Annotated in this window: 53 protein-coding genes and 1 pseudogene (2 of these 54 running past the window's edge); 27 read left to right on the forward strand and 27 right to left on the reverse strand. The window is 70.0% G+C overall.

What is annotated here, in order from left to right; genetic code table 11:
* Positions 1-232, reverse strand: the start of a protein-coding gene (locus VKV57_15520) for a tetratricopeptide repeat protein (protein ID HLW61312.1). It extends 251 nt beyond the left edge of the window; only the first 232 of its 483 coding nucleotides appear in the window; its start codon is at positions 230-232; the stop codon falls past the left edge of the window.
* A gap of 111 nt (positions 233-343) precedes the next feature.
* Positions 344-1651 (reverse strand): aspartate aminotransferase family protein, encoded by a 1308-nt coding sequence (locus tag VKV57_15525; protein HLW61313.1) that lies wholly within the window; start codon positions 1649-1651, stop codon positions 344-346.
* Positions 1652-1811: 160 nt separating this feature from the next.
* On the opposite strand from VKV57_15525, the gene VKV57_15530 reads away from it, so the two are divergent.
* Positions 1812-2417, forward strand: coding sequence for a hypothetical protein (locus tag VKV57_15530; GenBank protein ID HLW61314.1), 606 nt, complete (start codon positions 1812-1814; stop codon positions 2415-2417).
* 13 nt (positions 2418-2430) lie between these two features.
* Here the strand turns inward: VKV57_15530 and VKV57_15535 are convergent, their stop codons facing one another.
* From VKV57_15535 to VKV57_15560, 6 genes are read right to left on the reverse strand one after another with little or no spacing between them, the layout of a single operon-like run.
* The gene (locus tag VKV57_15535; protein ID HLW61315.1) at positions 2431-3150 is read right to left on the reverse strand and encodes a YoaK family protein; all 720 of its coding nucleotides are present in this window, start codon (positions 3148-3150) and stop codon (positions 2431-2433) included.
* Between the two features lie 21 nt (positions 3151-3171).
* The gene (locus VKV57_15540) at positions 3172-5313 is read right to left on the reverse strand and encodes an alpha-amylase/4-alpha-glucanotransferase domain-containing protein (protein HLW61316.1); all 2142 of its coding nucleotides are present in this window, start codon (positions 5311-5313) and stop codon (positions 3172-3174) included.
* Between the two features lie 7 nt (positions 5314-5320).
* Complete coding sequence (locus VKV57_15545; protein HLW61317.1) at positions 5321-6838, reverse strand: MDR family MFS transporter; 1518 nt, start codon at positions 6836-6838, stop codon at positions 5321-5323.
* Positions 6835-8160: an FAD-binding oxidoreductase gene (locus VKV57_15550; protein HLW61318.1), complete on the reverse strand. Its 1326-nt coding sequence runs from the start codon at positions 8158-8160 to the stop codon at positions 6835-6837. The genes VKV57_15545 and VKV57_15550 overlap by 4 nt, the downstream gene beginning before the upstream one ends.
* Complete coding sequence (locus tag VKV57_15555) at positions 8157-9488, reverse strand: heterodisulfide reductase-related iron-sulfur binding cluster (GenBank protein ID HLW61319.1); 1332 nt, start codon at positions 9486-9488, stop codon at positions 8157-8159. The genes VKV57_15550 and VKV57_15555 overlap by 4 nt, the downstream gene beginning before the upstream one ends.
* A gap of 41 nt (positions 9489-9529) precedes the next feature.
* Positions 9530-11005 carry an FAD-linked oxidase C-terminal domain-containing protein gene (locus VKV57_15560; GenBank protein ID HLW61320.1) on the reverse strand — a complete coding sequence of 492 codons (1476 nt, stop codon included), beginning with the start codon at positions 11003-11005 and terminating at the stop codon, positions 9530-9532.
* Positions 11006-11174: 169 nt separating this feature from the next.
* On the opposite strand from VKV57_15560, the gene VKV57_15565 reads away from it, so the two are divergent.
* Entirely contained in the window at positions 11175-11333 is a 159-nt protein-coding gene (locus VKV57_15565) for a hypothetical protein (GenBank protein HLW61321.1), read from the forward strand.
* A 54-nt stretch (positions 11334-11387) separates the two neighbouring features.
* Here the strand turns inward: VKV57_15565 and VKV57_15570 are convergent, their stop codons facing one another.
* Both VKV57_15570 and VKV57_15575 read right to left on the reverse strand, forming a co-directional pair.
* Positions 11388-12092, reverse strand: coding sequence for a lactate utilization protein (locus VKV57_15570; GenBank protein HLW61322.1), 705 nt, complete (start codon positions 12090-12092; stop codon positions 11388-11390).
* Between the two features lie 62 nt (positions 12093-12154).
* The gene (locus tag VKV57_15575) at positions 12155-14272 is read right to left on the reverse strand and encodes an LUD domain-containing protein (GenBank protein ID HLW61323.1); all 2118 of its coding nucleotides are present in this window, start codon (positions 14270-14272) and stop codon (positions 12155-12157) included.
* A 77-nt stretch (positions 14273-14349) separates the two neighbouring features.
* Here VKV57_15575 and VKV57_15580 point away from each other — a divergent pair, with 77 nt between their 5' ends.
* Together VKV57_15580 and VKV57_15585 are read left to right on the forward strand one after the other, a co-directional pair.
* Positions 14350-14988: a DUF488 domain-containing protein gene (locus VKV57_15580; GenBank protein ID HLW61324.1), complete on the forward strand. Its 639-nt coding sequence runs from the start codon at positions 14350-14352 to the stop codon at positions 14986-14988.
* Positions 14985-15452: a pyridoxamine 5'-phosphate oxidase family protein gene (locus tag VKV57_15585; protein HLW61325.1), complete on the forward strand. Its 468-nt coding sequence runs from the start codon at positions 14985-14987 to the stop codon at positions 15450-15452. The genes VKV57_15580 and VKV57_15585 overlap by 4 nt, the downstream gene beginning before the upstream one ends.
* 45 nt (positions 15453-15497) lie before the next feature.
* Here VKV57_15585 and VKV57_15590 read toward each other — a convergent pair whose 3' ends face one another.
* The 5 genes from VKV57_15590 to VKV57_15610 form a co-directional block, all read right to left on the reverse strand.
* Positions 15498-16196, reverse strand: a complete 699-nt coding sequence (locus tag VKV57_15590) for a class II aldolase/adducin family protein (GenBank protein HLW61326.1) — start codon at positions 16194-16196, stop codon at positions 15498-15500.
* 1 nt (position 16197) lies between these two features.
* Positions 16198-17760: a UbiD family decarboxylase gene (locus VKV57_15595; protein HLW61327.1), complete on the reverse strand. Its 1563-nt coding sequence runs from the start codon at positions 17758-17760 to the stop codon at positions 16198-16200.
* Positions 17761-17804: 44 nt separating this feature from the next.
* The gene (locus tag VKV57_15600) at positions 17805-19046 is read right to left on the reverse strand and encodes a CoA transferase (GenBank protein ID HLW61328.1); all 1242 of its coding nucleotides are present in this window, start codon (positions 19044-19046) and stop codon (positions 17805-17807) included.
* 73 nt (positions 19047-19119) lie between these two features.
* Positions 19120-20406, reverse strand: a complete 1287-nt coding sequence (locus VKV57_15605) for a CoA transferase (protein HLW61329.1) — start codon at positions 20404-20406, stop codon at positions 19120-19122.
* Positions 20382-21137, reverse strand: a complete 756-nt coding sequence (locus VKV57_15610) for a FadR/GntR family transcriptional regulator (GenBank protein ID HLW61330.1) — start codon at positions 21135-21137, stop codon at positions 20382-20384. Before VKV57_15610 ends, VKV57_15605 begins: the two co-directional genes overlap by 25 nt.
* 186 nt (positions 21138-21323) lie before the next feature.
* On the opposite strand from VKV57_15610, the gene VKV57_15615 reads away from it, so the two are divergent.
* Complete coding sequence (locus VKV57_15615) at positions 21324-21599, forward strand: DUF4242 domain-containing protein (protein HLW61331.1); 276 nt, start codon at positions 21324-21326, stop codon at positions 21597-21599.
* Between the two features lie 90 nt (positions 21600-21689).
* Here the strand turns inward: VKV57_15615 and VKV57_15620 are convergent, their stop codons facing one another.
* Together VKV57_15620 and VKV57_15625 are read right to left on the reverse strand one after the other, a co-directional pair.
* Positions 21690-23165, reverse strand: a complete 1476-nt coding sequence (locus tag VKV57_15620) for an ethanolamine ammonia-lyase reactivating factor EutA (protein ID HLW61332.1) — start codon at positions 23163-23165, stop codon at positions 21690-21692.
* 67 nt (positions 23166-23232) lie between these two features.
* A complete protein-coding gene (locus tag VKV57_15625; GenBank protein HLW61333.1) occupies positions 23233-24342 on the reverse strand; it encodes a cupin domain-containing protein in 1110 nt (369 codons plus the stop codon).
* Positions 24343-24522: 180 nt separating this feature from the next.
* On the opposite strand from VKV57_15625, the gene VKV57_15630 reads away from it, so the two are divergent.
* From VKV57_15630 to VKV57_15670, 9 genes are all read left to right on the forward strand, one after another.
* Positions 24523-26001 carry a UbiD family decarboxylase gene (locus VKV57_15630; GenBank protein ID HLW61334.1) on the forward strand — a complete coding sequence of 493 codons (1479 nt, stop codon included), beginning with the start codon at positions 24523-24525 and terminating at the stop codon, positions 25999-26001.
* Between the two features lie 84 nt (positions 26002-26085).
* Entirely contained in the window at positions 26086-27093 is a 1008-nt protein-coding gene (locus tag VKV57_15635; GenBank protein ID HLW61335.1) for a HoxN/HupN/NixA family nickel/cobalt transporter, read from the forward strand.
* A gap of 12 nt (positions 27094-27105) precedes the next feature.
* Positions 27106-28206 (forward strand): ABC transporter ATP-binding protein, encoded by a 1101-nt coding sequence (locus VKV57_15640; protein ID HLW61336.1) that lies wholly within the window; start codon positions 27106-27108, stop codon positions 28204-28206.
* Between the two features lie 332 nt (positions 28207-28538).
* On the forward strand, positions 28539-30266 hold the full coding sequence (locus VKV57_15645) for an iron ABC transporter permease (protein HLW61337.1): 1728 nt from the start codon (positions 28539-28541) through the stop codon (positions 30264-30266).
* A 30-nt stretch (positions 30267-30296) separates the two neighbouring features.
* The gene (locus VKV57_15650; GenBank protein HLW61338.1) at positions 30297-31343 is read left to right on the forward strand and encodes an extracellular solute-binding protein; all 1047 of its coding nucleotides are present in this window, start codon (positions 30297-30299) and stop codon (positions 31341-31343) included.
* 13 nt (positions 31344-31356) lie between these two features.
* Entirely contained in the window at positions 31357-31539 is a 183-nt protein-coding gene (locus VKV57_15655; protein ID HLW61339.1) for a hypothetical protein, read from the forward strand.
* On the forward strand, positions 31536-32549 hold the full coding sequence (locus VKV57_15660; GenBank protein ID HLW61340.1) for an amidohydrolase family protein: 1014 nt from the start codon (positions 31536-31538) through the stop codon (positions 32547-32549). Before VKV57_15655 ends, VKV57_15660 begins: the two co-directional genes overlap by 4 nt.
* Positions 32550-32563: 14 nt before the next feature.
* Positions 32564-33985: a UbiD family decarboxylase gene (locus VKV57_15665; GenBank protein ID HLW61341.1), complete on the forward strand. Its 1422-nt coding sequence runs from the start codon at positions 32564-32566 to the stop codon at positions 33983-33985.
* A 127-nt stretch (positions 33986-34112) separates the two neighbouring features.
* Positions 34113-34565 (forward strand): pyridoxamine 5'-phosphate oxidase family protein, encoded by a 453-nt coding sequence (locus VKV57_15670; protein HLW61342.1) that lies wholly within the window; start codon positions 34113-34115, stop codon positions 34563-34565.
* A 48-nt stretch (positions 34566-34613) separates the two neighbouring features.
* Here the strand turns inward: VKV57_15670 and VKV57_15675 are convergent, their stop codons facing one another.
* Together VKV57_15675 and VKV57_15680 are read right to left on the reverse strand one after the other, a co-directional pair.
* On the reverse strand, positions 34614-35456 hold the full coding sequence (locus VKV57_15675) for an ABC transporter permease (protein HLW61343.1): 843 nt from the start codon (positions 35454-35456) through the stop codon (positions 34614-34616).
* A complete protein-coding gene (locus tag VKV57_15680; protein ID HLW61344.1) occupies positions 35449-36246 on the reverse strand; it encodes an ABC transporter ATP-binding protein in 798 nt (265 codons plus the stop codon). Before VKV57_15680 ends, VKV57_15675 begins: the two co-directional genes overlap by 8 nt.
* Before the next feature lie 37 nt (positions 36247-36283).
* Between VKV57_15680 and VKV57_15685 the strand changes: the two genes are divergently transcribed.
* The gene (locus VKV57_15685; GenBank protein ID HLW61345.1) at positions 36284-37372 is read left to right on the forward strand and encodes an ABC transporter substrate-binding protein; all 1089 of its coding nucleotides are present in this window, start codon (positions 36284-36286) and stop codon (positions 37370-37372) included.
* Between the two features lie 24 nt (positions 37373-37396).
* Here VKV57_15685 and VKV57_15690 read toward each other — a convergent pair whose 3' ends face one another.
* Together VKV57_15690 and VKV57_15695 are read right to left on the reverse strand one after the other, a co-directional pair.
* A complete protein-coding gene (locus tag VKV57_15690) occupies positions 37397-38620 on the reverse strand; it encodes an MFS transporter (GenBank protein HLW61346.1) in 1224 nt (407 codons plus the stop codon).
* A gap of 89 nt (positions 38621-38709) precedes the next feature.
* Positions 38710-39744: a cupin domain-containing protein gene (locus tag VKV57_15695; GenBank protein HLW61347.1), complete on the reverse strand. Its 1035-nt coding sequence runs from the start codon at positions 39742-39744 to the stop codon at positions 38710-38712.
* Positions 39745-39873: 129 nt separating this feature from the next.
* Here VKV57_15695 and VKV57_15700 point away from each other — a divergent pair, with 129 nt between their 5' ends.
* From VKV57_15700 to VKV57_15730, 7 genes are all read left to right on the forward strand, one after another.
* Positions 39874-40512: a UbiX family flavin prenyltransferase gene (locus VKV57_15700; GenBank protein HLW61348.1), complete on the forward strand. Its 639-nt coding sequence runs from the start codon at positions 39874-39876 to the stop codon at positions 40510-40512.
* Positions 40509-41678, forward strand: coding sequence for a type 2 isopentenyl-diphosphate Delta-isomerase (fni, locus tag VKV57_15705; GenBank protein HLW61349.1), 1170 nt, complete (start codon positions 40509-40511; stop codon positions 41676-41678). The genes VKV57_15700 and fni overlap by 4 nt, the downstream gene beginning before the upstream one ends.
* 9 nt (positions 41679-41687) lie before the next feature.
* The gene (locus VKV57_15710) at positions 41688-43109 is read left to right on the forward strand and encodes an amidase family protein (protein HLW61350.1); all 1422 of its coding nucleotides are present in this window, start codon (positions 41688-41690) and stop codon (positions 43107-43109) included.
* 273 nt (positions 43110-43382) lie between these two features.
* On the forward strand, positions 43383-43844 hold the full coding sequence (locus VKV57_15715; protein ID HLW61351.1) for a zinc-binding dehydrogenase: 462 nt from the start codon (positions 43383-43385) through the stop codon (positions 43842-43844).
* On the forward strand, positions 43831-45135 hold the full coding sequence (locus VKV57_15720; protein ID HLW61352.1) for an MFS transporter: 1305 nt from the start codon (positions 43831-43833) through the stop codon (positions 45133-45135). Before VKV57_15715 ends, VKV57_15720 begins: the two co-directional genes overlap by 14 nt.
* 80 nt (positions 45136-45215) lie before the next feature.
* Entirely contained in the window at positions 45216-46472 is a 1257-nt protein-coding gene (locus tag VKV57_15725) for a copper resistance protein CopC (protein ID HLW61353.1), read from the forward strand.
* A gap of 235 nt (positions 46473-46707) precedes the next feature.
* A complete protein-coding gene (locus VKV57_15730) occupies positions 46708-46857 on the forward strand; it encodes a hypothetical protein (GenBank protein HLW61354.1) in 150 nt (49 codons plus the stop codon).
* Positions 46858-46998: 141 nt separating this feature from the next.
* Here VKV57_15730 and VKV57_15735 read toward each other — a convergent pair whose 3' ends face one another.
* From VKV57_15735 to VKV57_15755, 5 genes are all read right to left on the reverse strand, one after another.
* Positions 46999-47682 carry a methyltransferase domain-containing protein gene (locus VKV57_15735; GenBank protein ID HLW61355.1) on the reverse strand — a complete coding sequence of 228 codons (684 nt, stop codon included), beginning with the start codon at positions 47680-47682 and terminating at the stop codon, positions 46999-47001.
* Between the two features lie 14 nt (positions 47683-47696).
* On the reverse strand, positions 47697-49085 hold the full coding sequence (locus tag VKV57_15740; GenBank protein HLW61356.1) for a M20/M25/M40 family metallo-hydrolase: 1389 nt from the start codon (positions 49083-49085) through the stop codon (positions 47697-47699).
* Between the two features lie 147 nt (positions 49086-49232).
* On the reverse strand, positions 49233-49628 hold the full coding sequence (locus tag VKV57_15745; protein ID HLW61357.1) for a hypothetical protein: 396 nt from the start codon (positions 49626-49628) through the stop codon (positions 49233-49235).
* A gap of 339 nt (positions 49629-49967) precedes the next feature.
* Positions 49968-52271, reverse strand: a complete 2304-nt coding sequence (locus tag VKV57_15750) for a xanthine dehydrogenase family protein molybdopterin-binding subunit (GenBank protein HLW61358.1) — start codon at positions 52269-52271, stop codon at positions 49968-49970.
* A 12-nt stretch (positions 52272-52283) separates the two neighbouring features.
* Complete coding sequence (locus VKV57_15755) at positions 52284-53348, reverse strand: quinone-dependent dihydroorotate dehydrogenase (protein ID HLW61359.1); 1065 nt, start codon at positions 53346-53348, stop codon at positions 52284-52286.
* Positions 53349-53495: 147 nt separating this feature from the next.
* Between VKV57_15755 and allB the strand changes: the two genes are divergently transcribed.
* From allB to VKV57_15780, 5 genes and pseudogenes are all read left to right on the forward strand, one after another.
* Positions 53496-54860, forward strand: a complete 1365-nt coding sequence (gene allB, locus VKV57_15760; GenBank protein ID HLW61360.1) for an allantoinase AllB — start codon at positions 53496-53498, stop codon at positions 54858-54860.
* A gap of 107 nt (positions 54861-54967) precedes the next feature.
* A pseudogene (locus VKV57_15765) lies at positions 54968-55099 on the forward strand (PrpF domain-containing protein).
* A 64-nt stretch (positions 55100-55163) separates the two neighbouring features.
* Positions 55164-55307: a hypothetical protein gene (locus VKV57_15770; protein ID HLW61361.1), complete on the forward strand. Its 144-nt coding sequence runs from the start codon at positions 55164-55166 to the stop codon at positions 55305-55307.
* Positions 55308-55374: 67 nt separating this feature from the next.
* Complete coding sequence (locus VKV57_15775; protein ID HLW61362.1) at positions 55375-55719, forward strand: cupin domain-containing protein; 345 nt, start codon at positions 55375-55377, stop codon at positions 55717-55719.
* Positions 55720-55760: 41 nt separating this feature from the next.
* Complete coding sequence (locus VKV57_15780; protein HLW61363.1) at positions 55761-56348, forward strand: O-methyltransferase; 588 nt, start codon at positions 55761-55763, stop codon at positions 56346-56348.
* 18 nt (positions 56349-56366) lie between these two features.
* On the opposite strand, the gene VKV57_15785 is transcribed toward VKV57_15780, so the two are convergent.
* Positions 56367-56723, reverse strand: partial view of a M24 family metallopeptidase gene (locus VKV57_15785; protein HLW61364.1) — the end only. It continues 498 nt past the right edge of the window; only the last 357 of its 855 coding nucleotides appear in the window; its start codon lies off the right edge, out of view; the stop codon is at positions 56367-56369.

Here is a 56723-nt window from a genome sequence, read left to right on the forward strand (position 1 = left end):
TCCACGCCTCGACGTACTTCGGGTCGATGCCCACAGCCTGCTGGTAGGCGGCAATGGCCAGGTCCCACTTCTGCTCCTTCGAGTAGCCCTCCCCCTGATCGAAGAGGGCCTTCGCCTGGGGGTTGACCTGGGTGGCCTGGTTCGACGATGTGCCGGGGCCGCCGGCGTCGTGCGCCGATACCCCTCCCGCCGCCAGAGAGACGACGAGCAAACTGCCTGCGAGCGCGTGCATCGCTGCTCTCACTATTGCACCTCACGGGTGTTCGGGTTCGCCAGGCGGCGGTCGATCGCCGGTGACCCTCCCACTGTGCCCGAAGACTGTCACAAGCCGATCACGGGTCGATCACAAGTGGCCCGCATCGGCGCACACCTCGGCCAGCGCCTCGGCGGCGGCCTCCACCGTCCGCGCGACGTGCGCGGTGGAATGGGCGGCGCAGAGGTACCATCGGCCCCCGGGGATGGGGCGCACCCCCCGGCGTACCATCGCCTCGGCGAAGCGGGCGTACTTCGAAGCCCCCTCGCTGCGCGCCGCACGCGGCTCGTCGATCGAGGGCCGGTCGCTCATCCACACGTGGAAGACGGACCCCATCCCCTGAACGAGGACCGGCACCCCGGCCGCCGCTCCCGCCTGCCGGAGCCCCGCCATCAACGCGTGCCCGGTTCCGGTGATCTGCTCGTACACGGCGCCCCCGTCGGCGGCGAGGACCTGGAGCGTGGCGCGCGCCGCGGCCATCGCCGGGAGGTTGCCGTTGTACGTCCCACCGTGCAGCACCGCGCCGGTGCCGACTTGTTCCATGAGATCTCGACGCCCGCCGACCACGCTCAGCGGGAACCCGTTCGCCACCGCCTTGCCGAGGACCGTGAGATCGGGCCGGACCCCGAGCAGTGACTGCGCCCCGCCGAGGGCGACCCGAAATCCGGTGATCACCTCGTCGAAGATCAGCACCGCGCCTTCGCGGTCGCACCACGCACGGATCGCCTCGACGTAGCCCGGCTTCGGCGGGATCACCCCCGTATTGCACAGGATCGGCTCGAGGATCACCGCGGCGATCTGCCCGCGGTACCGCTGGGCGGCCCCCGCGAGCGCCTCGGGGTCGTTCCAGGGGAGGACGGCGACGTCCGCGAGCGCGGAGGCGGGCTGCCCCCGGGTCCCCGGGACGGCCGGCGCCGCCGGCGGCTCGTGGGGCTGCTCTCCGATATAGATCGTGTCCAGCCAGCCGTGATAGTGCCCCTCGAACCGGGCGACCGTCCGCCGCCCGGTGGCGGCCCGGGCGATGCGCAGCGCGGCGTGAACCGCCTCGGAGCCCGAGGAGCAGAACCGCATGACCTCCACGGACGGGACGGCCGCGGCGATGCGCTCCGCCACTTCGATCTCCAGCGGGTGCGACCCCCCAAAGACCAGCCCCTGATCGAGGACCGCGGTGATCGCCTGCGTGACCCGGGGGTCGGCGTGGCCGAGGATGATCGGTCCCATCCCGCAGACGTAGTCGATATACGACCGCCCGTCGACATCTTCCAGCGTCGCCCCCCGGCCGCGGATGAAAAAGAGCGGGGTGGGGCGCTCCGCGAGGCGGATGTTGCTGTTCACGCCTCCCGACAGCACCCGGCGGGCGCGCTGCAGGTACTCCGCGGATGTGCGGCTCTCCCCCATCAGGACGCTCCGTGATGTGTCGTCATCGCCCCTATCATACCCGGGGGGCCTCAAGCCGTCACGCGCCTCGGGCCGGCCCGCGCGCCGAGTGTGATTTGCCATCGCCAGAGAGTATGATTGGGTGTCAGGACGTCGATCACCCAGGCGGAGGGGGGACGGGATGCGCGCGAGATGTCGCGGGCTGCTGGTCATCGCAGGAGTGGTCTTCCTCGCGGCGGGGACGGGCGCCGTTCCCGGCTTCGCCGCTCCCGCGCTCCAAGGCGACCCTCAGGCCGTCGCCGAGGTTCAGGCGGCGTTTCAGAAATTCGCCGCGGCGCCGAGCTGGCGGGCGCGCATCGCGTTGGCGGGAGGCCAGACGCAGACGATGGAATTTGTGGCCCCCGACCGATTCCATATGCTCTTGGCGGGGACCACATCCTCGGAGATGTTCATCGTCGGCCACAACTCATGGATGCGGATGCAAGGCAAATGCCAGAAGCTGCCGGGGTCGCCGCCCTTCGCCAATCCGCGCGAGATGATGGGCGGCGGGAGCGACGCCAGGATCGCCGTCACCAAGGGCGGGGTCGAGACGGTGGAAGGCACCCCCACGCAGACCTACTTGATGACCATCGACACCAAAGGGCAGCAACTCCAGGAGAAGCTCTACGTCGCCACCGGGACCGGGTTGCCGCGCCGGATCGAAACCCGACCGGCCGGCGGAGGGGGCACCACGATCGACTACATGGATTACGGGGCGGCAATCACGATCGCCGATCCGCCCTGCTAGCGGCCTGCGGGGCTCACGGGGCCGAGCGCGGTAGATCCCACGCCGCCGCACCGGCGAGGACGACCACCGGCAGGACGACCGACCAAAACCCCCAGCGCTGCTGCGAAAACCCGCCGACCAGCGCCCCCGCGACGTAGGCCGCCCAGACCCCGGTGAGCAGCGGCAACGCCCTCGCGGTCGGGCGGGGGGCCTCCGGGGCGAGCCGAGACCGGCGTTCGCGCCGGGCCAGGATCTCCGAGACCGTGTCCACGGCCAGGCTGGTCAGCGTTCCGGTGACGTAGGTCGTAGAGATCCGCTGCTCACCCACCCGGCGTACCGCAGCGCTCTGCGCGCCCATCGCCGCGCTGAGCAGCGCGATCAACGGAAGGGCGGTGGGGACGGGGATGACGCTCCCGGGATGGGGGTGCCGGAGGGGGACCCACACGGCCAGCCCCAGGAGCAGGCAGGCGCCCTCCACACCGAACACGCTCCCCAACCGCCGCCGCCCGTGCAGGAGCAGCGAACCCCCGGCCGCTCCGGCCACGAACGCGGCGATGGCGAGCAGCGCGCGCGCCACCCCCAGCCAGTGACCCTGCCCGATGGCGATCCCGAGGAGGACGGTGTTGCCGGTCATGTTGGCGGTGAAGATGCCGAGGGCGAGATAGCTGATCGCGTCGAGGTAGCCGGCCGACCCGCCGAGGAGCAGCGCCAGACGGCGCCGGGGGACTGCGGGCGGGGTGCCGTCGATGCGCACGGCGATCCTCCGGGCGTGCGCCTACCGCGGCGCGACCGCGATCGTGCACCGGGTCGCGTGCGCCGTATCGCCGCCCGGCGGCAGCTCGACCGATCGACAGATCAGCAGCACGGCGCCCTGAAAGTTCCGCTCGTACCCGCCCTCGGAGTTTGAGATCGTGAACAGCGGAAGCGTCCAGATCGCCGCGGGCCCGCCGAGGTCGAAGCCGAGCCTCAGCCCCGACCACGCCTCTTCCACCGTCACCCGCGCGGTCGGTGGGAGCGTGCCGAGGTCGTGCAGGGAGGACCGCACCCCGGCCGCCTCGACCCACACGTCGTCCGGCCCCCCGAACACCCCGATCCCCCATTCCTCAATCGCCACCGCGCGCAGGGGGGCCGGGCCCTCCCACCGCAGCCGCGTGGTGTGGAGCAGCCCGTGCAGGCCCGGCTGCGCCTCGACCGTGCGGTCCACCACGACCCGTCCCCCGGCCGTGCCCCCCTCCCGGTGCAGGCGGACGGAGGCGCGCGCGTCCGTGAGGTCGAGGTCCCAGGTGTAGGCCCCATCGGCGAGGTCTGCCAGGTCATCCTCCTCACCGCGCCAGCACTGCTCCGGCGTGGTCCCTTCCGGGACCAGGCGCATCCGCAGGCTCGGGCGGCGGGTGCGATCGTAGATCAGGAATCGTTCCAGGCCCGGCTCCTTGACCCGCACCGCCGCGGTGTGAATCGTTTCGGGTTCCCCCGTCACCGCCTGCGCGGCGCCGGTTTCGACCGCGCGGAGGAGGTCCGCGTGGTAGCGCTCGCGGCGGCGGGTGAGTACGTTCCCAAGATGGCGGGGTGCGGGCCGGTAGTCCCACTCCACCACGCTCCCGCCGCGCCCCGGATCGACGGTCAGCACCAGCACGTCGGTCGCCAGCCGCACTTCGGTCCGGCCGTCCCCGTTCAGGTCGGCGGCATCGCCGATCGCATGCGCCCCGGGATGTCGGGCCGCCTCCGCCGCAGCTTCGGCGGCGACGAGATGACTGAAGGCGGCGCCGCGGATGTGCGGGAGGTAGACCCCCCCGAAGACCCCGTGCCAGTACGGGCAGTTGCACTCCCCCGCCCAGAGGTCCTCGAGCGCCCGGGCCCGGGCGTCGCCGGGCGGCATCGCGGCGACCTTTTCCCCGGCTCGGAGCGCGAGGTGGTGCAGCGTATTGACCTCCGCGTATTTCACGAGGAAGTGCCGCCAGAACCCCCCGCGGATGAACGGGAGCACCTCCGCCCACGGGCTGCCTTCGAGCTGGCGCTTGAGGTGCGACAGACGCTCGGCTCGATCCGCGGGCAGCGCCCACTCCGCCATCTCATCGTAGGTGGCGGCGGGAAGGTAGATCCGCCCCGCGGGCTCGCGCGACCGACGGTACTCGCCGGGAGGGACGACCTCGATCCACGGCGTCGCCTCGAGCGCCGCGAAGAACCGGTCGATCCAGCCGTGCTCCCAACAGTGCGCGTAGGTCCCCGGCCAGAGGCCGAATTTCTCGCCGTCGTCCCCCATCACCGCGAGATCGAGCGCGGCCGAGCGGCCGTCGGTGCGGACATCACTGTCGGCAAGCGTTCGGAGGTAGGCGATGACGTCTTCGACCGGCGCCCACGGGACGAGGTATCGAAGGCGCTTCAAGCTCGGGAAGATGGCGAGCGGGACGCCGGCCTCTTCGGTCATGTAGTACCCCAGCAACTGGGGCTCGTCGAGGCCGACGGCGTGAAAATGTGTGTCGTCCACGATCGTGTACCGGACCCCCGCCTCGCCGAGCGGCCGGGCCAGGTGCGGTTCCCACACCCGCTCGGCCAGCCAGAGGCCATCGGCCGCGGTCCCAAACTCCGCGGCGATCTCGCGCGTGAGCTTCTCAATTTGGCCGCGCTTGTCCGCGTCCGGAATGATGGCGAGGATCGGTTCGTAGTACCCGCCCGTCATGACCTCCACCTGCCCGCGCCCCGCCAGCCCGTGAATCCGGTCGAGGAGCTCTGGGCGGTGCGGCCGCAGCCAGTCGAGGAGGGGGCCGGAGTAGTGGAGGGCCAGGCGGATCGTGGGGTGACGTTCGAGCGCCGCGATCATCGGCGCGTACGCGCGGTCCGCGGCGTCGGCGAAGACGTAATCGAAGTTGCCGACCGGCTGGTGGTTGTGGATCGCGAGCGACAGAACGACCGGATGCATGACGCGGTCAGTCCGCCTCTCCGCCTCCGCCTGCACCGGCGGGACTGAGTGCGAGCACGCTCCCCGCCGGCATGTACACGACCACCAGCAGGAGGCCGGCCGCGACCAGCCCCAGCCCGACGAGGAAGATGCTGTGGATCCCCTGCGCCAGCGCCTGGCGGAACGACTCGTGGCCCCCGGCGGTGAGATGCGCCTGGACGCTGGCGTCGAGGGCCACCTGCGGGTCCGTGATCCGCGGGATCCCCAGCCCCGCCGTGCCGGCGAGGGCCTCGGCGCGCCGCGTCAGCACGCCGATCAGAACCGCGCCTTGCGCGCTGATTCCGATCGCGCTCCCGATGTTGCGGGAGAAGATGCTGACCGAGGTGGCGATCCCGCGCAACTCGCGCGCCACCGCGTTCTGCATGGAGATCATGAACATCGTCGCCGTGAGCCCCATGCCGACGCCGAGGACGACCATCGGGACGAAGACCCGCTGGACCGAGGTCTCGGCGGTGAGGCGGGCGAGGAGCGTAAACCCGGTGACCATGAGGGTCATGCCGATCACCATCACCGGCCGGTACCCCCACCGCAACGCCACCCGGCTTCCGGCGATGCTGCCGCAGGTCCAGCAGAGCATGAACGGGATCAGCACCGCGCCGGCGGTCGTGGCGCTTGTCTGGATCACGCCCTGAACGAACAGCGGGATGTACACCACCGCGCTGAACATACTCGCGCCGAGCAGAAATCCGCCGACCGACCCCACGGCGACGACGCGATCGTCGAACAGCGTTAGTGGAAGGAACGGATGCCGCGCCCGCCGTTCGATCCGGACGAAGAGCAGCGCGAGCGCCGCGCAGACCGCCGCCAGCCCCACCGCCGGGGGCGACCACCACGAAAAGGCCTGCCCCCCCCAGAGCAGGAGCAGCAGGAGCGCGACCGCGGCGCCGGTGAGGATGCCGATGCCGGGGTAATCGATGCCGCCCTCCCGCCGCGTCACCGGGTCGACGAACGAGATCGTGATGATCATCGTGGCGACGAGGCCGGCGGGCACGTTGAGGAAGAAGATCCACCGCCAGCTGGCGTGGTCGGTCAGGAAGCCGCCGAGGAGCGGGCCGACGACCGCCGCGAACCCCCAGACGCCGCTGAAGATCCCCTGAATCCGGAGGCGCTGCTCCACCGGGAACAAGTCGGCGACGATCGTGAGCGCAATCGGCAGCACCGCCCCACCGCCGATTCCCTGGAGCAGCCGGAACACGACCAGTTGTCCCATGGTGTGGGACAGCCCGCAGAGGACCGACGCCCCGATGAACCACAGGATGCCGGTGAGGTAAATTCGCTTCCGGCCGTAGAGGTCGGCGAGCCGGCCGAAGATCGGGGTGGTGGTAACGAACGCCAGCTGGTACGCGGCGAAGACCCAGGAGTACAGCGCGAGGCCGCCGAGGGCTCGCGTGATGGTCGGCATCGCCGTGCCCACCGCGGTCTGGTCGATGGCGGCGAGGAACATCCCCAGCATCGCCGCGACGGTGACGACGCTCCGCCGGTTCACGACAGCCCCCACCCCAACCGCCCCGGGATCATGATCCCGCGCGGGTCGTATTGTCCGCGCAGCTTCCGCATCAGCTCGATCCCGCCCGGCGGGGGACCCCACAGCGGCAGCCGCGGTTTGAGGGCCACGGGCGCCGCCTCCACGACGGCGTAGCCGCCGATCGTGCCGGAGACCGCCCCGAGCGATTCGACGAGGGCGGGGCCGTCCTGGGCGGCGCAGGCGGCGTAGAGGAGCCCGACGCCGGCGTGGGCGAGGACTTCCACGGGGCCCGCCGCGGGGATCCCCTCCAGTGCGGCCGCCACCTCGGCCCAGCGCGCGATCGGGCCGCCCACCCGCACGACGACCCCACCGGGGTGGACGTCGGGGGAGGGGAACTCCGCCACCGCCCCCCACAGCGCGTCGTGCGCCGTCCCGTCCACAACCTCCAGGTGGCTCTCCGCGCCGACCAGGGTCCGCATCTCGTTTACGTGCCGCGCGCGGCTCTCCGCCATCCCCTCGGCCAGCAGCAGCACCCCCCACGCGCCGTCGGGAGGGGCGGCGAGCCCGGCGGCCGGCGCGAGCCGGCGGAGCGCGGCGGGGCTCACCGCCTCGAGCGCGGACGGCAGCAGGTACGATCGCATCACCGCCGTCGTCAGGTCGGACGCCGCCCGAAGGCCGGGCACGATGACGAAGACGGTCTGGCCATCCCGAGGGTGCGGCGAGATTTTGAACGTCGCCTCCGTGATCACCCCGGCCGCGCCAAACGAGCCGATGAACAATTTCACCAAGTCGTAGCCGGCGACGTTCTTGACGACCTTTCCCCCGGCCTTGATCACCTCGCCGGTCGGCAGCGCGACCCGGATCCCGATCAGCATGTCGCGGATCGACCCGTAGAGGAGCCGCCGCGGCCCGTTGCGGTTGGCGGCGATGAGCCCGCCGACGGTGGCGGTCCGCTCCCCTGGGGGATCGAGCGGCAGCCACTGGGCGTGCGCGTCGAGCTCGGCCTGCAGATCCCTCAGGCGGGTTCCCGCCCGCACGGTCACCACGTAGTCGGCCGGTACGTAGTCAGTGACCCCCGCCAGGCGGGTGGTGTCGATGATGAGATCGGCCCGGGTCGGCACGCCGCCGAGGTGCTGGTGCGCCCCCCCGCCGCGGGGGAGGACTCCCGCGCCGCGCTCGCCGGCGGCGGCAAGCATCGCTCCGGTTTCCTCCGGGGTCCCCGGTCGGGCGGCGGCGGCGGGGCGGACCCCATCCACCGCATAGGGGGCGAGGGCGGCGGGGTCGGTGACCAGGTGGTCCGGGCCCACGATCTCGCGCGCCCGGTCCGCGAGGGCCCCGCTCATGCCCGGGAGGGTGCTCCCACCGGGACGCCTTCCGCGGCGGCGTACGAGCGGTCGAGCAGGTCGATGAGATGGTGGACGTGGATCGAGAGGCCGTGCGCGCGGGCTCCCGAGGCGAGTTGGAGCATGCACCCGGGGTTCGGCGCGACGACGACATCGGCGCCGGTCTGGCTCAGCGCGGCGATTTTCTCCTCCAGGATCTGGCGAGAGAACGTCGGCTGGGTGAGGTTGTAGATCCCCGCGCTCCCGCAGCAGCGGTCGGACCCCTCCATCTCCACGAGCTCCAGGCCCGGGATGCGGCGGAGCAACTCTCGCGGCTGGCGGCGGATGTGCTGGCCGTGCACCAGATGGCAGGGGTCCTGGTAGGTGACCCGGGCGCGCACCTCACCGAGCGTGCCCACGAGGCCGAGCTCCGCCAGAAACTCGCTGATGTCCCGGCAGAGGCGGCTGTACCGCGCCGCCCGCTCGACGTACGTGGGGTCGTCGCGGAACAGCACGTCGTACTCCTTGCTCGCGCTGCCGCAGCCGGCCGCGTTGATGATCACAGCATCGACGCCGGCGGCGAGGAAGGTTTCGATGTTTTGGCGCGCCATCGCCCGGGCCCGCTCCCGCTCGCCGCTGTGGAGGTTGAGGGCGGCGCAGCAGGTCTGCGCGCGGGGAACCACGACCTCGCACCCGTTCCGCTGCAGCACCCGCACCGTCGCCTCGTTCAGGTCGGCGAACATCACGCTCATCACGCAGCCGCTCAGCAGTCCGACACGCGCGCGCCGCGGGCCGATCGCCGGAAACACTTCCTGCGCGGGGTCGAAGAACCGGTCCGGGACCGGGGGAAGGAGGGTTTCCATCTCGGCCAGACGGCGAGGGACGAGGTGGAGCGCCCGGGCGAGGCCGCGGAGCCCGCTGCGCTGGTAGAACCGCAACAGGGCCGCCCCCCGGCGCAGCCGGGCAGGGTAGGGCATGAGATGGCGGAGGGCAAGGAGGGTCAGGCGCCGCGCCAACGGCGACCCGCTGGGTCCGATCTCCGCCCTGGCGGCTTCGATGATCGTGCCGAACCGCACCCCCGACGGGCACACCGTTTCGCATGCACGACAGCCCAGGCAGACGTACATGTGCTCTTCGAAGCGGCGGTCGATCGGGATGCGGCCTTGGGCGGCGGCCTCGACGAGGTGAATCCGTCCGCGCGGCGACTCGGTCTCGACGGAGAGGATTCGATACGTCGGGCAGTGTTGGAGGCAGAAGCCGCACTGAATGCACTTGTCCAACTCTGGAATCGCCAACCGAGGGATGGGCTGGGCGGCGAGCTTCTCCGCTGCGGCGGTGTGCATCGCCATCGAACGCTCTCCTCTACCGCATCAGTCCTGCGCGCGTCCCGCTAGATCCACAGCCCGGAGGCCGCCAGGCGCGGCGGCTGGCGGATCATCAGTTCCGCGCACGAGACCGGCGTGGGAAACACTTTGAACGGGTTCATCAGCTCCTCCGGGTCGAACGAGCGCTTGAGGCGCCGCTGGGCGTCCAGGTCCGCGTCCGAGAAGATCCAGGGCATGTAGTTGTTTTTCTCGAACCCGATGCCGTGCTCGCCGCTGAGCGTACCGCCGGCGGCGACGCACGCGGCCAGGATCTCTTCGCTGGCCTTCATCACGCGCTCGATCTCCCCGTCCACCGACGCGTCGTAGGGGATCAAGGGGTGGAGGTTGCCGTCGCCGGCGTGAAAGACATTCGCGACGCGGATCCCGTGCCGCCGGGCGATTTCCATGACCTGGTGCATGATCGCCGGGAGCTGACTCCGCGGGACGACCGCGTCGTGCAGGTAGTAGTTCGGCGCCAGCCTTCCCATCGCCCCGAACGCGCCCTTGCGGGCCGCCCAGTAGAGGTGACGCTCCTCCTCCGAGCGGGCGGTGCGGACCTCGCGGGCGCCGTTCTGCCGGCAGAGCGCCTCGACGATCCGGGCCGAGGGCGTGATGATTTCCCTGACCCCCTCCACCTCGATCAAGAGCACCGCGCCGGCGTCGAGCGGGAGTCCGGCATGCACCGCCGGTTCGACCGCTTCCACGGTGAGCTGATCGATCATCTCAAGCGATGTGGGGCCGATCCCGGACTCGATGATGTCCGCGACCGACTGGCTGGCCTCCTCGATCGTCGCGAAGATGCCGAGCATGGTGAGCAGCCCTTCCCGGCGCCGCATCAGCCGCACGGTCACTTTGGTGACGACCCCCAGCGTGCCCTCGGACCCGACGACGAGCCCGGTGAGGTCCAGCCCGGGGTCGTCGGGACCGCGCCCGCCGAGCTGGACCACCGATCCATCCACCAGGACCATCTCGAGGCCGAGCACGTGGTTGGTGGTGACGCCGAAGGCGAGCGTGTGCACGCCGCCGCTGTTGTTCGCGACGTTCCCCCCCAGGCTGCAGGCCGATTGGCTGCTGGGGTCGGGCGCGTAGAAGTAGCCGCGCGGCGCCACGGCGTTGGTGACGTCGACGTTGATCACGCCGGGTTCGACCACCGCGTAGCGGTTGTCGAGGTCGACGTGCAGGATGCGCTTCATTTTGGCGAGCGAGACGATGAGGCCGCCGATCGGGGTGATCGCGCCGCCGGCCAGCCCCGTCCCGGATCCGCGGGCGACGATCGGCACGCGGTGGCGGCGCGCGGTCTTGACGATCCCGACCACCTGGTCCGCGGACGTCGGGCACACAACGAGATCGGGCAAAGCGGACATGAAACTGCAGCCGTCGTACTCGTAGGCGATCAGATCGGCGGGATGCGTGAACACCCACTCCGAGCCCACCACGTCCTGCAGGGAGCGCACCAGGGCGCGTCGATCGTCGATGCGGTGGCGGAGATCGGCGAGTTGCACGGCGGCTTCAGTATAGCACAGTTCTTCCTACGCTCGATCGAGCATGCCCGCCGACCCGGTTGATGCGAAGGTTTCATTCGAGCGGAGGAAGGGGCGGAGTCCGAGGGGACGGTAGCAAGGTCGTACGCGCCGGGTGTGACGGATCGCCCGTGAGCGAATGAGGAGGGCGATGATCGATATGCGGTTCTCGTCACGTGCGGTGCGGGCATCCCTCGCCAAGCGGCTCATGCTCGGGCTGCTCATGGCCATGATCGCCATCGTTTCGGGATGGTTTCTGTCCCCAAAGGTGGGCACCGACAAAGCGACCCAAGAGTGGTACTCGCAGTAGCACCGCCCGGATCACCCGGGTAGCGCGCGCCGGACCGCCACCGCGATATTCGCCCTACGGGAGGACCCACGCCCGGAGGGCGTCGTCGTCGGTCCCCTCGGCCTTGGCCCGGTCCCAGATCAGCACGTGAGCGACGCGGGGTCCGTGCATGCCACGCACCAGCGTAAATCCGATATCCGCCGTCTTGCTGGGACCCGAGATCAAGGAGAGATACCGAGGCACGGGGCGGTGGAGGTGGAGCGCGGCGTACCCGCGGGCGAGCACGGCGGCGTCGAGGAGCTGCTCGACCACGCTGTCCGCGGTCACCAGCGCGATGTGCGTGGGCGGCACGTTGCTGGCCGCGCGGCCAAAGCCGAGGTCCTCGGCCAGGACCAGGCTGCCGGTGTCCGCAACGATGGTCTGGGCACCGGTGATTCCAAACTGCGCGGCCAGGAGCTGTTCCCGCCAAGCTCCGTGTGGCGTGGGCGGGCCGTCCCAGGGCAGCACGGTGACGGCACGCCCCTCGGCCCGAAGGACCTGATCGAGCTGCAGTTCCCGGCCCACCACGCACGGCTGGTAGACGACGGCCGCGCCGCGGGGGACGATTTCGCGCACCCGGTTGACGACGTCGTCCCCGCTGGCGTATCGCCCGACCTCGAACCCGAGCCCGGTCATCGTCTCCACCGCTTCGTCGAGCAGGCCGCCGTGCGCGCGCGCCCGAGCCCGCATCTTGACCCGCCGGAGCGCGGCCAGGTGCTCGGGGGCCGAGGGCTCCCCCATCTGCTCGCCCCTCGCCTCCCCGGGCGCGGCGGTCGGGGGTCGGTCGTCCCGCGCTGGGGGGATCATCGGGGGCTCGCCGTGGCCCGGTCGAGCAGCTCCATGAGATGGGCCGCACGAGGATGATCGCCGGCGCCGGCCCGCGCCAGCCCCCACCGCACCTGCAGCAGACACCCCGGATTGTTGGTAACGATCAGGTCGGGGTTCGTAGCGAGCAGATCTTCGACCAGGAGATCGGCCAGGCGGCCGCTGACCTCGGGATGGACCAAGGTGTAGATCCCGGCGCTGCCGCAGCAGGCCTCCCGCCGGGTCGCCTCGACCACCTCGAGCCCGGGGATGCGGCTGAGGAGCCACCGCGGCTCCTTGGTGATCCCCTGGGCGATGCCCAGATGGCAGGGGTCGAAGTACACGACCCGCTCGCGGATGCGGGCGGCGGAAGCGAATCCCCGCACGGCCAGAAACTCGCTCACGTCGCGGACCCTCGCGGCGAACCGGCGGGCTCGATCCGCATAGGCCGGGTCGGCGTGCAGCAGCTCCGCGTACTCCTTCATCGCCGCTCCGCACCCGGCGGAGTTCGTGAGGATCGCCTCACAGTCGGCGAGTCCCTCGAACGCATCGATGACGCGGCGCGCCAATTGCCGCGCCTGCCCTCCCTCCCCCATGTGGTGGTGCAGCGCGCCGCAGCAGCCTTGGGGGCGCGGCACGCGGATCCGACACCCCGATCGCGCCAGCACCCGCAAGGTGGCCCAGTTGATCGGCGCGAGCCACGTGCTCATGACGCACCCGCTCAGGAATGCGACCGTCCGCGTGTGGGGACCGATCGGCTCGATCACTTCCGGTGGCGGCGCCATTTCCCGCGGGGCTGGCATTGGCGGCAGAAGCGGGGCGATCGCCCGCAGGCGGGGGGGCAGGACGCGCTCGGCCGCCCGCCGCAGTCCCCACCGCTCCGCCGCGTACAGGATCCTCCCGCTGGCGCGCATCAGCGCAACCCGGCCCGTGAGGGCCAGCACGGCCCGGGCCATCGCCGGGAGCCGCCGCGAGGCGGGAAGGTGCTCGCGCAGCCGGGCGTGCATGCCCGGGGTGTCGATTCGGACGGGGCAGGGGTCGACGCAGGCACGGCAGTTGAGGCAGAGGGAGAGGCCCTGGCCGGACGTGAGGGGGAGCCCGCCGGTGAAGCTGGCCTGCAGCATGCCGATGCCGCCGATGTGCGTGGTCACCCCGTACTTGTCCCCGATGACCGCGTACACCGGGCAGTGATCAAGGCAGCTGCCGCAGTTGATGCAGGCGAAGGCCTCGCCGAACCCCTGGGCGATGGCGTGCCGCCGGCCGTTGTCGACCAGGATGATGTGCACCTCCTTGGGGCCAAACCCGTCGGCGGGGGCGGGTCCGGAGATGCACGAGGCGTAGGTCCCGATCCGCTGGGCCACGCCGAAGACGCTGGCGCCCTGGATGATCGTCAGCGCATCCTCGAGCGTGCGGACGATTTTCGTGATGGGCACGATCGCGATGTAGACCGCGGGGAGGGAGGAGAGCATCCGAATGTTCCCTTCGTTCTCCACCACGCACACCGTGCCGGTTTCGGCGGCCAGCGCGTTGCCGCCCGACATCCCGTAGCCGGCGGCCGCGAACGCGGAACGCAGATCCTCGCGCGCCACCTTGACGATCTCCTCGGGGTCGTCGGGGAGGACCTCCCCCGCGAGATCGCTGAACAGCTGGCGGACCCGCTCTTTTGGGATCTGGACCGCTGGGGCGATGATGTGCCCACCGTAGGTGCCGTTGAGCTGATTGATCCGGTCGCCGAGGTCGGTTTCGACCACCGCGACGCCGTGGGCCTCGAGCGCCTCGACGGCGTGGATCTCCTTCGCCGCGTTGCTCTTGGACTTGACGAGCGTCCCGCCCCCGACCACCTTGAGGATGTGTGCGCGCGCTTCGGCGGCGGTGCGCGCGACCACGACCGTGCAGCCGTTCCGCGTGAGCTGCTCGGTGGCGAGGCGGACGAGCTCGTCGAGGTGGTCGAGCGCTTCCATCTTAATGGCCCGAACACGATCCTGCAGGTCGGGATAGCGGCGTCGCGCGGCGGCGAGACGCGGGCGGAGCCCGTCGAACACCAGACGTCGCGCCCGGTCGGCCGAATCGTCCGCCAGGCCTGCGGCGATGCGCTGGCGGAGGGGGGGAAGTTTCACCGTCGCCCGGTGACGGTCGTCGCGATGGGGGTCACGGGAGGACATTCCTGCCGCGGCCGGTAAATCCCTCCGCAGCGATGCAGCTGTACACGATCGGACATTCCACGCGCACCCTCGACGATCTCGTCGAAGCGCTGCGGAGTTTTGGGGTCCGGATGCTCGTCGATATCCGCACCGTGCCTCGGTCGCGCCACACCCCGCAGTTCAACCGGGAGGAGCTGGCCCGGCGCCTGCCGCGCCGCGGCATCCGCTACCGGCACCTCCCCGGGCTCGGCGGCCTCCGGAAGCCGCGTCCCGACTCCACGAACACCGCCTGGAGGAACGCCAGCTTCCGGGGATTCGCGGACTACATGCAGACCCCGGAGTACTCGACGGCGTTGCAGGAGCTCCGCACCCTGGCCGAGGAGGCCGGGGCGACCGCGGTGATGTGCGCCGAAGCGGTCCCGTGGCGGTGCCATCGGTCGCTGGTCGCCGATGCCCTCACCGCCGGGGGCGACACGGTCTTCCACATCATGGGCCCCGCGAAGGCACACCGGCACACCCTGACCCCCTGGGCGCGGGTCGAGGGGGGGCGGGTCGTCTATCCGGGCGATCCCCCTGAGCGGCATCCCGGATCCCTCCCGCGTCCGTCACGGGCCCGGCCGGCGCGCGGGGGATCCCGGGGGGTGGCGGCGCGGGCGCCGCTTCCTTCTATAAAAAGAACGGCACGCCCATGACGCTTGAGGTCCGCCGGCAGGTCTTGACGTACGTCGAGCGCCACACCACCATGACCTTGGCCACGGAGGGACCCGATGGGCCGTGGGCCGCGGCGCTATTCTACGTCAGCGACGGCTTCGATCTCTACTGGCTCTCCGATCCGCAGACGAGGCACTCGCAGAACCTTGAGCGCACCCCCCGCGCGGCCGTCACCATCCAGGAAGATTATCGGGACTGGCGGACCATCCAGGGAGTTCAGATGGAAGGGCGTGCGGCACCGGTTGGGCCGCTGGCGGCGGCCGTCCGCCCGATGGACCTGTACGTGGCCAAGTACCCTTTTCTCGGCGATTGGCGGACCCCGCCGCCGGCCCTGGCGGGGGCGCTGGCCGCCGCCCGCGTATATCGGTTCACGCCGAGCCGGGTATTGTTCATCGACAACGCCAAGGGGCTGGGCCACCGCCAAGAAGTCGCGCCCGACAAGTAGACCGGGGTCATTCGCGCCCGAGAGGCGCCGCTACGGGTTCCGTCCTCAGAGGAGCCCCTCGCGCCGCCCCTTGGCGACAAAGAATTCCCACGTCTTCTGCATGATCCGGCGTTCCCAGAGGCTGGCGCCGACCCGCCGGGTCTCTTCCTCGGTGAACGCGCGGGGCGTTCCCAGGACCGACGCCCAGAGCTGTTTCTTGGCGTTCTCCTCCATCCAGATCGAGGTCGTGAAGCAGGTTTCGACGTCTTCGCCGACGACCACAGCGCCGTGCCCGCGCAGCAGGGCGGCGCGGCCCGACCCCAGCGTGCGCGCTAGCGCATCGGCCTGCTCGGGGGTGCGGATCAGGTCGGGGTCGTCGTACACCGGCAGGCCCTCTCGGGGGAAGACGGCACCGAGGATGAAGACGGGCACGAGCGGCCGTCCGGCGATGGAGAAGACCGTGGCCCATTGGGGGTGCAGGTGCGCGACCGCCCGGACGTCCGGGCGCGCGGCGTAGATGCGGGTGTGGATCGGGACCTCGGTCGGCGCGTCGCCTTCGCCGGGGAGCGGCCGTCCCTGGAGGTCCACGGTGACGATATCCGCCGCGCTGACCGCGCTCCGGCCGGCCTGCCGGGCGTTGATCAACACGCGCTCCGTCCCCGGCAGACGGGCGCTCATGTGCCCGTGGAAATCCATCAACCCCTCGCCAACCAGAAGGCGAATGGCGGAAGCGAGGAGGGATTTCAGGGCGCCGGCGTCGGACACGCTAGCGGCCGCTCCGCGCCAGCACCTCCGCCCAGCCGCGCAGGAGCGATTGCCCCTTGACGATCTGCTCCGCGCTGAAGAACTTCTCGAGCCCTACCCGCTGGATCGGGTACACCGGGCGCTGGAAATCCTTGTCGTACCCAAATGGGACGGTGGCGTCGATCCCCATGCCGCCCTCGAAGCGGGTGTTCATCGCCGTCCACTGCCGGTCCCCCGCCGTGAGGCGCTCCTCGGGGATGAAGGTCTGCCCCGCGCCGCCGGGAACCGGATTGAGGATGTCCGTCCGCGGGTTCACGCGGGTGGTCAGACACCAGATGATCTCGTCCATGTTGTAGATATCGACGTCATCATCGACGACGATCGCGAGGCGCATCCCCTGACTGCACGCCATGGCCGCGACGAGGAAGTTGCGGACCATGCCGTCATCGGTCTTGAGCCGCTTCTTGACCTGGATGATGCAGCCGCCCCAATCGGTCATCGGGTAGGGGATGTTCACGTCCTGGACGATGCCGGGCTGGAGCCGTTCGCAGAGTTCGAAGATCGCCGACTCGCGCACGGTGGTATCGATATTGTGACAGTCGAGCATGTGGACGCCGAGCAGGTAGAAGATCGGCTTGGTGGCGCGGCGGCGCATCGTAATGCCGGTGACGTGAAACGTCGGCGCGCGGTACGCCTTGCCCATGTAGCCGGCCCATTCCGGATGGAACGGGAACCGTCCCTGCTTATCGGCCGCCTCGGCCTCCGCCGTTTCGTAGCGCTTGTCGCGCGGATGGAGGTGGCCTTCCAGCACCAGTTCGCAGTCGGCCACCGCCCAGGCGTCGACCGTCCGGGCCTTGACGATCCGGATGGGGAACCCCTGCACCGCACCGGCCGCGCCCAACTCGTCGCCGCCGCGGGGGAGGATCACGTAGTCGAAGCCGCCCCCGGCGATGAGGGTGGCCGCCGGTGGGAGGCCGAAGCACATCGTCAGCGGGATGGGCGTGTCGTCGTGATAGTGCTCGGTGATGACCTGCCACATATGCGAGCCGGGTGCCGACTGGAACGTGCAGATGTTTCCCCAGCGGGCGTTCATGCGGTTGTAGCCGATGTGGCTGCCCCCGTGGAAGTAGGGCCCGACGACGACGCTGTTGCCGCTGCCGATCGTTCGCTCCGATTCGAGCTCCGTGTGCCGGATCGCGACGACGTGGTTGTTGACCTCGAGGTGGTCGGTCAGGACGTCCTCCTGGCAGGGAGCCTGATCCTGCGGCACTTCCACGGGGGGCAGCGGATGGGTCAGCGCGTGGGCCAGCTTGCGCGTCCGTGCGACCGGCGTCTCCCAGCCAAACATTCGGTCGATGATGCCCATGTTGGCGAACAGATTGGTGACCGCCCGGGCGTGGGGGTAGCCTTTGACGTTCTTGAACAACAGCGGGTAGCTCCCGTCCAGCTGCTTCTGCACGCCGGTGACCTCGAGGTCCGGGTCCACCGGTACGTCCGTCTCCAAGAGCAGCCCTTCGTGCCTGAGCCACTCCAGCGTGCCGCGAAGCGATTGGATGCCGCGCTCGACCTTCACCGGGGCTGCCATCGATGTCCTCCCGTGATCCGTTTTGTCATTTCGCCACACCCACGTTACTCGATCACGCCGTCCTCGATCAGCCGTTCAATCTCCGCACGAGCGAGGCCCAGCATCTCGCCGTAGACCCGATCGTTGTGCTCGCCGAGGAGCGGGCTCCGGCTCAGCTCCGCCGGCGTCTCGGAGAGGATGAACGGGGGCGCCTCGTAGTGGAACTTCTCCAACTCGGGATGGGGGAGCTCCTGCCAGACCCGGCGGTGCGCCAGCTGGGGGTCGGCGAAGAGGTCGGACAGCAGGCTGACGATGCCGGCGCCGACCCCAACGGCCTGCAGCCGCTCCATGACCTCGTGCCGCCCGAACTGGCGCGTCCATCCGCCGATCAGCGCATCGAGCTCGTCCTCGTGTGCCTTGCGCGCGGCGAGGGTGGCGAACCGCGGGTCGTCCCCCCATTCGGGGTGGCCGGCCGCACGGCACAGCGCCCGCCACTCCTCCTCGCTGCACACGGCGATGACGCACCAGCGGTCCTCTCCGCGGCAGGGATAGGCGCCGTGCGGCGCGGCGTGCGGACTGCGGTTTCCCTGGCGGGTCATGACGCGGCCCGCGGCCTCGTACTCGAGCAGGGCGGGGGCAACGAACTGCAGTCCCGTCTCGTACTGTGAAAGGTCGATGTGCTGTCCCGACCCGGTGCGTCGCCGATGGTCTAGGGCCGCCATCACCGCGATCAGCCCAAAGCCCACCGCGATGAAATCGATGTAGGGGCCGAACAGCAGCATCGGCTCGCCGTGGGGCTCGCCGGCCAGATAGGTAAACCCGCTTTGGGACGTCAGCTGCGAGCCGAACCCCCGCTGGCTCGACTTCGGGCCGGTCTGGCCCATGTTGCACGAGCTCAGGTAGACGATCGATGGGTTGATCTCACGTACGGCCTCGTATCCCAGCCCATTCCGCTCCATGACCCCCGGCACGAAGTTATCGATCAGGACGTCGGCCCAGGCGGCGAGGCGCCGGCCGAGCGCCACCCCCTCGGGGTGCTTCAGGTTCAACGTGATGCCGAGCTTGTTGTTGTTGAACAACGCAAACGAGCCGGTTCGGTTCAGCCCCGGGATGTTGTCTTTGTAGGGTGGGTAGTGGACGCGGAAGCCGTCGGGGTGCGACCGCGATTCGACGCGGACGACCGTGGCCCCGTGCTCGCCCATGTGCTTGCCGACCATCGGGCCGGCCGCGAACACGGCGAACTCCACGATCTTGATCCCGGAAAGCGCTTGAGGATGCGCCGGCAGCGCGGACGGTTCCCGGCTCATGCGGTGCCCCACGCCCGCGGGAAAAACGCCCACGGCCGGCCGGCGTCCTTCGTCAGATCGCGGCGAGGGGTCATTAGAGGATCTTCTCGCGCCCGAGGGCGTCGAGGTCGTGCCGGGAGAGGCCCAACTCGGCGCCGTACACTTCGGCGTTGTGCTCCCCGATCCTCGGGGCGCGCCGGGTGATACCGCACCGCGCGGCCGAGAACTTGGCGAACGGCCCGGGGTACGTCACGGTCGCGTCCAGTTCCGGATGATCCACCGATTGCCAGAACCCCCGCGCCGCGAGCTGCGGGTCGTCGCGGATGTCCCGGGCGCTGGCGACCGGATACCCGAGGATGCTGCGTTTGACCGACTCGCGCGCAAACTCGGCCTTGGTGCGCTTCGCCAGGAACGCGACGAAGGGCTCTTCCAGTCGGTCGATCTCTTCCTGGGTGCTCACGGCGATATTGAACGTCCCCCAGTCCATGCGCGCGAGCCAGTCCGGGGCCTCGCCGCACTCCGCCATCCACCGCACCATCGCCTCGTTGGAGCGCCGCCCGGCCTCCCCCCCGTAGAAGATGAAGTTGATGTGGCCGTCCTGGCACCGGTAGATCGCCCGCATGCGGGCCCCTGTGGTGCTGCGGCCGACGATGCTGCTCCCGCCGCGGTGGAGGTCCTGCCGCAGCAGGCTCCAGTAGGCCGGGGCGTTCGCCAGGGCCCAGAGGAGGCTGTCCCGCGTTGCGACGTCGACGTGCTGGCCGCGGCCGGTCACCCGACGGTAGTGGTGCGCGATGAGCGAGCCGGCCGCCGCGTGCATTCCCGTCCACATCGCCGCCTGGGGGAGCGAGACTCGGAGCGGCGGGCGCCCCGGCGCTCCGACGAGTGCCATCAACCCGCTCATGGCCATCGCGATGAGGTCCGACCCTCGGTGGTGGGCATAGGGGCCGCTCTGGCCGAAGGGCGTGATCGACGTGAAGACGAGCCCGGGGTTGATGTTGTGCAACGCGCGGTAGCCGAGACCCCGGGCGTCCAGATGGCCGGGGGGGAAAGACTCGATGAGGAAATCCGCTCGCCGCGCCAGTCCGCGCAGCAGCTCCTGCCCCCGGACGGTCTCGAGGGCCAGGGTGATGCCGCGCTTGTTGGCGTTGTAGGCGAACCAGGCGAGGTTCTGCTCCGGATCCGGGTCGCGGAAAAACGGGCCCTGCTGCCGCCCCGGGTCTCCGCCCGGGGGCTCGATCTTGACGACGTCCGCCCCCAGGTCGCCCAGGATCCGGCCGCACAGCCAGCCGTCGCGGTCGGTCAGGTCCAAGACGCGATAGGGCGCCAGGACCCCGGCGTGGGGCGGCCGCCCGCCGGCTACCGGCCGGTCTGCGACGGCCACGTTGCGTACGCGCCCTTGAGCGCGCTCGTCCCGCCGACGCGCTCGGCGAAGTAGGTGAGGTGCTTGTGCATCAGCCGCCGGGCGCGCTGCGCGTCGCGGGCCTTGATCGCCTGTAAGATGCTTTGGTGGTCGGCGATCGCCCGCCCGGCCATCGCCGCGGCCGGCAGGTGAGCCAGGGCCTCGTAGAACGGGGTCCGGAACGAGTTGACCGTGAAGCGGAGGACCTGGTTCTTGGCTGCGTCCGCGAGCGCGATGTGAAAGGCGACACTGTGGGGCATGAAGCGGGGATCTCCCGCCTCGCGCCCGGCGCGGGCGTCCTCGATGGCCTGCCCCATCGCGGCGATGTCCGCCGCCGTGGCCCGCTTGGCGGCCAGCGCGGCGACGTACGGCTCCACGGCCAGCCGGGCCTCGGTCAATTCCACGATGGTGATCTGTTGAAGGCGGAGCAAGGTCGTCAGCGATTCGCTGACCCGCTGGGCGGTCGGCTTGGCGACGAAGGCGCCGCCGCGCGCCCCGACCTTGATCTCGATCAGCCCCTCGGATTCCAGCACGCGGAGCGCGTCGCGGACCGTGATGCGGCTCAGGGCGAACTGCTCGGCGAGATCCTTTTCCGAAGGGAGTTGATCCCCGGCGGCGAGCTGGCCGGCGAAGATGCGCGTCTTGATCTGCTGGACAATCTCGGCCGAGGCGCGGGCGAGGCGGACGGGGTGGAAGGTCTTCGCGGTCTCCACGGCGGCGGGTTCCGGGCTCCTGTGCTCAAATTATATAATGATTATATATTTACTCCGCCGGCTGTCAAGGGTGCCGTCCGCCACGCCAGGGGGGGAAAATCCCCGGCGCGGGGAACTCCTCCCCGCGGGTTCCGTGGTGCCCGCAGGGTTCTTCACTCGAATATCGAGCGATAAGGGGGAGCGATCATGCCGAAGTACGTGATCGAGCGCGATGTTCCCGGAGCGGGCAAGCTATCGCCTCAAGAACTTCGGGCCATCTCGCAAAAATCGTGTGGGGTGCTGAACCGGATGGGCCCGCAGATCCAGTGGGTGCACAGCTACGTCACCGACGACAAGATCTACTGCGTGTATGTCGCTCCCAACGAAGACATGGTGCGCGAGCACGCACGGCAGGGTGGGTTTCCCGCCAATCGGGTCGCTGCGGTGAAGGCCGTCATTGACCCCACGACCTCAGAGCCCTAGCGCTTCTTGGGCCGTCCACGTCGACGGCTGAGGCCGACCCGGCGTCGGGAGCGGTCGGGGCGCAGGGATGCCCCGACCCCCGCCTGGGGGTTAGTGGAAGACCAGGCTCTTCACCACGACCGGCACGACGTACTGGTCGGGCATGATGCCGCCGATGTCCACGTAATCGAACTCGCGCAGCGCCACCTGATCGATGCAGGCCAGCGGCCCGACGACACCGCATTCCTCCCGGAGCATCCGCCCGACCAGGCCGGCGACGTCCGCGTCGATGACGAGCAGCAGGGGGCGGCGGGTGCCCACCGCCTCCGGCAGCGCGGCGACGATCCCCTGGCACAACTCGGACAGGGCGGCGTACTGGGGTCCGTGGTGCCAGTGGATGGCCAGCGCAAACCGGTCCGGGCCGTCTTGGAGATCGAGCCGCCGCAGCGCCCGGCGGACGGCGTCGGCCACCCCTTCGCGTGAGGGGGTCCCCAGTCCGCGCACGGCGGCGACGGGGACGTTTCGGACCGGCAGCACCTCCGCGTCGGAGAGAAAGATCGTGTTGCCGCTGACCTGCACGGTGTACTGGGAAGCCCCGATGCAGGTGGCGCGGATCCGCTCGCGGGGCTCGAGGACGATCCGGCCCCGGCAGCGGGTGCGCAACGCCCGGGCCAGACGCGGCCCCAAGTCCCCAAACTCCGCCGCCTCGGTTCCGTACACGTACTCGGCCACCCCGCCGGAGAAGACGAGGTGCGAGAAGGGGCCGGGTGACTGGAGGCGCTCCGTAATCCAGAAGTCGCCCCCGCCGTCGAGACGCTTCCCGTCGATCACCCCAATGATGAGGTCGGCCATCCGGTCGGCCACCGCGTCGAGCGCCCGCGGCGGCACCGCCTCGCCCAGGGCGATCTCCACGCCGGCCCGCCGGGCGAACGCCCGGCCCTGCGCCTCGGCCCGCCGCAGCGCGCCGCCTCGGTCCCACGCCAAGAGGCGCGCGCCGACGTGGATGGCTCCCGTTTCTACCACCGCGCCCTTCTGGCAGACCGCAAATTTTGTGGTGCCCCCGCCGATGTCCACGTTGAGCACCGTCGGATGCCCGGGTTCCCGGGAGAGCGCGGCCGCCCCCGAGCCGTGCGCCGCGAGCAGGCTTTCCAGGTGGGGCCCGGCGGTGGCGCAGACGAACTTGCCCGCGTCCGCGGCGAACAACTGGATGAGCGGCGCGGCGTTTTCTTTCATCGCCGCCTCGCCGGTCGTGATCACGGCGCCGGTGTCGATCTCCGAGCGGGAGATCTCGGCCTCGCGGTAGGCCTCCTCGATGAACCGCGCCACGGCCGCGGTGTCGATCTGCGAGGCCGACGCGTACGGCGTCAGGATCACGCGGGAGCGGAACCGGACGTCCCGTTGAACCACCTGGTAGCGGCTGGAGAGATAGCGGCCTTGGCGGGTCAAGACCAGTTCCGAGAAGACCAGGTGGGACGTCGATGATCCGATGTCGATCCCGGCGCTGCGCAGGCGGATGTGCTCCCCGACGTAAACGGCGGGGTCCGCGTCCCCCCCCAGGTGGATGTGCTCCTGGTCGTCTTCGTGCATCGCCGCCCGCCTTCAGGCGCCGGTCATCGGCGGGGCGCGGCGGGAGGGGGGAGGGTGAGTCCCCCCATCAGACGCGTACCGAGAAGCCGTCCATCCGCACCGGCACATGGCGCGCGGCGCAACGCTCGGCAAACGTCCGGTGAATGCGGAGGTCTTGGTCCTCGTACTCGATCTGGTTGCCCCCGTCCTTCTTGCTCTTGTCCACCCCCTGGATGTCCAGATAGCGCGCCACCTTCCACTTGGCGCCGCCCCACCGGATCGCCAGGTACCGGGCGGGCGTGGGGCCCGTGTTGAAGTGCTGGTGCCACCACAGCCCGGGGGGGACGAACATCGTGCCGGGATGCCACGGGATGTCGGTGAAATCTTCCGCGCCGTCGGGCCACATCATCGAGAATCCTTCGCCCTCCAGGATGATCACGTGCGCTCCCGGGCCGTGCCGGTGGGCCTTCTTGTAGGTGCCCACCGGGAACTCGGAGATGTGCGCGCACAGGGAGTTGTTGGCGAATTCGAACATCACGTTCTTGCCGCCCGCGCCGCGCTCGGCCCAGTCGTGAAGCTGAAACCGGTGGACGTCCGCCACGAAGTTGGTGTCCCAGACCCGCCCAGGGTACAGCGTGCCCTCGCCGCCGAAGTACCCCTGGCGGCCGTCGAAGCGGTCCAGGAAGTCGAACGGGCAGGTGAAGAGAAACTCGGTGTTGTGGATCAGATTCATCATCATCGGGGCGGTCGTGACGCCCAAGAGGCGCGCCGGCTCGCGGCCGGAGCCGTTGTGCAGCCGGTGGGAGCAGTTGAGCGGGATCGAGAACAAGCTGCCGGTCTGCCATTCGAAGGACTGGCGGGCGCCGGCGTCGTTCCACACCTCGCACCCGCCCCGGCCCTCGACGACGAAGTAGAACTCTTCGAAGAGGTGCCGCTCCGGGGCCGTGCCCCGCCCGGGTGGAATTTCCAGAATGTAGGCGTTGTTGGTATCCTCGGTGCCCAGGAGCCTGATGTACGCCCCGCGCGCCTCCAGCCGCGGCCACGGCGCGACGGTGATGCCCCGAAGGTCCGGGACGGCGACGCCGTTCACCACGGGGATCCCCTCAACTTCGAGCCAGCGCTCGTACGCGCTCTTGCGCCACTCTGCCGGCAGCCGATCCTCCTGGGCGATTCGCCGTTCCCCGTTGACGTCGGCCATTCCTGACCCCTCCTCGCGCGGACCGAGTCGATCGATCCGGCCTTTATCTTACCACCCCGCTCCGCCGCGGTCATGCGGCCCACCGCTCCTGCCCGCGCCGACCGCCTCAGCGCGGCGTGAAAGGGGAATGGTAAGGAGAACGTGAACACATCGCCAGGGGCAGACCCGGAGGGGCGTTCGATGAGCATGGCGGTGGAACGCGGCCGCAGGACCGGGCCGTACACGGACCTGCGGGACTGGCTCCGCGCGGTCGAGGCGATGGGGGAGGTCCGGCGCGTCGAGGGCGCGAGCTGGGAAGAGGACATCGGGCGGATCACCGAGATGCTCCATCACACCGAGGAGTCGCCGGCCGTCCTCTTCGACGCCGTCCCCGGCTACCCGCGGGGCTTCCGGGTGCTGGTCAATTCCCTGGGGGCCCGCCGCCGCCTGGCCTTCACGCTGGGGATGGACCCGCAGCTCGGGACGTTGGGCCTCATCGACGCGTGGGAGGAGCGGTTGAACCGGATCGACCCGGTGCCGGTGCGTGAGGTTGCCGACGGCCCGATCTTGGAGAACGTCCTCGAGGGCGACGCCATCGACCTCTGGAAGTTCCCGACCCCCAAGTGGCACGCGCTCGACGGCGGTCGGTATATCGGCACGGCCGTGGCCAACGTCACCCGCGACCCCGACTCGGACTGGATCAACTTCGGCACCTACCGGGTGATGATCCACGATCGGAATCGCTGCGGCCTCTACATCTCCCCCGGGAAGCACGGGCGGCTGCACCGCGACAAATACTTCGCGCGCGGCGAGGCGATGCCCGTGATCGCGATGGTGGGCATGGACCCCATCCTCTTCCTCGCCAGTTGTTTGGAGATCCCGCTGGGGGTGAGCGAGTACGAGTGGGCGGGCGCCGTCAAGGGCGGGCCGGTGGAGGTGATCCGCGGCCGGCACACGGGGCTCCCCCTGCCGGCGCACGCGGAGATCGTGATCGAGGGGTTCGTCCATCCCAACGCGCGCCTCACCGAAGGGCCGTTCGGGGAGTGGACCGGGTACTACGCCAGCGGCAGCCGGGAGGAGCCGGTGATCGACGTGAAGGCGATCTATCACCGCCACGACCCCATTCTGCTGGGGTGCCCGCCCGAAAAGCCGCCGTACGAGGCGCATCACTTCCGCAAGTACCTCCGTTCCGGTATGCTGCGGAAGGCGCTCAAGGATGCCGGCGTCCCGGGGATCATGGGCGTCTACTGCCATCCCGTCGGCGGATGCCGCCTGCTCTACATTGTCGCGCTCCGGCAGATGTATCCCGGGCACGCGAAGCAGGCGGGGCTGCTGGCATCACAGGTGCGCGCCGGAGCCTACCTCAACCGGATGGTGGTCGTCGTCGACGAGGACATCGATATCACCGACCTCAGCGATGTGATGTGGGCCGTGCTCACCCGGGCCGACCCGGAGCAGGACTTCGAGATTCTCCGCCGCTGCTGGAGCGGGCCGCTCGATCCTGCGATCCATCCCGACCGCAAAGGGTTCAATTCGCGGGTGATCATCGACGCCACCCGGCCCTGGGAGTGGAAGGACCGGTTTCCGATCCCGATCGGGCCGGACCCCGACTACAAGCGGCAGACCCGCGAGACCTGGGGCTGGCTCCTCGGCGGCGACGGGAAGCCGCCCGGTCGGTGACATGAGCACTCCCGCCGGGTTCGGACGTGCGCTATGTCGTGCGGCACCCGGGAAGACCGACAACGGGCACCTGGAGGGGTGACGGTGATCAGAAAGGCACACACCGCGTGGCTGGGGTACGGCGGCGCGGTCCTGGGCTTGCACATCGTGGGGGTGATGGCGCTGCTCCCCGCCGCCCGCGCACACCCGTCGCTCCTCGGCATCGGGTTCCTCGCCTACACGCTGGGGTTGCGGCACGCGTTCGACGCGGACCACATCACGGCGATCGACAACACCGTGCGCAAGCTGGCCCGGCAGGACCGAACGCCGTTGGGGGTGGGGTTCTACTTCTCGCTCGGCCACTCCACGGTCGTGTTCCTGATGGTCCTCGCCACGGCGCTGCTGGCCCGCTGGGCGCAGCACGCCCTCCCGCACCTTCAGGCGCTGGGCGGGCTGATCGGCACCACCGTGTCCGGTGGGTTCCTCGTGCTCATCGGCCTGCTCAACCTCTTCATCTGGGTCGACATCTATCTGATCTTTCAGCAGATGCGCCGCGGCGCGCACGATGCGGAGGGACTCGAGCAGCTGCTGTTGTCCCGCGGGCTCATCGCGCGCATCGCCAGCCCGCTGTTCCGGTTGATCAGCCGCAGTTGGCACGTCTACCCGCTCGGGTTTCTCTTTGGGCTGGGGTTTGACACGGCGAGCGAGGTTGCCCTCTTGGCGCTGTCGGCGGGGGCGGCGGCCAGCGCGCTGCCGGTGTGGGAGATCTTGGCGCTCCCCGTGCTGTTTGCGGCGGGGATGAGCCTGATGGACACGGCCGACGGCGTGTTCATGGCGACGGCGTACCGCTGGGCGTTCGCGACGCCGCTCCGGAAGATCTACTACAACCTCACGGTCACCGGCCTCTCGGTCGTCGCGGCGCTCCTCATCGGCCTGATCGAGCTGACCCAGGTCCTCGCCCGAACCCTCGGACTGACCGCCGGGATCTGGGGGCGGCTGCAGGCGCTCGATCTGGGACGGATCGGGTACCTGCTGGTGGGGCTGTTCATCCTCACGTGGTCGTGCTCGTACGGTGCGTGGAGATTCCTGCGGATCGAAGAACGCGTCGGCTGATTCCCGCCTGCAATGGTAAAGGTGACCGACCTCCTCAAACGCTTTCAGGACGGACGGGCCGCGGTCACCGCCTGCGACGGGATCAGCTTCGAGGTGCCGGCGGGTAGGTTCTTCACGCTGTTGGGCCCGTCGGGATGCGGCAAGACCACAACGCTGCGATCGATCGCCGGGCTGGAGCGCCCCGACGGCGGGCAGATCGAGCTCGACGGCGCCGTCGTCTACTCCTCGCGCCGAGGCATTTTCGTGCCGCCCAACCGGCGGGACGTCGGCATGGTGTTTCAATCCTACGCGATCTGGCCGCACATGACCGTGTTCGAGAACGTCGCCTTTCCGCTGCGGGTCAATCGCGCCCACCCGCGATCGCAGCTCGCGGATCGCGTCCGGCAGGCGTTGGCCACCGTCCGGCTGGATGGGCTGGAGCAGCGTCCCGCCACCCGGCTCAGCGGCGGGCAGCAGCAGCGCCTGGCGCTGGCGCGCGCGCTGATCCGGGAGCCCAAGCTGCTGCTGCTGGACGAGCCGATGTCCAACCTGGACGCCAAACTGCGGGAACAGATGCGCCTCGAACTGCGGGCGCTGCAGCGGCAGTTGGGGATCACGACGATCTACGTGACCCACGATCAGGTTGAGGCCCTGGCGATGTCGAACCTTGTGGCGGTCCTGCACGAGGGACGGATCGTGCAGATCGGCCCTCCGCGGGAAATCTACGAGCGCCCGGCCACCCGCTTCGTGAGCGACTTCATTGGGTCGACGAACTTCGTGCCCGCCCGCGTCGTGAGCCCCGCGGGCGGCGACCTGTTCCACGTGCTCACTTCCTGCGGCCCCCTGGTCTGTGCGATTCCAGACGGGGCGGCCGTCGGCCGGGAGGTTGCGGTTTCCATCAGGCCCGAGGACGTGTCCATTCACACCCAGCCGTCCGATGACGCCTGGGAGGCGACGGTCGAGCAGGTGATCTTTCTCGGCGAGAGCATGGACTGCCGTCTCTCCTCGGGCCAGGTCCCGCTCCGCGCGCGCGTCCATCCCTCCGTCCGGGTGCGGAGAGGGGACCGCGTCTTCCTGACGTTCCACCCGGAGCGGTGCACCGCCGTGCGGCCCGACGGAGGGGTCCCGGCCTGACGGCGACCTGCCATCGAAGGCAGTGCGAGGTTGCCGGGTGATCCGGAGGGCAGGGGATGTGCGTGATGCGTCGCTCCCTCGCGGCCCCGGGGATCGCGCTCGCGTCGGCGGCGCCCTCGAATCGCGTCGACGCCGCCGTGCGGTCGACCGAGGACGCGGCCAGGCAAGAGGGAAGGTGATCGTCTACGGCTCGATGGAGTCCGAGACGATAGAAGCGGAGAGGATCACCACCGTCTTGATGGATGAGCTCTCCAGCGACGACTTCAGGAAATGAGCGGCGGTGTTTCGCCCCGTGTTTGGCGCGAGATCACCACCGCCGGCGCGGACCCCCAATGAGGGCCGATTCCCCCATGCTCCCTCGGGCCCGGCCAGCCATCGCGCGCTGGCGCGACCCCGCGCTGCTCACCGCGGTCGGCGCGGCGATCGTCCTCGCCTACCTCAGCCTGTACCCGTCCGCCATGCTCTTCTACGGCAGCCTCACCACGGCTCCGCTGGGGCAGGCCGGCCGGCTTTCCTTTGGCAACTACGTCGCCGCGTACACCGATCCCCAGATGTTTGCCGTTCTGTTCAACTCGTTCGTCTTTGCCCTCGGCGCTTCGATCCTCTCCGTCGGGCTCGCCGCCACGCTGGCCTGGGTGACGGTGCGGACGAACGCGCCGTGGCGGGGAGTGTTCGAGTTGACCGCGATCGTGCCCAACGTGCTGCCCCCGCTGCTAATCGCGATCTCCTGGACGCTCCTCGCCAGCCCGTCGATCGGCCTCTTCAACGTTGCGCTGCGGGCCGTCGTCCCTGTGGCCCGGGGGCCCCTCAACATCTATTCCCTGCCCGGTCTGATTTTCGTCGAGGGGTTGATTCTCGCTCCGCTCGCCTTTCTAATTCTGAGCGGCGCCCTGCGGAACATGGATTCGGCGCTGGAGGAGTCGGCGCGCACCGCCGGGGCCGGCCACTGGCAGGTCATCCGCACGGTGACGCTCCCGCTGATGCGGCCGGCGATCCTGGCCGCGGGGACGCTCAACTTCGTCCGGGCGCTCGAAAGCTTTGACACCCCCGCGATCATCGCCCTCCCCGCCCGGATCGAGCTGTTCACCACGAAGATCTTCCGCGAGGCCCTCGCCGCCTATCCCCCCAACTACAACCTCGCCGCGACGTACGGGGTGAGCCTGCTGGTCGTGGCCCTGGTGTTTGTGGCCCTGTACCGTCGATTGACCTCGCACGTCGAGGCGTTCGCCACGGTCACCGGCCGAGGGTTTCAGTCGCACCTGATCGATCTGGGGCCGTGGCGGTTCGCCGCCGCCGCCGCGGCCGGGGCCATCGTCATCCTGCTGGCCGTGCTGCCGATGGCGATGCTCGTCTTCATGTCGATCCTGCCCTACTTTCAGGCCCCGAGCTTCGAGGCGCTCCGGCACGCCACCCTCGCGCACTATGGCCAGATCCTCCACAACGACCGGGTGTACCGCGCGGTGATGCACAGCCTCTTCCTGGCGGTCGGGGGGGCCACCGTGGCGATGGGGATGTCGGCGCTCGTCGCCTACCTCACGGTCAAGACCAAGGTCGCCGGCCGGGGCATCTTGGAAGGGCTGACGTTTCTCCCCTGGGCGTTTCCCGGCACGGCCTTTGCCATCGGCCTGCTGTGGGCGTACGTTCGGCTGCCGCTGCCGATCTACGGCACGATCTGGATCCTCCTGATCGGGTACGTGACGCGGTTTCTCCCCTACGGCCTGCGCTCCGTGACGAGCACGATCATCCAGATCCACCGGGAGATGGAGGAGGCGGCGTGGGCGAGTGGGGCCGGATTCGGGACAACGTTCCGGCGGATCCTCGTGCCCCTGATGCGGTCGGGGATCGTGGCCGGGTGGATCCTGCTGGCCACGATTTTCATGCGCGAGTTCAGCCTGTCCGTGTTCCTCTACACCCCCGCCTCCGAGCCTGTCGGGCCCCTCATGTACTACCTCTGGCTGGACGGACAGACGGGCTCGGTGGGTGCGCTGGGGGTGCTGGTGAGCGTGATTTCGGCGGGGCTCATCATCCTCGCCCGCCGCTCCAGCCGCGGGAACAGGTGACGCCTCGACCGTCGGTGAAGGAGCACGGCGGTGGGGACTCCAGTCTCGGTTCGGGAGGGAACCATGCGGCGCCGGTGGGGGCTCTGGGTGATGATCCTGGCGGGGGTCGCGCTGGCGACGGCTCTGCCCGCGGCCCGGGCGCAACCCGATCCCGTCGCCGCCGCCCGGCAGGAGGGGCGCGTCGTCGTCTACGGCTCGCTTGAATCCCCGATCTTCGAGGTTATCCAGCAGCTGTTCAAGGAGAAGTACGGGATTCCCGTGGAGTATTTCCGGTTGGCCACGAACCGGCTTCTGGATCGCGTCCTGACCGAGGTGCGGGCCGGCAAGCCGCAGTTCGATGTCGTCCTCACGAACCTCAGCCCGATGCTGATCATGAAGCAGGCGGGCGCGTTCGGGCGCTACACGTCCCCGTCGTATGCGGCGTTCCCCCCCGCCAGCCTGGACAAGGACGGCGTCCTGTCGCCTCCCTACCGCGCGGTGGTCATCAGCATCCTCTACAACACCCGGCTGGTCACGGCGGACGAGGCGCCGCGGACGCTCGAAGATCTGCTCGCCCCGAAGTGGAAGGGGAAGATCGTCATGCCCGATCCCACCGAGCACATCACCGCGGCGATCTGGTTGGCCAATCTGCAGAGCGTGATGGGGCCACGGTATCGGTCGTTTGTGGAGGGGCTGGCCGGCCAGGCGGTGCTGGTGGATTCGTTCGACCCGGCGATGCAGAAGATCGTCGCCGGCGAGTACCCGTTGGGCTTGACCTACGTGAAGTACGTCTACATCATGGGAAAGCAGGGGGCGCCGATCGACTACGTGCGCCTCAACCCGATGCTCGCGGAAGCCCACCATGTCGCCCTGGGCATCCGGCCGAGCCACCCCAACGCCGCGCGCCTCTTCATCGATCTGTTCACCTCACGCCTGGGGCTGCTCACGCTCGCGCAGGCGGGGGAGTTCGTGCTCGTCCCCGGTATCTACCCCCCGATCAAGGACGCGAAGACGCTCCATCTCCGGCTGATGCGTGATCTGGACGATCAGCAGCTCCGGGCCTGGCGGGGTGAGTTCGGGACGTTCTTCCGGCATTGAGGCGGGCGGGACGATGACCGGCGCGGACCGGCGCGGCTGCGGCACCGAGCACGGCTCCGATCTGATCGTCGACATGCCCCGCGCCCTCGGTGTCGAGTGCGGGGGTTTCAACCCGGGCGCGGCGGTTCGCGGGCTCCACGACTCCCGCGTGGACTGCGGAGGCAACACCCGCCCGGGCGACGGAGGACCCCGATGATCATCGACTTCCAGCACCACTTCGTGCCCCTGGAGTTGGCCGCGCGCAGGGGGTTCGCGGCCGGGGAGCGGCGCAACCTGATCGAGGGCGGAATCCCCAAGTTCACGCTGCACGACAAGCTGTACGATCTCGATGCACAGCTGCGGGACCTGGATCAGGCCGGCATCGACCTCGCCGTCCTCACCTGCAATCTGGGGTGGGACGCGCCGCTCGAGGAGTGCCGGCTGATCAACGAGCGGCTGTCGGAGATCCAGGCCCGGTACCCGCGGCGGTTCGTCGGGATGGCGCACGCGCCCATCGTCGAGGAGGGCGGCCTGCGGGAGGTGGAGCGGGCGGCGCGCGAGTTGAACCTCCGCGGTGTGTCGATCGCCTCGCAGGTCGGCGGGCTGCTCCTGGATGCCCCGCCGCTGATGCCGTTCTATCGGACGGCGTGCGCGCTGGACCTCGCGGTGCACGTGCACCCCGCGATGATCCCCGCGGGATACGCGTGCCTCGGCGACTACGACCTGGCGCGGATCGTCGGCCGCGAGATGGACCTCCAGCTCGCCGTGTCCCGGGTGATCGCCGGGCGGGTGATGGAGGAGTTTCCGACCCTGAAGCTGGTTTTCGCGCACTTCGGTGGTGGGGTCGCCGCGATCAAGGAGCGGCTGGAGGCCAAAGCCGGACGGTTCGGGACCCTGCGCCGGCCGTTCGCAGAGTCCTTCGACCGCCTCTACTTCGACCTGGCCGGATTCGAGGGGGGAGCGGTCGCCTTGCGGTGCGCGCTCGCCGGCATCCGGCCCGACCGGCTGCTCTTTGCCACCGATTACCCCCAGGATTTCACGGGGGCGACGACCCAGACCGGCAAGGGCGTGTCGAGCATCCGCGACTACACGGGATTGGTTCGGACACTGGCGGGATCGGAGGCCGCGGCGCGCGCCATTCTGGGGGAGACCGCGGCCGGCCTCCTCCGGCTGGAGACCTGGGGCCGGGAGCCCTCGGGGCGCGAGTCGGCCCCGGGCACGGCGTGAAGAGGAGAGAACCGATGAGCGATCGCGACTTGCGGGAGTGGATGACCCAGGTGGAGGAGCTGGGAGAACTCAAGGCCGTCGAGGAGGCCCACTGGGACGTCGAGATCGGGGTGATCACCGAGATCGTAATGAACCGCCACGGCCCGGCGCTGTTGTTCGACAACATCCCGGGGTATCCGGCGGGTCACCGGATCCTCGCCAACGCCCTCGGCGGGCCGAAGCGCCTGGCCCATACGTTGGGGCTGCCCCCCGATCGCGACCTGAAGGCGCTCCTGAAACTGTGGCAGGAGAAGAATCGAGCGTTGCGGCCGATTCCCCCCCGGGTCGTGAAAGACGGTCCGGTGCTGGAGAACGTCCACCGGGGAGGGGAGATCGATCTATTGACGTTTCCCGTTCCGAAGTGGCACGAGCACGACGGCGGCCGGTACATCGGCACCGGCAGTGTGGACATCACCCGCGACCCCGACGAGGGGTGGGTGAATTTGGGATGCTACCGGGTGATGGTGCACGACCGGAACCACGTCGGCTTCTACATTTCCCCCGGCAAGCAGGGACGGATTCAGCGGGACAAATGGTTCGCCCGGGGGGGGCCGATGCCGGTCGCAATGTCCTTCGGTCACGATCCGGCCATCTTCATGGCGGGATCGCTTGAGATCCCCTGGGGAATGTCCGAATACGATTGGGTGGGGGGGGTGCGGGGGTCCGCCGTTGACGTGATCGAGGGGCCGATCACCGGGCTCCCCATCCCCGCGGCGGCCGAGATCGTGATCGAGGGATTCGTGGACCCGACCCACAAGCTGCCGGAGGGGCCCTTCGGGGAGTGGACGGGGTACTACGCCAGCGCGCGGCGGGAAGAGCCGGTGGTCGAGGTCGTCGGGCTCTACCACCGTCACCGCCCGATCCTGCTGGGCTCCCCTCCGGTCAAGCCCCCCTCCGAGCTGGCCTACTACCGCGCCTTCCTCCGCGCCGCGGCGATCGACGAGCAGCTCAGGCTGGCCGGCATCCCGGACGTCGCCGGGGTATGGTGTCACGAGGTGGGCGGGTCCCGATTGTTCACGGCGGTCGCGATCACGCAGCGCTACCCCGGACACGCGAAGCAGGCCGCGATCGTGGCCTCGCAGTGTCACGCCGGGGCGTATCTGGGCCGCTTCGCGGTGGTGGTCGACGAGGACATCGATGTGATGAACCTCGAGGAGGTGATGTGGGCGATCTGTACCCGCTGTGATCCGGAGAGGGACATCGACATCCTCCGGCGATGCTGGAGCGGCCCGCTGGACCCGATCATCCCGCCCGAGCGGAAGGGCCTGAACTCTCGGGCGATCATCGATGCGACCCGGCCGTTCGAGTGGCGCGATCAGTTCCCCCGCGTGGCCGAATCCAGCCCGGAGCGGCGGAACGCGGTCCTGGCGAAGTGGGGCCGCACCATCCTCTCGTAGGATGGCGAGGGAGCGTGTCGATCGCGTACCGTGACCCGCGGGTGCACCTGACGCTGCTGGGGGAGGCCGGCACGCCGCACCGCGTCCGCGCGGAGGTGGACAAGACCTGGGCGACCGCCCGGCGCCGATGAAGACGCTCCCCAGCTTCTCCGACCGGCTCGCCGCCCTCCTCATGGCCGGAACCCCCGCGGTGCTGGTCACCGTCGGAGGGGACGGGTGGGGTCACGCGGCGATGACCTGGGCCGCGGCGGACGACCCGCAGCGCGTGCGCTTCGGGGTCGACCACGGGAGCGCGACCCTGGCCAATCTGGAGCGCGACGGTCGGGCCGCCCTGCAGATCATCGGCACGGACAACATCCTGGCCCTGATCAAGGGGCGAGCCCGGGTGAGGCGAGCGCGGATCGCCGCCGCACCGTTTCCGATGGCGCTGTGGGAGATCGCGGTGACCGAGGTCAAGGACCAGTCGTGGGGGCCGGTCGTCGTCGCTCCGCTGGCCTACGAATGGATCGGCCCGGAAGCCGCGACGCTGCGTCGCATCGAGCAGGCGGTGCTCGCCGAGCTGCGTGACTGGTCGGGGTGACGTCGCCGGTCCACGGGGTTGTCCGGGGCCGGTGGGCGGCGGGATCCGCTACCCGTGATGCAGCGGCTTCCAGGATTCGAACCGCAGTTCCAGCTGCCGCAGCGCCCACATCATGAGGATGGCGGACGTGGCCAGCATCCCGATGCCGACAAAGACGCGGTCGGTCTGGAAGGTTTCGCCGGCGACGGCGATTTCGTAACCGATCCCCGCCGTCGCTGCGGTCAGCTCGCCGACCACGATCCCCACCAGCGCCTGGCCGACCCCGAGCCGCAGCCCGGCGATCAAGAACGGCACGGCGCCGGGCAGAACGATCGTGGCGAAGATCTGGCGGTTGTTGGCACCGAAGGATCGAGCCGTCCGGATCAGCGACTCGTCGGCGGCGCGCACGCCGGCCTCGGTGCTGATGAGGATCTGGAAGACGGCCACCAGGAAGACCACGGCGATCTTCGACCACACGCCGATGCCGAGCCAGATGATGAACAGCGGGGCGAGCGCAATCCGCGGCGTCGAGTAGAGCGCGGAGACGAACGGCTGGAGGGCGGCGTCCAGGTCCCGGTACCAGCCCATCGCCACCCCGAGCAGGATGCCCACGACCACGGCCAGCGCGTATCCCGCCAGGAACTCGCCGCCGCTCACCCGGATGTCCTTGCCCAGGCTCCCCTCGTGCAGCATCTGCACGAACGTTGAGGCGACTCGGCTGGGGGAGCTGGTGAACAGCGGGTTGACGAGCCCAAACCGCACCACCCCTTCCCAGGCGGTGAGGGACAGGACCACGGAAACGGTCCCGATGATCCGGGCGCGAACGGCGGGGGAACTCCTGCGGGTTCCCGGCCGACGGGGGATGGGGGGGGCCTCGCCGCGGTCCCGTCCCAGCGCCTTCTCTTCAAACATGCGGCATGCCCCGGTAGGCCAGGCGCGCTTCCTCCTCGATCAGCGCCCAGATCCGGTCCTCGAGCTCCAGAAACGGCACGGTCCGCTTCACGCGGAGATCTCGCGGGCGGGGGAACGTGACGGGGAGGATGCTCTTCACCCGTCCGGGGCGGGCCGAGAGCACGACCACCCGATCGGCCAGGTAGATCGCCTCGTTGATCTGATGTGTGATGAACACCGCGGTGCGGCGGGTTTCCTGCCAGATCCGCATCAGCTCGGCCTGCATGAACTCGCGGGTCTGGGCGTCGAGGGCGGCAAAGGGTTCGTCCAGCAGGATGACCTCCGCGTCCATCACCAGGGCCCGCGCCAGGTTCACCCGCTGCAGCATCCCGCCGGAGAGCTCGGCCGGGTGATAGCGCTCGAATCCCGACAGGCCGACGAGACGGATCATCTCGAGGGCGCGGGGCACCGCGTCGCGCCGCGGGAGGCCCTGCAGTTCCAGCCCGTAGGTCACGTTCCGCAGGACGGTCCGCCAGGGCAGCAGCGACGGGCTTTGGAACACCATGGCGCGGTCGCGTCCCGGGCGGACGATCGGGCGGCCGTCGAGCAGAATCCGCCCCCCCGTCACCGGGAGCAGGCCGTCCAGGCAGTGCAGAAACGTCGTCTTGCCGCAGCCGCTCGGCCCGACCAGGCACAGGAACTCGCCGGGCTGCACGTCCACCGAAAACCCGTCCAGCGCGAGGGTCGTCACCCCGGTCCGCGGATTCTCGTACCGGACGGTGACGTCGATCGCTTCCACCTTCGCTCTCACGGCTCGCCCCCGGGCGCGCGGATACCGGAGTATTACCGTGGGGCGCAAGCGGCTCCTGCAGGGAGCGCCCGCCGCTGCCTCGAAGCAAGCCACCGACGCCACCCGAGAGGGGGAAACGATCGTGCGGATGTCGGTCAGCCGGCGCGATTTCCTTGGGATCTCGGCGGGAGCGGTCCTGGCGGATCTGCTCGCCGCGAGCCGCGCGCCCGCGGCGGAGGTGTTGACCTCCCTCAAGGTCGGCATGTCCTTCTCCAACCTCGACGCGGTGGCGGCCTGGATCGCCGAGGACAAGCACTTCTTCGAGCGGTACGGGCTCACCGTCAGCATCATCAACATCCAAGGCGGCGCTAAGACCGTCGCCGCGATGGCCGCCGGCGACGTGCCGATCGCGTTCATCGCCGCCGCCGACATCATCAACGCCCGGGTGAAGGGCCTGCCCCTCGAGATGATCGGCGGGCTGATCAACCGATTCCCGTACGATTTCGTCGTGGCGAAGAACATCACCACCCCGTCGCAGCTCAAGGGGGCGAAAGGGGCGATCAGCGGGTTCGGCTCGTCGTCCGACTTCGCGGTCCGCTACGCCCTGACGAAACTGGGCGTCGACCCGCAGGACGTGACGCTGCTGCAGGCCGGCAACGAGACCTCCCGGTTGGCCGCGCTCAGTTCCGGCCAGATCCAGTTCACGGTCCTGACCGCCGGATTGGACCTCGCCGCGTTCGACCTGGGGTACAAGCCGCTCGTCAAGCTGTACACCCTGGACCAGCCCTACCAGCACACAGGGATCGCGGCCAACATCACCTGGGCGAAGGCCCATCCGGCGCTCGTGGCCGGGTTCCTCAAAGCCGTCGTCACCGCCAACGTCTTCATCAAGAACCGCCTGAACATCGCCGCGGCGCTGGCGCTGATCCATCCGCACCTGCCGATCAAGGAGGGCGAGCTGCGCGAGGGATTTCAGCTCTACCGGGACCAGTTCTACTCCGTCTACCCGCTGGTGACCCAACCCGGGCTGGAGTTCATCCTGCGCGCCCGGAAGATCGACCAGGCCGCCACGGATTTCTTCGACAACAGCTACGTGCAGGCGCTCCAAGACAGCAACTTCGCCGCGACGGTCGAGAAGGCGCCCTGACCCGCACCGCCCGGGTCCCGCGGGTCAGGGGACGGCGGCGGTCTCTCTCACGAAGAAGAGCACCACGCTTGCCAGCAGGTAGGAACTGACCATCAGCGCGAAGCCGGCCGGAAACCCCCAGCGCGCGATCGCCAGCCCGATCACCACTCCCCACACCGCGGCACCCGTAAACGAGACCACGTAGAACAGGCTGAAGGCGCCGTCCCGCTCCTCGTCCGTGACGATGTCGGCCAGCAGCGCCTGCGACAGCGAGCTCTCATTGTACACCGCGAGGCTCAGCACGATCAGCGCCGCCAGGATGCCGAGGAGGCTGGCCCCCGTCCGGGCGAGCCCCGTGGTGGCGATGGCGGAGATCCACAGCGAGGCGATCATCACCGGCCTGCGGCGCCCCATCCGGTCGGCGATGCGGCCGGCGAGCAGGGGAGAGATGACGCTGCCGGCGGCGAGGAGGGAGACGAAGGCGCCGGCGGTGGAGGGCGCGAGCCGGAGCCCGGAGAGAAGATAGAGAGGGACGTAGGTGAGGATGATCCCGAGGCCGCGCCCGCCGGAGGTCAGCGCGCGGCTCAGCATCAACGCCAGGACATTCGGGTTGCGCGCCGCGGCCAGATACGGCGGGCGCGCCCCGGCGCCCTCCGACGGGAGCCGCGCCGGCGCCGGCCGCCGGTCGTCGGCCAGGAGCCAGAAGAGCAGCCCGACGACCACCCCCGGGATCGCGAACAGCATCAGGGTGTGGCGCCAGCCGACGCGGGGCAGGAGGATCCCCACCGCCAGCGGGGTCAGCACGGTCCCAATGTTGCCGCCCGAGAAGTGCAGGGCGAACGCGGAGGCTCGCCGCTTGCGCGGGTACCAATCCGCGAGCAGCGAGGAGCCGACCGGATGCTGCGGGCTCGTGGCGATGGCGGCGAGCAGCCGGAGCCCCAGGAGAGCGGCGAAGCTGCCCGCCAGCCCGGAAAGGCCGATCGACAGGCCGAGCAGCAGGTTGCCCCCGCCGCAGAGCGCCTTCCGCCGGAACCAGCGGGACAGCCAGCCCTGGACGCCCTGCAGGAGGCCCCCCACCACGCCGATCGCGCCGACCAGCAGGCCGATCTGCGCGTACCCGAAGCCGAGCGCCTGCATCGCCGCGGGGAAGATCAAGGGGTAGAGCGTGGGCTGAATGTGGGTGACGGCGTGTGCGCAGCTCAGCAGGGCCAGATCCTTCGCGTGCCGGTCGCCCTCCGGTCGCGCCCCCGCCTCGACGGCAGCGTCCACTCGGGTGACCTCCGATCGCTACCCGCGGCGCCCGGCGGGGCGCGCGGACACGGCGGCGCCCCCCGCGCCCATCGCGATGATGCCGAGCCTCACGTTCGCGGTTTTCCGGCGGCCTGCGGTCCGGCGTACTCGGGCGCGTGCTCCAAGCGGACGACGGCGTCGTACCCGAGCAGTTTGAAGAGGCGATTCTGCGCCGACAGAAACACGAGGGGGGCGGCCGGATCGGTGTTGTACAGCTGGTGGACCGTGTTGTGGGGGATGTACACCATGTCCCCCGCGCCGAACTCCCAGCGGGTCGGCTCCTTTGCCACCCGGGCCATATAGCGCTCGCCGATCTCGGCCTCGACGTCCCACTGCAGGCTGTACCCCCGTCCCGAGAGGACGTACAGTGCCTCGTCGGCCATGTGCCAATGCTTCGCCGACCGGCTGCCCGCGGGGATCTCCTGCTGAAAGACGTCCGTGCTGAACGCCCGCACGTCGGTGCGTTGCGGGGAGGTGAGCACCCGCACCCGACCGTCGGGGGTGGTCTCCCACCGGGTGTCGGATGGTTTGACGACCTTCTTGCGCTCTCCCACCCCCGCCGTCCACAGGCGGGACCAGTCCTCCGGGGGGCCGTACCGGTCGCCATCGGCGACCGGGCCGCCGCGGCCCTGCTGAATGAGGCCGAGGTACATCCAGGTGGCCTTGGCCTTCATGATCAGGCAGAGCGCGCGTTTCTGGCTGTCGGCGTTGTAGTGCCGGTGCACGGAGTCGTTGTGGACGATCACGAGGTCGTCCTTCTCCCAGTCGTACCGCTTCCCGTCGTGGATCTCGTAACCGCGCCCCTCCAAGATGTAAAAGAGGGCTTCGTTCTGGTGCCCGTGCCCGCGGTTCGAGCCCCCCGGCGCCAACTCCACGAAGTGCATCTGCACCGTCTGCGTGAGGAACGGATCGTCGCCCGGGCCCAGGATCCACCAGGTGCGAGATTGATCGGAGTCCCCGGAGTGACCGACCCGGGCGTCATCCACCACGGTCCCCGCCCGGCGCACCCGGGGCGACGCCCGCTGGAGCCGTCGGAAATCCGAGAGGCCGTATTGTTCCGCGGTGATGCCTTTGAGGAAAACCCGCCCTTCGCGTTCGCTCACCCGCTTCACCTCCCGGCGCCGCCGCGGCCGCGGCGCCCCGCAAAGGGGTTCCCTCCCTTCGAGTCGCTCCCCTGCTCGTTCCGCCCGCCAAAGGAATGAAATTTGGGCGCCCCGAAGTGTGCCTTCGCGATGGCACACGCGCGCCGCTTGATCGTTGCCCTATCCGGATCGACCGGCCCCCACTACGGGGTCCGCCTGTTGGAAGTGCTTCGGGCGCACACCGACGTCGAAACCCACCTCATCCTGACGGCGGCCGCCCGGAAGACCATCGCCTACGAGATGGGGCGGGATCCCGCGACCGTGGCGGCGCTGGCGCACGTCGTTCACGACGAACGGAACATCGCCGGATCGATCGCCAGCGGGACCTTTGTCACCGATGGGATGGTCGTCGCGCCCTGCTCGATCAAGACCTTGTCCGCGATCGCGAACAGCTACAACGACACCTTGACGGTGCGGGCCGCCGATGTCTGCCTCAAGGAGCGCCGGCGGCTGGTCCTCGTGGTGCGGGAGACGCCCCTGCACGCGGGACATCTCCGGCTGATGGTCGAGGCCACGGAGGCGGGGGCGGTGATTCTGCCGCCGGTGCCGGGCTTCTATCATCTGCCGAAGACGGTGGGGGATCTCGTCGACCACACGATCGTCAAAATCCTCGATCAGTTCGGCATCCACCTTGATCTGATCCGGCGCTGGACCGGGCTCGACCCCGAGGGGGCGGTGGTGAGCCTCGACCGGCCCCGCCGCAAGGGGTCCGCGAAGCCCGGCCGATGAGCCGACGCCCCGCCCGGAGGACGCGGCGTCCCGTTCGGCCGCGCTCCTCCGCCGCCCCGCGCGGGCCGGTCGAGCGGCGGAAGGCCGAGCACCTGCGGTTGGCGACGTCGGGAAACGTCACCAGCCCCCGGGGCCCCGGATGGGCCGACGTTCACCTGGTGCACCAAGCCCTTCCCGCCGCCGACCTCGACGCGATCGATCTGACGACCGAGTTCCTCGGGCATCGGCTGCGGGCGCCGCTCGCGATCGCGTCGATGACCGGGGGCCACCGCGGGGGCGGTGACATCAACGCCCGATTGGCGCGCGCCGCGGAGCGGTTCGGCGTGGCGATGGGATTGGGAAGCCAGCGCGCCGCCCTGCATAACCCCGCACTCGCCCGTACGTACGCCGTGGCGCGGGAGGCGGCCCCGCACGCGTTGCTCATCGCCAACGTTGGTGCCGCGCAACTGGTGACGCAGGAGGGCGGCCCGCCGCTGACCCACCGGCACTTGGCGGACGCGGTCGCCATGATCGGCGCGGACGCGCTGGCCATTCATCTCAACTTTCTCGAAGAGACGATCCAACCGGAAGGGGACCGGCGAGTCGCGGGGCTGCGGGACGCGCTCGCCGACGCGGTGGGGTCGCTCGCGGTGCCCGCGATCGCCAAGGAAACCGGCGCCGGCATCTCCCCGCACACCGCGGTGGAGTTGCGCGCCCTCGGGTTCCGGGCGCTCGATGTGGGGGGGATGGGCGGAACCAGTTTCGCGGCGATCGAGACGGCGCGGGCCGAAGCGCGGCGCGATCGCCGGCGCACCCTGCTCGGCAGGGTGTACGCCGAGTGGGGCATTCCGACGGCGGTGTCGGTCGTCGCCGCCGCCCCGGCCGGGCTTCCGCTCATCGCCACCGGCGGGGTGCGGACGGGCTTGGACGCCGCGAAGGCGATCGCCCTCGGCGCGACGCTGGTGGGGGTCGGCAGCCCCCTCCTCTCCGCGGCACTGGAGGGGGATGCGGCGATCGAGCTCTGGATCACGCAGTTCCTGGAAGAGCTTCGTGTCGCCGTGTTCCTCAGCGGCGGGACGCGCGCCGCCGAGCTCCGCTCGGCCCCCAGGGTCGTGCTGGGAGAGACACGGCGGTGGATCGAGGACATCGGCTGCGGGGACGCCCTCGCCCCGGCACCGGGAGGGTAGGTGGTGGAGATGACCGATCTGTGCTATACGCCCGCGGTCGAGCTCCGGCGGTTGATCCGTGCCAAGCAGGTCTCGCCGGTAGAGGTGACCGAGGCCGTGCTCAGCCGGATCGACCGGCTCAACCCCGTGCTGAACGCGTTCATCACCGTGACCCCGGACCTCGCACGCCAGGAGGCCCGGGCGGCCGAGGCCCGAGTGCTCGAGGGGGAGGGGGTGCTCCCGCTCGATGGGATCCCGTACTCGATCAAAGATCTCGAGCCGACCGCGGGCATTCGGACCACGTTCGGGTCGAAGTTCTTCGAACACAACGTCCCGGCCGAAGACGGCGTGGTCGCTTCGCGCCTCAGGGCGTCCGGGGGCGTCCTCCTCGGAAAAACCAACACCCCGCACTTCGGGCACAAGGACATGAGCGACAATCTGATCGGCCCGCCGTGCCGGAACCCGTGGAAGCTGGACCGGACCTCCGGCGGCTCATCGGGTGGCGCGGGGGCGGCGGTCGCCGCGGGGCTGGGACCGCTTGCGCACGGATCGGACGGGGCCGGGTCGATCCGCATTCCGTCGGCACTGTGCGGCGTCTTTGGCCTGAAGCCCTCGTTCGGACGCGTGCCGTCCCACCCGAACACCGACTACTGGTCCGCCCGCTCGCACAACGGCCCGATGACGCGGACCGTCCGCGATGCGGCGCTGATGCTGAGTGTCATGGCCGGACCCGACCCCCGGGATCCGCTCACGATCGACGCGCCGCCGGACGATTATCTCCGAGCCTGCGAGGGGGACCTTAAGGGCCTGCGGGTCGCCTGGAGCGGAGACCTCGGGTACGCGACCTCCGAGGTGGCCCCCGAGGTGCGGGCCATCGCCGAGCGGGCGGCCCGGCGCTTTCCCGACCTCGGCTGCGACTTGGAGGCACCGACGATCCGGTGGCCCGATCCGAGAGAGTTCCACAAGGTGATCTGGCAGGTCAGTATCGGATCGCGCATGATCGACCGGGCGATCGAGCGCCCCGCCTGGATCGAGCCGACGCTCATGCAGATGGTCCTCGCCGCCGGGAGGCTCAGCGCGATCGAGTACGCCAAGGCGCTGCTCGCCCGCACCGTCTTCTACCAGGCGGTGCGCGAGTTCTTCGATACCTATGACCTGCTGCTGACCCCCCAGATGCCGGTTGCGGCGTGGTCCGTGGACGCCGGCGCCAACGAGGGGCCCCCGGATGTTCAGGGGCGCCCGTTGCTCTTCCTCGACCGGGTGCCCTTCATGTATCCATTTAACTTCACCGGCTATCCGGCCGCCAGCGTGCCGTGTGGGTTCACCGCCGAGGGGCTGCCGGTCGGCCTGCAGATCGTGGGTCGCTGGCACGCCGACGCAATGGTGCTGCGCGCGGCGGCGGGGTTTGAGGCGATCCAGCCGTGGGCCGAGCATCGCCCCCCGCTCGGGTAGCCGGGTCGAGAATTCCGGGAGCCCGATCGTCGTTATCCGAGAGAGCCTGGGGGTCGACGCGCCGGGCGGATGACGTCCCTACCCGTGAGGACCCGCGTGCCTGAAATCAACGCCGAGATCGTCGATCCGACCATACCCGGCCGGCTGGTGCTGCGGTCCGTCGCGCCGCCTTCCCCCGCTCCCGTCTGAGGCGGTCGTCCGAGTGGCGGCCGTGTCGCTCAACCGCGGAGAGGTCCGCGGGGCGATGTCGGCCCAGGCGGGCAGCCGCCCGGGGTGGGATCTGGCCGGCACGGTCGAACGGGCGGCGGCGGACGGTTCGGGCCCGCGGCAGGGCGCGCGCGTCGTGGGAATGCCGCGTCGTCGGCATCGGAGTTCGCCCCGTACCATCTTGTGGTCGAGTCGGTCGGAGGCCGCACCCTGGGCAACGTCATGGCGATGCGCGCCTCGGGGGGCACCTGTGTCGTGTTCGGCGCTTCCTCCGGCCCCGAGGCGACGTTTCACGTCGGCCGCTTTTTCGGCACCGGCGCCGTGACGTTGTACGGGCTGGTCCTCTTCAACGAACTGCGGCGCGAGCCGGCGTCGATCGGGTTGGCGAGGCTGCTGCGGCTGGTATCCGGCGGCCGCCTGCGGCCGCACATCGATGTGGAGGCGCCGTGGACGGAGATCGCGGAGATCGCCGGGCGGCTGGTGGACCGTCGCTATCCAGGGAAGGCGGTGCTGCATGTCGGGAGTTGATCGGCTGCTTCGGGGCCGCCTCCACTACGGCTGGATCGTGGCCGGGGTCACCTTCCTCACGCTGCTGACGGCCGCGGGGATCCGCTCGACGCCGGGCGTGCTGATCATCCCGCTGGAGAAAGAGTTCGGATGGACGCGCACCACGGTCTCGCTGGCGGTCTCGATCAACCTCCTGCTGTACGGGCTGTTCGGTCCGTTTGCGGCCGCGCTCATGGACCGGCTCGGCGTGCGCCGTGTGATGCTGGCGTCGCTGGCGCTGGTCGCCACAGGGGTCGGCCTCACCACTTTCATGCACACCCCCTTGCAGCTCATCCTGCTCTGGGGCGTGGTGGTGGGGCTCGGCACCGGTACCATGGCGCTGGTGCTCGGCGCCTATATCGCGACCCGCTGGTTTGCGGAGCGGCGAGGGATCGTGATGGGCGTGCTCACCGCCAGCGTCGCCACCGGCCAACTCCTGTTCCTCCCCTCGCTCGCCTCGATCGTCGTCGTGCACGGATGGCGCTGGGCGGTGCTGGGCGTTTCCGGTGCGGCGCTCGTGATGATCCCGCTGGTCTTTGTGCTCATGCGCGACGACCCGGCGGATGTCGGTCTGCAGCCGTACGGCGCGGGCGCCGACCACGTTGCGGCGCCGGCGCGCTCGAGCGTCAACCCGGCGACCGCGGCACTGGCGGGGCTGTCCCGCGGCGCGCGCTCCCGAGACTTCTGGCTGCTCAGCGGGAGTTTCTTCATCTGCGGCGCCAGCACCAACGGCCTGATCGGCACCCACCTCATCCCGGCGTCGATGGAGCACGGGATTCCGGAGGTGACCGCCGCCACGCTTCTGGCGACGATGGGGGTGTTTGATCTGATCGGGACCCTCGCCTCCGGTTGGCTGTCGGACCGCGTGGACAACCGGTACCTCCTCTGCTGGTACTACGGGCTGCGGGGGCTCTCGCTGCTCTTCCTCCCATATGCGCTCGGGACGCAGTTTCTGGGCCTTGCGGCGTTCGCCGTCTTCTACGGTCTCGACTGGGTCGCCACCGTGCCGCCGACCGTCCGGCTGACCGCCGACATCTTCGGGAAGCGGAACGTGGGCGTGGTTTTTGGGTGGATCAGCGCCGGCCACCAACTCGGAGCCGCCACCGCCGCCTTCGGCGCGGGCGCCGCGCGCGTTTGGCTGGGGAGCTATCAGGTGGCGTTCATGACATCGGGGCTGCTGTGCCTGATCGCCTCCGGCCTGGTGATCCGCATCGGGGCGTCGAGGGGCGGGGTGAGCCAGGTGAGTCCCGCGGAGGTCGGGGCGTCGATCTAGCCTGTCCCGCCGGACGCCGCCGTCTCCTCGCCGCCGCCGGGGCGGCGCTCGTCTGGATCGCCGTGCGCGCACCCGCGGCGATGGCGCACGCGACCCTCGTCGGGTCCGATCCGCCCGACCTCTGCTCGCCGGTGGCGGTGCCCCGATCGTTGCCGGGCGACCCCCGATGCGCGACCGGGGTGGTCCTGCCCGGAGTCCCCTCCGCCGTGCGCCTCACCTTCAACGAACCGGTGGAACTCGTGGGACGGGGTGTCCGGGTCCTCGCGCCGACCGGCCGGCGCGTCGACCGGGGGCCGGCGCGCGCCTCCGGGTCGGTCGTCACCATGCCCCTCGATCCCGCGGGGGCGGGGACGTATGTGGTCGTGTGGCGGGTGATCGCCCGGGACACGCACCCTTCGCAGGGCATCTTCGCCTTCAGCGTTGGCCGCCCCAGCGTCCCCGCAGGCGGCGCGGTGACGGCGGCATCCCAAGGGGCGGGGTCGATCTCCGGGCTCATCCTGCAAGTGGCGGCCCGCGCGCTCCACCTCATCGGGTACGCGCTGAGTTTCGGCGTGCTGGCGTTCCGCCAGACCGTCCTGCGGTCGCTGGGGCTCGCCGCCGGGGCGGACGTGAACCGGCGGATCTGGCGGCTCGTCGGGATCGGCGTGCTCGCCCTGCTCATCGCGGAGCCGCTCGCGCTCGTGGCGCAGACCTCGAGCCTGGGGGCGGGGACTCGCGGGCCGCTTGACCCGGAGGCGATTGGCGACGTCCTGGACTCGAGCTTCGGCCGAGTGCTGGCCCAGCGCCTAGGCGCCGCCCTGCTCCTCTGGGTGCTCGTCGGCGCGACCGGGACCGGGCCCGATCGCGCGGTGGGCGCCGCCCTGTTGCTCGGGGTGGCGGTGGCGTGCATTGACGGGCAGGCGGCCCACGCCGCCGGCGCGCGGCCGGAGTGGCTCGGCCTCGGGCTCAACACCCTGCACGTGGCGGCGATGGGCGCATGGGTCGGGGGGGTGGTCGGGCTGCTCGGGGTGTGGCGAATCGGATCGCTCGCGGCCCGGCGCCGGCAGATCGCGGTCCGGACGGGGCGCGTGGCGATCGCGTCCCTCGCCGTGCTGGCCGGCACCGGAACGGGGATGGCGGCCCAGCACCTCGCCGGCATCTCCAGTCTGTTCAACACGACGTACGGGAGGGCGCTCGCCGCGAAACTCGGAGTGCTGCTCGTGGCGGCCGCGCTGGCGTGGGCTGCCACGCACGCGCCGGAGGATCGGCGGCGCGCGTGGTGGGTGCGCGAGGCGGCGGCGCTGCTGGCTGTCCTGGCCCTTGCCGGGCTGCTCGCTTCGCTGCCGCCGCCGGTCTAGCGGGGTGGCGTGCAGGGTCCGCGGAATGCCGCGTGGGGTGCGTGTACTTCGAACGGCCGAGCCCGCCGGTCTGCTGGATGCTCTTCGAGACGTGGCCCGGGTGCGTGCGTTACCGGTGCGATCGCGTCGGGCCGCCCCGGATGTTTGTCGACCCCGCGGGCGGGGAAAAATAAGAGTGCGGTACCGCGCAATTTCTTCGAGTCAATCGGAGTGTTTCCGTTAGGAGGTGATGTAGATGCCGTTTTGGCTGACGTGGTTCTTCACCGGATTGTTCGTCGCGGGTGGGGCGGCGGCCGGCGCGCACTCCGCCGCAATGAACACGGCGGACACGAACCAAACGCCGTACTACACACAGAACTTCCAACAGGGAAGTCAAGCCAAATAGTCGGGACAGGGCAGGAGGGTGAAGCGGGGCCGGGTGAGGTTGACCCGGCCCCGCGTTATCTGTCCGGTTCACTCCCGCATTTCTCGGCGAGGCTTCCCGACGCGCAGCGGTGCCCGCGCTTTCGAGAAGAGCTGCGGGCGGTCACGCCCCCGGGGCGGGACGTTTCCGATACGCGGCCCGAAAGCGCCGGACCGCCGACGCCCCCGATGTGTCGATGTAATCGTCGAAACCCGTTTCGGTGAGCTCGTGCCGTCCGAACAGATCGACCTCGGCCCGGGTCAGCGGCCAGGGGAAGCCGCCGGGATCGTCCTCGGTGTTCCGGGCCCGGCAGATCACGAGCAGCGTTCCTCCAGGGGCGACGAACCCGGCGACGCGCTCGACCGCCTGCGGCCGGACGCCCGGGGGGAGCGCCTGCAGCGTGTACGCCTCCAGCACGAAGTCAAACACCGCCTGCCAGTCGGGCGGAGGCGCGAGGAGGTCGGCGTTGACGTACCGTACCGGCGACCCCGGGAACCGCGTCCGGCACCACGCGATCGCCGCCGCCGAGACATCGAACGCCACCACCTCGAAGCCGGCCCCGGCCAGCGCCTCCGCGTCATCGCCCAATCCACAGCCGACGACCAGCGCCCGCTGCCCCGTTCCCTCGAGCGCAGCGCGCGACATCCACTCCACCAGGTTCGGGTTCGGCCGCATGTCGGCCCACGGGATGCGGTCCGGCCGTCCCGCCGCCCCGGCGTACAGGAGGTCGAACCATCCCGTCGCGTCGCCGCGCGCCCACGCCTCGTCCGCGAGGCGCCGCGCCCGCTGACGGATCGTTTCCCCCACCGGCCGGACCCCCGCTAGGCCTCCCGCCGACCGAGCTCGCCCCGGGCGTGGGCATCGGCCAGCGTTTGGAAGACCTGAGCGCTCGTGTGGATCCCGTCGTTGAAGCGTTCCAGACTGATGTTCTCGTTGGGGCTGTGGTTGTTCTCGTCGGCGTTGGCGTAGGGCACGCCGATGTGATCGACGCCGAGGACATCGGGCCAGACGGCGTTCGGCAGGCTCCCTCCGCCGGAGAGGACGATGTAGGGGGCGACCCCGCGGACGGCTTTGATCGCCCGGGCGATCACGCCGACCGCCGGATGGTCGGGGGCCGTGCGGCTGGCCTCCATCGTGCCGAACCCCCGGGCCTGCACCTGCACCCGCGGATCGATCCTGCCGACGTGGGCCTTGACCTTCTCGAAGATCTCCTGCGTCTTTTGATCGACGACGAGGCGAATGTCGATCCGGCACTCCGCCCGAGACGGGATGATGGTCTTGGAGCCCGGCCCGACGTACCCGCTGATGAACCCGTTGATGTTGAAGTACGGCTGCAGCATGATCCGCTTCCAGTAGGTGGGACCGTCGATCTCGAGCGTGGGAAGGCCCATCGTCGCTGCGAATGCCTTGGCGTCGAAATCCATGGTCGCCAGGAGGCGCTCCTCCACCGGCCCGATGGGCCGCACGTGGTCGTAGAACCCGTCGATCAGCACGCGCCCCGTCCGATCCACCATGGTCGACAACAGGTGGATCAGCATCCAGACCGGGTTGGGGGCCACGCCGCCTTTGTTCCCGGAGTGATTGTCCCGATCCGCTCCCTGGGCGACGAGGGTGATGCCCAGGATCCCCCGGTTTCCCAAGGAGACCGCGGGCGCACCAGACGGGTGCAGGCCGCCGTCGGAGACATAGACGAGGTCGGCCGCCAGCTTCGTGCGGTGTTCGCGCACGAAAGTGCCGAGGCTTCGCGACCCCGACTCCTCCTCGCCCTCGAAGACGAATTTGAGATTGATCGGCGGCATCCCCGCCGCCGCCGCCCACGCCTTGGCGGCCAGCACGTGGCAGAGCAGCTGTCCTTTGTTGTCCCCCGTCCCCCGACCGTAGAGTCGGCCGTCGCGCACGGTGGGCTCGAACGGCGGCGACTGCCACAACTCCAGCGGCTCCGGGGGCTGCACGTCATAGTGGCCGTAGAGCAGGAGGGTAGGCTGCTTGGGATCCACCAAGATCTCCCCGTACACGACCGGTTGCGTGGGGGTGTCGATGATCTCCGAGCGGATGCCGAGCCGGCGCGTCAGGTCCGCGAGGTACCGGGAGCACTCCTTGACGCCCGTGTCTTGGGCGCTGATGCTCGGCTGGCGGATGAGGCCTTTCAGGATCTCGAGGGATTCCTCCCGGTGCTCGTCGATGTAGCGGTGCACGCGCTCGATGGACATCCAAATCCTCCTCGGGGAACCGCTCCGTTAAGAGTGCGCCGAGGGCGGACGATTTCCTGTCGCGCGGCCCCGCCACCGCGAAGGCGCTGATCGCCCAGGACGGGCGGGGGCCCGGGGGAGCAAAGCGCCGGGTGAGCGGAGGTGCGCCTAAGCGGTCGGGAGCGAGGCGGCTTGAACCTTTTGGCTCTCGGTCTTGATGGTGCGCACGCCCTTCCGGGAATCGCTGTAGCTTCGGATCGACTGGACCCCGAAATACAGGGTCGCCAGCACGAGGACGAAGAGCGCCCAGACGAGCGCGAACATTCGGTTGCCCAACTGCGCGGTCAGGAGCGAGATGAGAAACGCCATCGAGGCGCCGAACGTGATCCCAAAGAAGACCAGGTGGAACGCGTACCCGGTGGACGCGTGTCCGATCTGATCCAACTCCCGCTCGCTGACGCTGAACATCTCGATGACCCGGGGGATGGGGACGATCGTGACGTGTTCGGTCGCAGAGCCGGGCTCCAATCCCAGCGGGGAATCGATCCGGACATCCATGGTCATCGGCGTTCTCCTCGCAGGCGATAGATTGCGGTCCCGGGAGACTCCGGAAGCGTCATTTGCTCTATGCCCCCCTGCCCGTGGGGCTAGACCCCCGGCTTTGGGGGCGAGCGGGCTCGGTGCGGCGATCGATCGTTCGTCACCGGTGCGCCGCGGGACAGACGGCGGCGACCGCGATGCGCCAGGGCTTTCCTGGTCTGTCCTCAGGGTGGGGCAGGGAAGATGCAGGGGCGCGGGGCGACACGTGAGGCGCTGGTGCCTCCACGGGCCAGACCGCCCGCCGGGAGTCGGGCGCGATCCCCCGCGTGCCGAGCCCGGGTCGCGGCGGAGCTCAGACGGTCCTCAGCCTCCCCGTACTGCCCGCCACAGCTTTTCCGCGGTGAACGGCAAATCAAGGGTCTCGACGCCGAGCGGCGCGAGCGCGTCCATCACCGCGTTGGCGAGCGCGGGCGGCGCCCCGACCGTGCCGGCCTCACCCACCCCCTTGGCTCCAAGCGGGTTGTAGGGCGAGAGCGTCTCCGTGAACTCGGCGGTCACGTCGGGCGCGTGGATGGCGTGGAGGAGCGCGTAGTCGGAGAACGTGCCGGTGAGCAGCTGCCCCCCTTCGTCGTAGACGATCTCTTCGGCGAGCGCCTGGCCGAGCCCCTGGACGATCGCTCCGATCACCTGGCCTTCCGCGAGGAGGGGGTTGATGATCCGGCCCGCATCGTCCACCGCCGCAAATTTGAGAATTCGGACACCACCGGTCTCCCGATCGATCTCGATGACGGCGGCGTACGCGCCGAAGGGATAGACCATGTCCGGGAGCGAGAACGTCCCCGACGCCTCGAGCCCCGGTTCGAGGCCGGCCGGCAGCCGCGCCGGCTGGTGCGCGGCGGCGGCGACCTCCCGAAAGGTCAGCGCACGGGACGGAGCCCCCTGGACGAAGATCCGGTCCCCGTCCCACCGAAGATCCGCTTCCGCCGCCTCGAGGATGTGCGCGGCGATCTTCCGCATCTTGGCCTTGATCTTCTCAAGTTCCCCGAAGAGGGCGGATCCTCCGCATGCCACGGAGCGGCTGCCGAACGTGCCGACGCCCTTGGGCATCAGCGCGGTGTCTCCCTGCTGAAGGGTGATGGCCTCCATCGGCACCTGAAGCATCTCGGCGGCGATCTGCCCGAACGTCGTCTCGTGTCCCTGCCCGTGCGCGGTCGATCCGGTGCGGAGGGTCACCCGCCCGTCGGGTGCCACCGACACGGCCGCGCTCTCCCAGAGCTGGCCGCCCGCCGGCTCGATGTAGACGGCGACCCCGATGCCGACGAGCCGGCCGTCCGCCACCGCCTGCCGCTGCGCCTTCCGCTGCCGCTCGTACTCGACCAGCGCGCACGCCTTCTCCAGCGCCGGCGCGTAATTCCCGGAGTCGTACACGGATCCCAGCGCCGAGCGGTAGGGGAAACGGTCGCGGCCGATGAGATTCCGGTGGCGCACCGCGACGGGGTCGAGGCCCAATTCCTGCGCGACGCGGTCCACCATCCGCTCGATCATGTACGCCGCCTCGGGGCGGCCGGCGCCCCGGTAAGGAGCGGTGGGGACCTTGTTCGTGGCGACCCCGACGACCTCCACGCGGGCCGCCGGGATGTCGTACGCGCCGGTGAGGAGCTCGGCCGTTCTCGACGGCGGGGTGGAGGTCGATGGGTAGAGATAGGCTCCGATGTCGGAGGTGAGCTTCGCCCGCAACCCCGTGATCCGTCCGTCCGCCTCCACGGCCACCTCGACCTCCGCATCGAGCCCGCGCGCCTGCGGCGAAGAGGCGAAGTTTTCGTGGCGCGCCTCGATCCACTTGACCGGCTTCCGTGTGTCGATCGCGAGCAGGGCGGCGACGACGACCTCGGGCGCGAGATTGCCCTTGCTCCCGAAGGCCCCACCCACGTCCGGCACGACGACCCGGATGCGGTCCTCGGGGCGGCCGAGCACGCGGCTCATCTGGGCGCGCGGCCGGTACGGTTCCTGCGCGGACACCCACAGCGTGAGGAGATCGGCGCCGTGATCGTAGACGACGACCGCCCCGCGCGGCTCCATGGGGGCGGCGGCGATCCGCGGGATATGGAATCTCTCGCGGACCACGCGCGCCGCCGCCCGAAACGCCGCGTCGACATCCCCGCTGCCGCGGGTCATGCGGATCAGGACGTTGTCCGGCACCGTTTCGTGAAGGACCACCGCGCCGCTGAGGCCCGCCGCCACATCGGCGACGACGGGGAGGGGATCGTAGTCGATCTCCACCAGCCGCGCCGCGTCGATCGCCGCGGCGCGGCTCTCCGCGAGGATCCCTGCCACCGCCTCCCCGGCATACCGGACCGTCCCCGCGGCCAGGACGGGATGGGGGATCTGTGCGATCTCGGCATCCTTGAGCGGGTTCACCGGCATGGGATGGATCCGGCCGACGAGATCCTGCGCGGTCATCACCGCCATGACCCCGGGCGCGCGGCGCGCGGCGTCCGCCTCCACGGCCCGCAGGCGGGCGTGCCCGTGCGTGCTGCGCACGATGACCAGGTGCGCCATGCCGGGCAGCGTCATGTCGCCGACGTACGTCGCCCGGCCCCGGAGGAACCGGAGGTCCTCCCGACGCTTCAGAGGGCGGCCGATCCATTGCGTCGCCGGGCTGCTCATCGACGCCGCGCCTTACCGGTTGTCGATCCCGACCGCCTGCTCCACCGTGGAGAGACCGTCGCGGGCGAGGAGGGCTCGGAGCCCGGCACTGATCCGGCGTGGGGTGGCGGGGCCCCCGTAGACGAACCCGGTGTACAACTCCACAAGCGTCGCCCCCGCCTTGATCTTCTCATAGGCATCCTCCGGGGTGAAAATTCCGCCCACCCCGATGATCGGCAGGCGGCCGCGCGACAGCCGCCACAGCGTGCGGATCGTCTGCGTGGCGAGCCCGCGCAGCGGCCTCCCGCTCACGCCCCCCGCCTCGTCCTTCGACGCGCCGCGGAGCGCGTCCCGCCGAATCGTCGTGTTCGTGGCCACCAACCCGTGCGCCCGGCCGTCCATCGCCGCGACCACCTCTTCCAGTTCGGCCTCGGTGAGATCCGGGGAGACTTTGACGAAGAGGGGTTTCTCCCCGAGCGCGCGGTTGCGCTCCGCCAGGCGGTCGAGGAGCGGGACGATCGCCTCGCGCATCTGGAGGTTGCGCAGACCCGGGGTGTTGGGAGAGGAGAGGTTCGCCACCAGGAAATCCGCGTATGGATGCAGGCGCTCCATCGACAATGCGTAGTCCTCGGGTGCGGATTCGTTGGCGACGATCTTCGATCTTCCGATGTTCGCGGCGAGGGGGATCGGATAGCGCCTCCGGCGCAGGGCGGCGAGCCGGCGCGCCACGACTTCCACCCCCGGGGAGTTGAATCCCAGCCGGTTGATCAGCGCGGTGTCGTCCGGCAGGCGGAACACGCGCGGGCGCGCGTTGCCGGGTTGCGGGTGCGCCGTCACCGTGCCGATCTCGGCGAACCCGAACCCGAGGGCCGGCCACGCCCAGAGCGCCCGCGCCGCCTTGTCGAACCCGCCGGCGAGCCCGACGGGGTTCGGGAACCGGATCCCGCCCACGGTGATCGCCAGCTCGGGCCCGCCCGCGGGGCCGCGCAGGCGCGACCACCACGGGCCCGCGGCGGCGAGCAGCGAGAGGATCATCTCGTGGCTCGACTCGGGATCGACCCCAAAGAGGAGAGGCCGGATCACCGTGCGGTATATCATAGGACGGCTCCCTGTCGGCGGGCTGCGGATCCCCGCATGCACCGCGACCCATTATACTCGACGGCGCGCAGGGCGATCGGGGCGAGGGGAGGGCGGCGCAGAGGCGGACGTCCCCCGTCGGCGGGGAAGCCCGCGGGGGGTGATGGGATGACCGTCGATCTGATCGTGAAGAACGGCACGATCGTCACCCCGCTGTCGGCCCAGCGGGGGCACGTCCTCGTCACGGACGGCAAAGTGCTCGGCGTGACGATGGGGAACGTTCTTCCCGAGGCACGCCAGGTCATCGACGCCACCGGCCTCCACGTGCTCCCCGGCCTGATCGACCCCCACGTCCACTTCCGGGTGCCGGGGCTCGACTACAAGGAGGACTTCGACACCGGCTCGCAGGCGGCCGCGGCCGGCGGGATCACGACGGTCATCGACATGCCGAACGTGATCCCCCCGACCGCGACCGTGGAAGGCTTTCAGGCCAAGGTGGCCTGCGTGCGCGGCCGGGCCTACGTGGATTACGGGATCTACGCCGTGATCCTCGAGGGCCACGCAGACCAGATCCTCCCGCTGGCCGATGCGGGGGTGGTCGGGTACAAGATCTTCCTCGGAGAAACGGTGGGAAACATTCCCGCCCCTCAGGACGGCGAGATCATTGACGCCTGGCGCATCATGGCCCAGACTGGGCTGCGCTGCGGGGTCCACGCCGAGGACAACGGCATCATCCTCTACCTCAGGAAGAAGCTCCAAGCCCAGGGTCGCCGCGATCCGCTCGCCCACCTGGAGTCCCGGCCCCCGGTCGCCGAAGCCGAGGCGATCTCCCGGGCCATCCTGTTCGCCCGGGAGGTGGGGAGCAAGCTGATGATCCACCACATGAGCTGCGCCGAGGGGGTCGACCTCGTCCGGCGCGGCAAGAACAGCGGCGTGGACGTGGTGGGGGAGACCTGCCCCCACTACCTGTTGATGGAAGGCGAGGACATGGTGCGGATGGGCCTGGGGGCGCTGCTGAAGATGAACCCACCGGTCCGCTCCCGCCCCCACGGCGAGGCGCTGTGGCGGGGCGTGTTGGACGGAACGATCGAGGTGATCGGGACCGACCACTCCCCCCACACCCCCGAGGAAAAGATGGCCGACGCGCCGATGGGGGACATCTGGAAAGCCGCGGCGGGCTTGGCCGGAGTGGAGACGAGTGTCCCCTTGATGCTCACTCAGGTCAACGCCGGCCGGATCAGCCTCAGCCAGTACGTCCGGGCGCAGGCCGAGGGCCCCGCCCGGGCCTGGGGGCTCTGGCCGCGCAAGGGCCACCTCGGCCGCGGCGCGGACGGGGACCTGACGATCGTCGACCTGGCGCGGGAAGGGACGATCGACAAGGACACGCTGCACAGCAAGAGCAAGGTGACCCCGTTCCACGGCTTCCGCGTCAAGGGGATGCCGGTCTATACGATCGTCCGCGGCACCGTCGTCATGAAGCACGGGGAGATTTGCGGGAACCCCATCGGGCAACTGCTGCGCCCCGCGGGGTAGCGGTGCGGCCCCGGGATCGCCGGAGCGGCCCCGATCACGTATACTGGAATTGGAGCGGTAGCGCGTGGGTGGGCCCCGAGGCCCCGACGCGGAGGGAGCGAAGCCGGATGCAGCGTCGCGTTCGGGCCGTCGTGATGAGGGGCGGCACGAGCCGGCCGGTGTTCTTTCACCAGGCCGACCTGCCCGAGGATCCCGAGACCCGTGACCGGGTCATCCTCTCGATCTTCGGCGTCGGCGACCCCTACGGCCGACTAGATCGAGGGGCTGAGCGGGGCGACCTCCGTCACCAACAAGACCGCGATCATCGGTCGGGCCTCGGTTCCCGACGCCGATGTGGACTGCACCTTCGGCCAGGTCAGCATCACGCCCCCGTTCATCGATTACGGCAGCAACCGCGGGACACCTCCGCCGCCGTCGGCCCGTTCGCGATCGAGGAAGGGGCGTTGATTCCGCCCTCGGTCTGGCCGCAGACCGTCCTCCGTGCGGCCGCCGCCCCCCGCGGCCGGTGACGCCCATGGCCGAGCCGGGGATCCGTCAGATCCAGGTGGGAGCGGGGCGGGAGAGCGGCCCCGGCATCCGAGTGTGGACCGTTTCCGGCGAACGGGTGACGGTCAACTACGTGGAGCTGCAGCCGGGGGCGGTGACGAAGGTCGATCACCACTCGAACGAACAGATCAACTACGTCTTGGAGGGCCGGATCGAAGTCCGGCTCGGGCCCGACGGCGGGATCTGCCAGTCGCTGGAGCGGGGCGCCACCGTCATCGTCCCGCCACACGTCGAGCATCAGTTCCGGGCTCTCGGCGGCGCGGCGGCCATGCTGGGGATCATCAGCCCGGCCAGGATCCCCCAGTCCGCCTGATCACCGCGCGGCCGCGGTCGTCGCCTTGGAAGGAGGCGGTGATGGAGGATGATGCGGCGGTGCGCGCGCTGCTGGATGAGCTGGCCGAGGCGGGGCGCGAGAACGATGCGCGGGAGACCGAGCGGGCCCGGCGGTTTCTCAACGTCGCCCCGGAGACCGGCCAACTGCTCGCGATCCTGATCCGGGCCACCGGCGCGCAACGCATCCTCGAGATCGGCACGTCCAACGGGTACTCTACGATCTGGTTGGGGTGGGCGGCGCGCGAGACCGGGGGCCACGTGACCACGATTGAACGCGCCGCGGACAAGGTGGCGATGGCAAAGGCGAATCTCGCGCGTGCCGGCCTCTCCGAGCGGGTGACGATTCAGCACGGGCCGGCGCTCGACGTGCTGATGACACTGCCCGGCCCATTCGACCTCGTGTTTCTCGATGCCGATCGGCCGAACTACCTCGCCTACCTCGACCTGCTGGTTCCCCGAGTGCGGCGCGGGGGATTGCTCGTCACGGACAACGTGCGCTCGCACGCGCACGAGCTGGGAGACTTCCTCCGCCGGCTGCGGGCTGATCCCGGACTCGAGACCGTCACCGTGGAAACGGGGAACGGGCAGGAAGTGACGTACAAGCGCTGACGGCCGACGGCCCTGCCGCTACCCTCCGGCCACCAGCAGGTCGAGCGGCAGCCGGCCGGCCAGCCGTTCGTGGCCGGTGTCGGTGATGATGAAGGTGTGCCCGAAGAAGAGCCCGAGCAGGCCGTCGGCGGTGATGGGGTTGGGCTCCAGCATCAGCGTTATCCCCGGCTTGATGACTCGGTCCTCCGGGTCGGCGTGGACGGCTTCGACCGAGACATCGGGGGCGTGGCTGACCAGGTCCAGGCTGTGGAGGATGGTCGGCCGCGACTGGTATCCCTTTTGCCGGAAGAACGCGGCCTTCTCCCGCACCGCCTCGAATGGAGCGCCGGGCCGCAGTTCCGCGGCGAGGAGGGTAAACCCCGGGAGCACCACCTC

Source organism: bacterium, assembly GCA_035307765.1.
GTDB lineage: Bacteria > Sysuimicrobiota > Sysuimicrobiia > Sysuimicrobiales > Segetimicrobiaceae > Segetimicrobium.

Bases quoted from the DNA above. Each gene is read 5' to 3' on its own strand.
- VKV57_15525 (HLW61313.1), bottom strand. From the start codon at position 1,651: ATGGGGGAGAGCCGCACATCCGCGGAGTACCTGCAGCGCGCCCGCCGG.
- VKV57_15530 (HLW61314.1), top strand. From the start codon at position 1,812: ATGCGCGCGAGATGTCGCGGGCTGCTGGTCATCGCAGGAGTGGTCTTC.
- VKV57_15540 (HLW61316.1), bottom strand. From the start codon at position 5,313: ATGCATCCGGTCGTTCTGTCGCTCGCGATCCACAACCACCAGCCGGTC.
- VKV57_15550 (HLW61318.1), bottom strand. From the start codon at position 8,160: ATGAGCGGGGCCCTCGCGGACCGGGCGCGCGAGATCGTGGGCCCGGAC.
- VKV57_15555 (HLW61319.1), bottom strand. From the start codon at position 9,488: ATGGCGATGCACACCGCCGCAGCGGAGAAGCTCGCCGCCCAGCCCATC.
- VKV57_15565 (HLW61321.1), top strand. From the start codon at position 11,175: ATGATCGATATGCGGTTCTCGTCACGTGCGGTGCGGGCATCCCTCGCC.
- VKV57_15570 (HLW61322.1), bottom strand. From the start codon at position 12,092: ATGGGGGAGCCCTCGGCCCCCGAGCACCTGGCCGCGCTCCGGCGGGTC.
- VKV57_15580 (HLW61324.1), top strand. From the start codon at position 14,350: ATGCAGCTGTACACGATCGGACATTCCACGCGCACCCTCGACGATCTC.
- VKV57_15585 (HLW61325.1), top strand. From the start codon at position 14,985: ATGACGCTTGAGGTCCGCCGGCAGGTCTTGACGTACGTCGAGCGCCAC.
- VKV57_15595 (HLW61327.1), bottom strand. From the start codon at position 17,760: ATGGCAGCCCCGGTGAAGGTCGAGCGCGGCATCCAATCGCTTCGCGGC.
- VKV57_15600 (HLW61328.1), bottom strand. From the start codon at position 19,046: ATGAGCCGGGAACCGTCCGCGCTGCCGGCGCATCCTCAAGCGCTTTCC.
- VKV57_15615 (HLW61331.1), top strand. From the start codon at position 21,324: ATGCCGAAGTACGTGATCGAGCGCGATGTTCCCGGAGCGGGCAAGCTA.
- VKV57_15620 (HLW61332.1), bottom strand. From the start codon at position 23,165: ATGCACGAAGACGACCAGGAGCACATCCACCTGGGGGGGGACGCGGAC.
- VKV57_15625 (HLW61333.1), bottom strand. From the start codon at position 24,342: ATGGCCGACGTCAACGGGGAACGGCGAATCGCCCAGGAGGATCGGCTG.
- VKV57_15630 (HLW61334.1), top strand. From the start codon at position 24,523: ATGAGCATGGCGGTGGAACGCGGCCGCAGGACCGGGCCGTACACGGAC.
- VKV57_15640 (HLW61336.1), top strand. From the start codon at position 27,106: ATGGTAAAGGTGACCGACCTCCTCAAACGCTTTCAGGACGGACGGGCC.
- VKV57_15645 (HLW61337.1), top strand. From the start codon at position 28,539: ATGAGGGCCGATTCCCCCATGCTCCCTCGGGCCCGGCCAGCCATCGCG.
- VKV57_15655 (HLW61339.1), top strand. From the start codon at position 31,357: ATGACCGGCGCGGACCGGCGCGGCTGCGGCACCGAGCACGGCTCCGAT.
- VKV57_15660 (HLW61340.1), top strand. From the start codon at position 31,536: ATGATCATCGACTTCCAGCACCACTTCGTGCCCCTGGAGTTGGCCGCG.
- VKV57_15665 (HLW61341.1), top strand. From the start codon at position 32,564: ATGAGCGATCGCGACTTGCGGGAGTGGATGACCCAGGTGGAGGAGCTG.
- VKV57_15670 (HLW61342.1), top strand. From the start codon at position 34,113: ATGAAGACGCTCCCCAGCTTCTCCGACCGGCTCGCCGCCCTCCTCATG.
- VKV57_15675 (HLW61343.1), bottom strand. From the start codon at position 35,456: ATGTTTGAAGAGAAGGCGCTGGGACGGGACCGCGGCGAGGCCCCCCCC.
- VKV57_15700 (HLW61348.1), top strand. From the start codon at position 39,874: ATGGCACACGCGCGCCGCTTGATCGTTGCCCTATCCGGATCGACCGGC.
- fni (HLW61349.1), top strand. From the start codon at position 40,509: ATGAGCCGACGCCCCGCCCGGAGGACGCGGCGTCCCGTTCGGCCGCGC.
- VKV57_15710 (HLW61350.1), top strand. From the start codon at position 41,688: ATGACCGATCTGTGCTATACGCCCGCGGTCGAGCTCCGGCGGTTGATC.
- VKV57_15720 (HLW61352.1), top strand. From the start codon at position 43,831: ATGTCGGGAGTTGATCGGCTGCTTCGGGGCCGCCTCCACTACGGCTGG.
- VKV57_15725 (HLW61353.1), top strand. From the start codon at position 45,216: ATGGCGCACGCGACCCTCGTCGGGTCCGATCCGCCCGACCTCTGCTCG.
- VKV57_15730 (HLW61354.1), top strand. From the start codon at position 46,708: ATGCCGTTTTGGCTGACGTGGTTCTTCACCGGATTGTTCGTCGCGGGT.
- VKV57_15740 (HLW61356.1), bottom strand. From the start codon at position 49,085: ATGTCCATCGAGCGCGTGCACCGCTACATCGACGAGCACCGGGAGGAA.
- VKV57_15745 (HLW61357.1), bottom strand. From the start codon at position 49,628: ATGACCATGGATGTCCGGATCGATTCCCCGCTGGGATTGGAGCCCGGC.
- VKV57_15750 (HLW61358.1), bottom strand. From the start codon at position 52,271: ATGAGCAGCCCGGCGACGCAATGGATCGGCCGCCCTCTGAAGCGTCGG.
- VKV57_15755 (HLW61359.1), bottom strand. From the start codon at position 53,348: ATGATATACCGCACGGTGATCCGGCCTCTCCTCTTTGGGGTCGATCCC.
- allB (HLW61360.1), top strand. From the start codon at position 53,496: ATGACCGTCGATCTGATCGTGAAGAACGGCACGATCGTCACCCCGCTG.
- VKV57_15775 (HLW61362.1), top strand. From the start codon at position 55,375: ATGGCCGAGCCGGGGATCCGTCAGATCCAGGTGGGAGCGGGGCGGGAG.
- VKV57_15780 (HLW61363.1), top strand. From the start codon at position 55,761: ATGGAGGATGATGCGGCGGTGCGCGCGCTGCTGGATGAGCTGGCCGAG.